Raw genomic sequence first — 57,671 nt, forward strand, 5'->3', positions numbered from 1 at the left:
GCCCGATCGGTGGATCAGCCGGTGGCGTGTTCGACGCGCACCGTCTTCCACCGTCGCCGAACCGTGTTTCGCGCACGTTTCCGAGGTCTGCTGCCGAGCCGTGCGCGGCGGGGACGGACCACCGTCAGGGTCGCGTCCTGGCGCGTACGCGGCCAGACGAAGCAGGCGGGCCGCACGTGCGCGGTCGGACAGCAGGAGGCTCGCTCCGCGTTCCGTCTCCTGCTCGGCCCCCTTCATACTCGGCTGCGTCTCACCGCTCAGCACCGGTTCGAAGGGCCAGGCCGTCATTCGCTCCCAGCCGCCGCCGATACGGCGGGAACCTCATGCTTGACGGACAGCAGCTCGCCACGTCCGTATTCCTCTTTCAGCATTCGCAGGTTGGTCCATGTGCGGAGGGTCGCGACTTCCGGGCTCGACACGAGCCGATCGACGAGAGGGACGAGATCCGCCACGCGCTGCGCGCGCAGCGTCGCGATGAGTTCGTACTCACCTATCGCGATCGCCAGGAACTCCGGCTCCAGCGAACGCACCAGCTGTACAGCGGGATCGAGCGCACCTCGCGTTCGAATTCCCACGCCAAGCGTCGGGACGTCCGAATCGGCGTGACGGGCCGGCACACCCACGACCTTCAACGCATCCGCCGCCACCAGCCGCCTCAGCCTCAGCCTTGCAGCGCTCGCTGACACGCCGACACTCTCCCCGAGCTCGGCGTATGTCGCTCGTCCATCCCGCTGCAGATGGCGCACGATGGCCCGGTCGGTCCGATCGAGACTCATCCCCGTCCGTCCCGTCCGCAATGGTGAGTAGAGGTTGATCTCGATGCTCTCGTACACGTGTGTTCGGATGTCCGACACGTGCGGGAGGGCACGGATCCGTTCGAGGGTGTGCCGCAGATGGGGGTCGGGACCGACGCGGATCTCGGCGTCGAGCGGGGCATCTCCGGTGATGTCCGCCACGAATGTGGTCTCCGGCATCGCGATGAGACCGGCTCTCGCCGGGCCGACGGGCCCGTCCATCCGGAGCTGGACATATCCGAATCGCTGGAGCCCGAGGAGGTCAGGGCTCACCGAGACCGTGAAGACGACCTCGTGCGTGTCGACCGCCCGCTGAACGATCTCCGTCACGCGCTTTCGCGAGATGCCCAACGTCTCGGCGATACGCGTGTAGCTGGCTCGACCGTCCTGGCGGAGCAGCCTCAGCACAGGAGTCGTGAGCGGGTCTCGATGACGCATATCCCTCCCGGAATCCATCGATTGGAGCGTAGCAGATTCGCAACATTACCCACCCTTGGGGCGGCAAATCCTCTCGATCTGCCCATGAATTGCTCGAATACGTATTCTCACGCGCGGAGACAGCATTTTTCGTCCATCAGGACGCCGTCGTGTTCTATGTTCATGGCGAGTCAGATCGACACCGATGTCGAACACAGGCGGGCACGTACAGCGACTCCGGCGCCGCCGATGCCTCACGACGACGAAAGGGCCCACATGGTCACCCCCGATCAATTCGAATCCGACGGCGACGCCCAAGAACTCGCCGACTACGGTTACGAGCAGGAACTCAAACGCACACTCTCCCCATGGGCGGTGTTCGCCCTCGGCTTCGCAACCATTTCGCCGGTGGTCGGCGTCTACGCGGTCGTCCAGCTCGGATTCGCCTTCAGCGGCCCCGCGTGGATCTGGGCCGTGCTGGTCGCATTCATCGGTCAGCTCCTGGTGGCGACGGTGTATGCGCAGCTCGCCTCACAGTTCCCCATGACCGGTGGCGTGTACCAGTGGGTCCGGCGCCTCGCGGGGCGGAAGCTCGGATGACTGACCGGATGGATTTATCTCTCCGCCGCCATCGCATCGCTCTCGACGGTTGCGTATCTGGGAGGCGTATGGGTCCGCGAACTGATCGGCTCCACCTCCGACAGCCCCATTGAGCTCGTCCTCTACGGCGGAGTGTTTCTCCTGCTCGCGCTCGGGGTCAACCTCCTCGGCGTCAACCCCGTCAAGCACTTCCTGAGCGCCGGCATCATTGCCGAGGCAGTTGCCTCGATCGGCTTCAGCGTGTTGCTCCTCCTGTTCTTCATGCGGAACAACCCGGTCGTCCTCTTCCAGACACTCGGTGCCGAGGACACCTCGAGCGGATCAGCCTTCCTCGGGTTCCTGACCTGCCTCGCCGTGGCGGGCTGGGCGTTCCTGGGGTTCGACGCGACGACGCAAGTCGCCGAAGAGGCGAAGTCCCCTCGGCAGACGGTCCCCCGGGCCCTGCTGCGCTCGTTCCTGTTCGTCGGTGCGACCGTGCTGCTGAGTGGTGTCGCCGTGACCTTGGCGCTGGAGAACCCCGAACGTGCCGTCAACGGCGAGGTGGTCGATCCCGTACTCGCCTCCGTCGTCGAATCGTTCGGTTCATGGATCGAGAAGCCGTTCGTCGTCGTGGTCCTGATCGCCTTCCTCGCCTGCGCAGTCTCCATCCAGACCTACATCGGACGAATGGTCTTCAGCTTCGCTCGCGACCGGCAGCTCCCGTTCTCCCGCCAGCTGTCACGGATCGGGAAGGCCGACATCCCGCACGTCTCGCTCATCGCCACAGCGGCCCTCGCGGCGCTCGGACTGCTGCTCGGACTCAACGGGAACGCCGCGGCCACGCTGATCTCGTTCGGGTCCGGCGGCTTCTACATCGTCTTCCTCATCGTTGCGGTCGTCGCGCTGCGTGCACGGCTCACCGGCACGTGGGATCCGCGTCGCGGCGCGTTCGTCCCGGGTCGGTTCGGCTTGGCCATCAACATCCTCGCCGTCGTCTGGCTGGTGTTCGAGGTCATCAACATCGCCTGGCCACGAGTCGAACTCGCGCCGATCGACGGCACATGGGTCCAGGTGTGGGCGGTGGTCCTGGTGTTCAGCGTGCTGACGGTCATCGGTTTGCTCTACCTCGTGATCCGGAAGCCGCACGCAGAGATCCCGAACGGGGCCGACGCAACGTCAGGAGGTGACCGTCGAGCGCCACGACACCGGCCGTTGTCCTCGAGCCGGGCAACGGCTTGACGCTGCGTGATGTGTCCGTGCGCGCCCCGCGTTTCGGTGAGGTGGCCGTCGAGATCCGCGCAGCGGGCGTGTGCCATTCAGACCTCCACGTCGTGAACGGGGACTGGCCTGAGGACCGGCCCCTTGTGCTCGGTCACGAAGCCGCCGGCGTCGTGACCGAGGTGGGCGAGGGGGTCGACCTCGATCCCGGCGACCACGTCGTCCTCTCGTGGTTCGCCCCGTGCGGCCGATGCGAGTCGTGCGCAGCGGGACGCGCATGGCTCTGCACGGGCACACGCGCCGTCGAGAACGGGCTCCCCGACGGCGACACCGCCTTCGTTTCGAAGGGCGAGCAGGTGTGGCCGTTCCTCGGCCTCGGAGCGTTCACCTCGCATGTCGTCGTTCCGCGCACGGCGGCAGTCAAGGTATCGCGGGACCTCCCCTTCGACGTCGCGGCATTGCTCGGTTGTGCAATCACCACCGGAATCGGCGCCGCAGTGAACACCGCGCGCGTTCGGCCGGGTGAATCGGCGGTAGTGGTCGGGTGCGGGGGCGTCGGGCTCGCGACGGTCATGGGCCTTCGCCTGGCCGGGGCGGGTCGCATCGTCGCGGTCGACCTCTCGGAAGACCGACGCCGGGCGGCGCGACAACTCGGCGCGACCGACACGCTCGACGGTTCCTCGGTCGATGTCGTCGCATGGTGCCGGGAACACCTCGGCGGCGCCGACTACGCCTTCGAAGCAGTCGGCAGTCCGCGCCTGATCGCGCAGCTCCCGTCCATGGTCCGTTCAGGTGGCGCCGCTGTCCTCGTCGGCATGCCGAAGGTCGGCGCCAGGGTGCCGATCGACGCATTCGACCTCGCGGATCAGGGCAAGCGGATTCTGGGGTGCAACTACGGCTCCAGCGTGGCCGCCGTCGATGTACCGAGGATTGCATCGCTGTACCTGTCGGGCCGCCTGCCGCTGGATCTGCTCGTCGGCGCACACCGGCCGATCACCGAGTTCGAGGAAGCGTTCCGGGACCTCGAGAACGGAGTCGGGCTGCGAACCATCTTGATTCCGTGATGAACACGGACCCGCAACAGACCTCACCCGGCTGTCGTCCGAGCTGACCCTGGCCATCTCGGAGGTGCGATGGCAGGCAGTCGAGCACCGTCATGGTGGTGCGTTGCCCGCACCGCCCGTCATGCTGAGTGCGTCACCGGTTCACGCCCGGTCCGTCCCCCACACGAGCCGGACGGTCACCTGCTTCGATGAACTCGCCCTCCCTGCTCGCGACGACATCGGCGTGTCGAGCAGCCATAGGGCCCCGATGATCCGACCGGCCTCGTTCGTCCGGGGCCGCGCACCCGGGGAGCTCGCCTCGTCGGAGCACGAGTGACGGCGCACGCGTGATGGAGACTCGCTCGTCCCCTCGTCCGACGCGGCGGCGCTGACGTCCCTGCCGACCGCCTCGCTGTCGTCGCGGTCCCGGACGGTGGACACACGACCGTTCGCTGCGCTCAACACCGTGGAAACACGCGACCGACAAGCTCGAACGTGCATCTCGGGCTCGTCCCGGCGGCGTGTCGGCCGACCTGCTGCGATGACGTGGCAGGTGTTCCTGGGGCTTCACCCATTACCTGCGCACCTCCGATCGAAGGGTCCCACCGTGTCCACTGACATCGAGACACCACGCGGCGCTGCCGCACCCGCCGTATCCACGTCGTCCGAAACGCATGCGGCCACACGCGAGAGCCTGGAGGATTACACCCTTCGCTTCGCACCACGCTCGTACCGGAAGTGGGGCGCCGGGGTGGTCGCGACGAGTGCGCTCGGCGGCATCGCGTACCTGGCGGACTTCTCGATCGGCGCGAATGCCGGCATCGCCTACGGCACGACCAATGCACTGCTCGGGATCGCCGTCGCCGCGACCATCATCTTCGTGACGGGTTTTCCGCTGGCCTACTACGCGGCTCGCTACAACATCGACCTGGACCTCATCACTCGCGGTTCCGGATTCGGTTACTACGGGTCGGTCATCACGAATGTCATCTTCGCCACGTTCACCTTCATCTTCTTCGCGCTCGAGGGCTCGATCATGGCGCAGGGGCTCGAGTTGGGATTGCACGTGCCGCGCCCGATCGGGTACGCGGTCTCGACCATCATCGTCATCCCGCTGGTGATCTACGGCATGAAGGCGCTGTCGAAACTGCAGGTGTGGACGACGCCGCTCTGGCTCCTCCTGATGGTCGTCCCGCTCGCGTACCTGCTGCTGTCGGATCCGTCCTCGGTGTCGATGTTCTTCGCATACACCGGTGAGGACGGCAGTGGCTCAGGCGTGAACTTCGCATCCGTGATGCTCGCCGCGGGCGTGTGCCTGTCACTGATCGCGCAGATCGCCGAGCAGATCGACTACCTGCGATTCATGCCGCCGCGCACGGATGCGAATCGGCGATCATGGTGGCGTGCGGTGATCATCGCCGGGCCGGGATGGGTGGTGTTCGGCGCGCTGAAGCAAGCGATCGGCCTCTTCATCGCGGTCTACCTGATCGCCACCCTCGACCCGGCCGCGTCGGTGACGGCGAACGAACCGGTGCACCAGTTCCTCGGCGTCTACGAGCACATGATGCCCGGCTGGTTGGCGATGACACTCGCAGTGATCCTCGTCGTGATCTCGCAGATCAAGATTAATGTCACGAACGCCTACTCCGGATCCCTGGCGTGGACCAATGCGTTCACCCGCGTCACTCGGACGTATCCGGGCAGGCTCGTGTTCGTCATCGTGAATCTCGCGATCGCACTGGTGCTGATGGAACTGAACATGTTCGATTTCCTGAACACCATCCTCGGCTTCTACGCGAACTGCGGCATGGCGTGGATCGTGACGGTGGCAACCGACATCGGCATCAACAAGTACCTGCTCGGGCTGTCACCGAAGCATCCCGAGTTCCGTCGCGGCATGCTGTACGCCTGGAACCCCGTCGGCGTGGTTTCGCTGCTGCTCGCGGCGGGTGTGTCGATCGCGGTGTTCTTCGGCGCGTTCGGCCCGGGGATCGCTCCCTTCTCGGCCATCTTCGCCGTCGCGATCCCGGTCGTGGTCACGCCGCTGATGGCTATGCTCACCCGCGGCCGCTTCTACCTGCGGCGCACCGATGACGGCATCGAACTGCCGATGACGGACGCCGACGGAAACCCCTCGGACGTCCTGCTGCGCTGCCACGTCACCGGACTCGAGTTCGAGCGCCCCGACATGCTGCTCTCCGCGGAACGAGCCGCAGACGGCTCGAAGCAGTACATCTCCTCGCTCGCGCTGGCCACCGACAAGACCGGCAGGTACGTGCTCCCCGAACAGCGCTGAGTGTTCGGGCCCGTCACTCCGCTCGCCGCCGCTTCGCCGTCCGGGGCCGGACGGCGAAGCGGCGGGCAACGGGAAGAGCGCCCCGCCGATCAGGAAACGATCGGCGGGGCGCTCTGTCGTTCGCGGTCACCAGATGGTGACGCGCTCCTCGGGGGCGAGCCACAGGCCATCGCCCTCGCTCGTCCCGAACGTGTCGTGGAACGCGTCGATGTTGCGGACGATCTGGTTGCAGCGGAACTCGGCGGGCGAGTGCGGGTCGACCTGCAGCAGCAGCTTCACGTATTCGGGCCGCGCCGTCTGCCGCCAGGCCTGCGCCCACGCGAAGAAGAACCGCTCGGCACCCGTGAGGCCGTCGATGACGGGCGGCTCGGCGCCGTCGAGCGTCGCGAGGTACGCCTTCCAGGCGATCCCGAGCCCACCGAGGTCACCGATGTTCTCGCCGATCGTGAGGCTGCCGTTGACGTGCTCACCGTCCGCACCGACCGGCGACAGCGCGTCGTACTGCGCGATGAGCGACGCGGTGCGCTCCTCGAACGCGGCGCGGTCCTCGTCGGTCCACCAGTCCTCGAGCTTGCCGTCGCCGTCGTACTTCGAGCCCTGGTCGTCGAAGCCGTGCCCGATCTCGTGCCCGATGACGGCACCGATCGCACCGTAGTTCGCCGCATCGTCGGCCTCGGCGTCGAAGAACGGGGGCTGCAGGATCGCGGCGGGGAACACGATCTCGTTCTCGCCGGGCGAGTAGTACGCGTTCACCGTCTGCGGCGGCATGAGCCACTCGTCCTTGCGGACGGGCCCGCCGAGCTTGCCGTACTCGTACGCCGCCTCGAACACGGCCGATCGGCGCGCGTTCCCGACGAGGTCGTCGGCGGCGACCTCGAGCTCGGTGTAGTCGCGCCACCGCTCCGGGTAGCCGATCTTCGTGACGAAGCGGTCGAGCTTGTCGAGCGCCTTCTCACGCGTCGCGGGTGTCATCCACTCGAGCGTCGTGATCGACGCGCGGTAGGCGTCGAGCAGGTGCCCGACGAGCTCCTCCATGCGCGTCTTCGCCGTGGGCGGGAAGTGCCGCGCGACGTACTCGCGGCCGATCGCGTCCGACACGACCCCCTGCGCCGCGGCGACACCACGCTTCCACCGCTCGCGCTGCTCCTGCGTGCCCTGCAGCACCTTGCCGTAGAACTCGAAGTTCGCGGCCGAGATCGCCGGCGTCAGGAGCGCGGCCGAGCCGACGACGATGCGCCACAGCAGCCAGTCGCGCCACTCGTCGAGCCGCTCGGCGACGAGGAGGCCCACGAGCCCCTCGGCGAAGCTCGGCTCGCGCAGGTCGATCTCGTCGAACGCGCCCGCCGGGGCCTGCAGTTCGTCGCGCCAGCCGTCGAGGTCGATGCCGTCGAACGCCTCGCGCAGCTGGGCCCACGTGCGCGGGTTGTGCGTCTTCTGCGCATCGCGCGTCGCGACGTTGTCCCAGTGGTGCGACGCGATCGCGGTCTCAAGCTCGAACACGCGCCGCGCGCGCTCGGCCGGCCCGTCGAGCTCCGCGATCGCGAACATGCGTTCGATGTGCGCGAGGTACGCCTCGCGGATGGGTGCGTGCTGCTCCTCGCGGTAGTAGCTCTCGTCGGGCAGCCCGAGACCGCCCTGCTCGATGGACAGCGCGTACCGCGTCGGGTCGTCGGCGTCGGGGTAGACGAAGGCCTGGAAGAACCCGCCGAGGCCCTCGCGCTCCTGGCGACCGAGCGTGCGGAGGAACTCGTCGATCGAGCCAACGGCGAGTGCGGCCGCGAGATCGTCGCGAATCGGCTCGATGCCGAGTTCCTCGAGCTTCGCGGTGTCCATGAACGCCGCGAACGCGTCGGCCGCCTTGCGTGCGTCGGTGCCGGGCTCGGCCGCAGCGCCCTCCTCGAGCAGCTCGCGCACGGCGTCCTCGGCCTCATCGCGCAGCTTCATGAACGAGCCCCAGGCGGGGAGCGAGGGCGGGATCTCGGCGGTGGCCAGCCACCCGCCGTTCGTGTGCCGGAACAGGTCATCCTGCACCCGGACGGAGTCGTCGAACTCGCTGCGGTCGATTCCTGAGACGAGGGCCTCCCGGCCCGCTTCATCGCGCGTTGCTGCCATGCTGCAACGCTACCGGCGCGGCGCTGAGCGCGGGCGGTGGCCTGGCCGAGCCGTGGGATGCCGTGCCCGGGGTGCGACGGCGTGACGGACCTCGCGCATGCCGCTGGGCCGCTTCGGCACGCACTCGTCGCCGAGTACACAGGCGGGATCGACGCGCTCATGCGCTCGCGGTGATCGCTCCGCCGTTGCCCGGCCCGTGTTCCCACGGCGAATCCGGGACCACCCGGATTCCGCCGAGCGACAGGATCGCGCCCGAAGGGGCCGGCTCGAAGGTCATCACCCTCGGGATCGGCCCAGGCGCCACCGCCTCCCGCTCGCCCGCACTGCGGGGCGCTGTGAGCCCCCGCCTGTCCGACTCGGCCCGAGCGGCCTCACTCCTTCGGCGTGCCGTTCTCGGCCGAGTACTGCGCGTAGTACTCGTCGAGCACCTTCCGCGTGAACCGTCCGATCGCGACGTACTCCCACTCGGCGAGGTTCGCGAGCGACACCCTCGCAGAGGCGTCGACGACCTCGAAGCCCTTCCCGGGCAGCAGGACGACGCCCGTCTCGCGTGCGAGCCGGAACAGGTAGTCGCGTCCGTGCGCTCCCGCCGCGAACCAGTTCGCGAACCCCGCACCGTGCAACTCCGCGGCGAGGCGTTGCAGGTCGACGAGCGTGTAGTAGTCGACGTCCTCGGGTTCGAATCGGTACGGCGCCCCGACATTCGCGTAGAGCGTCTGCTCGCGCTGTCGGATGAGTGACTTCGCGGCCTCCTTGTAGTGGCCGCGACGATCCACGAGCCCGTGCACGGCGAACAGCGTCATCTGCAGTTGCTGCGGCAGCGAGAGGCCGGCGGTGTGGTTCAGTGCGACGGCACGCGAATCCGCCACGAGCCGGTCGATGAAGCGCAGGCCGGCGACGTCGTCCGTGAGCGACGAGTACCGCTTCGCGAGCCGATCGGTGACGTCGGCCGGGAGCGCCCGGATCGCCGCGTCGACCACGTTCTCCTCGTGCACGCCGATGACCCCCAGGCGCCAGCCCGTCGCGCCGAAGAACTTCGAGAACGAGTACACGAGGATCGTGTTGGCGGGGGCCACCGCGAACAGCGACGTGAAGTCGTCGGCGAACGTGCCGTACACGTCGTCGGTGATGACGACGAGGTCGGGACGCTTCGTGCGGATCAGTTCCGCGATCGCGTGGAGCCGTTCGTCGCTGAGCTTCGTCGAGGGCGGGTTGCTCGGGTTGACGAGGCAGAAGACCTTCACGGCGGGATCGAGGAGCTTGTCGAGTTCGGCGTCCGGATACTGCCAGTCCGCGTCCTGATCGAGCCGGATGTCGACGACCCCGAGGTCGTAGCCGGGCAGGACGGGGATCTCGAGGTACGGCGAGAAGATGGGCGTACCGATCGCGATCTTGTCGCCCGGGTGCAGCAGCTCATTCGCGAACAGCGACTGGAAGAGGTACGTCATCGCCGCCGTGCCCCCCTCGGTGGCGAACAGCGAGAACGACAGGGACGCGTCACCCATCTCCTGTCGGAGGTAGCGCTCGACGATCTGCTCGCAGTGCTCGAGGATGCGCGGCGGCGTCGGGTAGTTGCTCCCGAGCGACGCCTCGACGAGTTCGGCGAGGAACGCATGCTCGTCGAGCCCGAGCTGGTCGTCGGCGAAGGAGAGCGCCGAGCGAAGGAATCGAACGCCGGGATCGTCCGGGTACCGGCTCACGAACGTGTCGAATCGGTCGACGAGACCGTCGAGACGCGGCTGCCCTCCGAACCCGCTGTCGAGGTAGGAGTACGAGCGCTCGGACTCCTCGACCGCGAACTCGCCGATGCGCAGGAACGCACGGCGCGGCACGGTCGCGAGGAAGTTCGGGTTGCCGCGCCCGGCATTGAGCATGAGGCGGTGCGCGTCGCTCGACGCCGCCCGGATGAGCAGGTCCTTCAGCTCGAACGGGCTCAGTCGGTCGTCGGGCCCGACATCGTCCAGGGTGCGCTTCGCCGGCGTCGTGTTCTCGGTCATGGTCGCGTTCCTTTCGTCATCCGTTCGTTCGTCGTGCACTGCGGTCGCGGACGAACTGTTCGCCCGGGCGGGCAGCGCTCAGGAGGCATTGACCGTCACGAGGTTCACGATCACGGGTCCCCAGAGCGTGAGCAATACGTTGGCGACGGCGTAGGTGATCGTGAACGGTACGACGGGTGTCGCGTTGCCCGCTTTGCTCATGAGTGCCGCGAATGCCGGGTTGGCGCTGCGCCCGCCCGCGATGGACGCGAGCAATTCGATCGGGTTCCGGATGCGCAGCAGGTAATAGGAGAGGAAGAAGCTCAGCACGGTCGGCACGAGGGTGACGCCGATGCCGAGCAGCAGCAGCGTGAGGCCCGACTGTTCGATGGCGCTCAGCGCCTGCGCCCCCGCTCCGAGCCCGACGGCACCGACGAAGGCGGCGAGTCCGAAGTCCCGGAGGAAGTTCGACGCACCCGTCGGGAGGGCCGCGAAGCGAGGGTGGACGCCGCGCAGCCAGCCGAACACGAGCCCGGAGATGAGGCAGCCGCCACCGGAACCGATGCTGACGGAGACGCCGAACATCGGGATCTCGACGAGGCCGAGGAGCATGCCGAGCGCGATGCCGATGCCGAAGAAGACGAAGTCCGTGACGCCGGTTCGCTTGATGCCGTACCCGAGCACCTTCTGTGCCCGGTCGATGTCGGCGGGGCGTCCGACGGTGACGAGTTCGTCCCCGCGGTGGAGTTCGACGTCTCGGAGGGTCGGAAGCTCCTGCCCGGCGCGCCGCACGCCGCTGAAGAACACGCCGTAGTCGGCCTGCGCATCGAGCTGCGAGTGGACCTGGCCGATCGTCGACCCGACGTAGCGGCGGTCGGTGAGCACGATGTCTCGCGTCTCCTCGACCTCGACCGTTCCATCGGGCGTCTCGGCCTCGGTACCGAGGCGTGTGCCGACCCGCCGGAGGGCGTCGACGTCGCCGGTCACGATGAGGAGGTCTCCTGATCGCACCACGGTGTCGTCGTCCGCCTCGTGCTGGTTGCCGTCGCGGACGATGGCTTCGATACTGACGTCGGCCAGGTCGCTGTCGATGGCTCCGCTGCGTTTTCCGACGATCGGGCTGGTGTCGGTCACGCGGAAGCTGCGTGTCACGATGCGCCGGACGCCGTTGAACTGCCCCGCTTCGAGTTCGGGGTGTCCACCCGAGAGCTTCGCGGCGAGCGCGACGGCCTCGGAGCGGATGTTCCATTTTCGGATCATCGGCAGGAACCACGTGATGAGCAGGATCGGTCCGAGCGAGCCGAAGATGTAGGTCACGGCGTAGCCGACGGCGACGTTGCTCTGCATCGCCTGTGTCTGGTCCTGCGGCAGCCCGAGCTTGGCGATCGCATCACCCGCCGTGCCGATGATGGCAGACTGCGTGAGCCCGCCCGCGGCGAGACCCGCGGCGAGACCGCGGTCGAGGCCGAAGACCCAGGCAGCGACGAGGACCGCGAGCAGTCCGAGCACGCAGGTGAGGACGGCGGAGAGCAACTGGTTGAGCGAGCGGCGGTTGAGCGCGCGGAAGAACTGCGGGCCACCCTGGAAGCCGACCGCGTAGATGAAGAGTGCGAAGAACACGGTCCGCACGCTCTCGTCGAGCTTGATGCCGATCTGACCGAGCACGACGCTCACGATGAGCGTTCCGGCGATCCCGCCGAGCGTGAACGACTTGATGCGGATCTTGCCGAGCAGATAGCCCAGCGAGATGCACACGAACAGCGCGATGAGTGGCTGCTGCTGAAGCAGCGCGCCGACGGCTCCCACGATCCCTACCTCCGCAAGGTCGTCCGAGTGGGGTGGTGTTGCGGACGAGACGCGGGCTGCCGGAACCGGCCCGGACGTGGCAGGCGCTTCGTCCGATTTTCACGGTAGCACCGGGCCGCGTCGGCATGGGCGAGGGCTTCTCACGAACGGGATCGCGGGGTGCCGCAGTTCCGGAACGGTCCCATCGGTCCGCCGCCGCTGGCCCTCAGAACAGCTTCGGCCACGGCCCCGGGGCCGCGCCCTCGGCCTGCTCGCCCGCATCGGCCGTGAGCCGACCGAGCACGTAGCGCAGCGGCGGCCACGAGCTGCGGCCGCGCAGGATGTGGGCCGATGCACGCAGGTGGACCTCGGGGTCGTGCAGCGGCACGATCGTCACGCCCTCCACGGGCGTGCGCGATTCGGGGAGCAGCCCGATGCCCATGCCGGCCCGCACGAGGTCCTCGACGAGGTCGAGGCTCTCGGCCTCGTGGCGCATGCGCGGCTCGAACCCCGCGAGCGCCGCGATCGTGCGCAGCACGTCCTCGTCGGCGCGGTTGCGGGAGTTCGCGATCCAGTCGCTGTCGCGGTACGCGTCGAACAGCTCGGCGGCGCCGCCCGGCATGAGCGGTGCGCGGCCGCTCGGTACCGCGAGCCCCCACCGCGTGCGCCACAGGGACACAGCGTCGAGCCGCGCGTCGAGGGCGAGCGGCGAGAGGTTGTAGTCGTAGGTGAGCGCGATGTCGACGCGATCGGCGAGCAGCATCTCGATCGCCGCATCGGGTTCGTGCTCGTGCACGACGATCCGCAGGCCCGGATGCTGCCGTCCCGAGTCGTCGATGATCGGCATGAGACTCCGCCTGATCGCCGTCGAGAAGCCCGCGACGCGCAGCGTGCCCGACGGCTCCGCATCGGGGTCGAGATCGGAGCGCGCCGCCTCGACCGCAGCGAGGATCTCGGCCGCGTGCGCCGCGAGCCGATGCCCCGCGGGCGTGAGCCGGATGCCGCGCCCCTCGGGCTCGAGCAGGGCGACGCCGACCTCCTTCGACAGGAGCGCCATCTGCTGCGAGACGCTCGACGTCGTCGTGCCGAGCTCGTCGGCGACGACCCGCATCGACTCGCTCCGCGAGAGTTCGAGCAGGGTCGTGAGGCGGCGAAGATCCATCCCAGCATTGTCCATGATCACTTGACGGATCGTTCGCATTCCTCACGTGGACGTGGAGAGTGTCGGCGGCTGTACTGGTCTGGTGCCACAGTCCTCACGCCTCTCCGGCCCCGCCGCGGGAGCCACCATGGCGATCGCCGCGATGGTGTGCCTGCAATTCGGTCTCGCGATCGCCGTCGGCCTCGTCGACCAGCTCGGGGCCGGTGGCGTCGCGTGGATCCGCCTCGTGTGGGCGGCCGTCATCATCACGCTCATCGCGCGGCCGTGGCGCATCCGCTACACGCGTCGCGCGCTCGTCGTCTCGTCCGTGCTCGGCGTCGTGACCGGTGGCATGACGATCCTGTTCATGTTCGCGGTGTCGCTCCTCCCGCTCGGCACCGCGGTCGCGCTCGAGTTCCTCGGCCCGCTCACGGTCGCCGTCGTGCGCGGGCGCGGCCGCGCGAAGCTCTGGGGTCTCGTCGCCGCGGCGGGCGTGCTCGCGCTCACCGAACCGTGGCGCGGCGAGATCGACCCACTCGGCGTGTGCTTCGCGCTCGCGGCGGCGGTCGGCTGGGCGCTCTACATCCTGCTGACCCAGCACGCCGGCGACGAGGCGGACGGGCTCGGCGCGCTCGCGATCTCCATGCCCGTCGCGGCACTCGTCGCCACGGTCACGGTCGGCCCGTCCTCGTTCGGGCGCTTCGACCTGTCACTCGTCCTGGCCGGGCTCGGGCTGGCCGTCATGCTGCCCCTCATCCCGTTCATCCTCGAGCTGTTCGCGCTCCGGCGGCTCACGACGGCCGCGTTCGGCACGCTCACGTGCCTCGAACCCGCCGTCGCACTCGGCGTGGGACTCGTCGCGCTCGGCCAGGTGCCCGGCCCGCTCGCGGCGGTCGGTGTCGTACTCGTCGTCGTCGCGGGCATCGGCGCGACGAGAAGCGGCGGTCGCGTGCCCGACGACCTGCCACACGCGCCCACCGACGACGGAATCGAGGGCGCGCACCCGCACACCTCGCCCATCCCGCACCCCGACCGCCTCAGTTCCGCGGTCGCCGATGCGACCGGCGCGATCGACGTGATCGCCCATCACGCGGGGGACGCGCCCCCGTCCGCACCGGACAGGCGCTCCAGCACGTCCCACAGCTCGGCCTCACGCGACGGGTCGTGCGACGCCGACGACGACGGGACCACGCGGTCGCGATCGACGTAGGCACCCGACGACGCGGCGGTCCGCCCGAGGACGACATCCGCGAGCGCCGCGCCGGACGATGCCACGTCGGAGGCGATCGGTGTGCGGGTCAGCACGGGGCCGAGCGCGCCGAGGACGAGTCGAGAGACCCGCCCGGCCCGCCTGGCGAGCGACGTTCCCGGCACGAAGCCCGGATTGAATGCGATCACGTCGACATCCGGGAGCCGACGCGCGAACTCGTGGACGAGGTGGACGGCCGCGAGCTTGCTCGTCGAGTACGCCGTCCGGCCGGCCGTCGTCGGCGATCGGCCACCGAACGCGCCCGGTCGGGCGAGTCGTTCGGGCGACGACCATCGCGGCGCCGGAATGAGCCCCAGATTGTGTCGGAGGTCACCGAAATGCGTGTCGCTCACCGTCACGACCGCGCGGCCCCGGCGCTCGATTCGCGGCCCGAGCTCGCGGAGCAGCACGTGGTTCGCGAGCACGTTGACGGCGAAGGTCGCCTCGAAGCCGTCCTCGCTCACCGTGGTGTCGTCGACGTACTGCACTCCGGCGTTCGCGGCGACGGCACGAAGCGGGGGCAGCTCGCCCGCCTCGAGACGGGTGACGAGCGTGTTCGTCGCCGAGCGCAGGCTCCGCAGCGACAGGAGATCGCACGCGATGTGCTCGGTCGCGCCACGGCCGCCCGTCGTGCCCGGGTCCGCGGGTGGACGTCGCCCGAGCAGAACGAAGTGGGCGTCGGGGCGCAGCGCTCGGAGGCGCCGGAGTGCGACGAGTCCGATCCCGCCGCTCGCACCGGTCAGCACGATCGTCTCCATGGTGTCCTCGATTCTCGTCGGACGGGTGAAGCGGTCGGAGACAGCGTACCCAATTCCGAAACGTCGACGTTTCGTAACTCGAACTATGATGAGCGCATGCCCCCCGAGTCCCCGCGCCGTTCCGTCGGGCGCCCCGCGGACGAACGACTCGGCCCCGTCATCCTCGCCGCGACCCTCGACCTGCTGGACGAGCTCGGCTACGCGCGCCTCACGACCGCCGAGGTGGCGCGGCGAGCCGGTGTCTCGACCGCCACGATCTACCGGCGGTGGGACTCGAAGCGAGTGCTCGTCCTCGCCGCCGCGCAGCAGCTCGCCGATGCGGCGGACGATCCCGTCGACACCGGGTCACTCGTCGGTGATCTCGAGCGACTCCGCCGCGACAAGCAGCGCATCTTCACGCCTCGCATCGCCAGGACACTGCTCGTCCTCATGGGCGAAGCCCTGCACGACGCTGAGCTCGCGGAAGTGATCCGCGCCGGGGTGCACGAGCCGACCGAGCAGCACGTGCGGGAAGTCCTCGAGCGAGCCGTCGCGCGCGGCGAACGGCCGCCTCGCAGCGACGCGGCGACGGTCACTCGCCTCGTTCTCGGCGCGGTGCTCGCCGATGCCACGACCGCACGCGACGCGCCGGCGAACGCGTCCGATGAAGCACCGAACGTGTCCGGGCCCACGAACGCGCCCCGGCCGACGAAGGCCCCCGGGTCGACGAACACACCCGGGCCGACGAACGGCACGCGGTCCGCGACCGCACTGGATGCCCTGTTCGATCTCATCGCCGACGAGGCCGCACCCGGCGCGGACGCAGCCACACCGGTACCCGGCGTCGCGCCCGGGGCCTGAGCGCGCCCGCGCATCAGCCCGCGGCAGCGGGTCGGTGTCGGTGCCGGGCCTGATCCTGCTCCTCCTGGGTGACGAGATCCGTGATGTTCCCTCGACATCGCCGCACACGCTGCCGGATGATCGGGGCATGACGAGCACCTGGCTCACCCCGCACCGCCTGCGCCGGGCCGCACCGACGCGCACCCACGCACCGTCGGATGTGGGGGCCGGGGTGGACGCCCGCGGGAGCACGCGACCGACCGCGATCCTCGACCTCGACGCACCGGCCCTCGCGTCCATCCGCGTGCCGGACGCGACGGCGACGCCGCGCGAACGGCTCCACGCGGCCCACGAGCGGATCGGCGCACGCGTCCGCCCCGTCTACAGCATGGCCGACCGCCGCCCGGTCTCGGCCGTGCTGCGCCTCGGCCGCGGCTCGTGCAGCCAGCGGCTCGCGGTGCTCAAGGGCGTTGCTCGCCGCGAGGGCATCGCGACGCGTGTCCGTGGCCTCGTCATCGACGGCCGGTTCTGGTACCCCCGCTTCCGCGGGCTCGAGCGGCTCGTCCCCGAGCGCATCCTGCTCGCGTGGCCCGAGTTCCGCATCGATGGCGCGTGGGTCGACATCGGCCACCTGTTCCCGACCAGCGACGCGACCGCGTTCACGAACGCGGGCGCCGAGACGCTCTTCGATGCGCTCGGGCGCGGCGCGGTCCGCATCGACGGGCCGGCGTGCGATTGCGCGGACGATTCGCTCGCCCGCTGGGTGCAGTTCGAACTCGGCACCTTCGACGACCGCGACTCGCTCTACGACACGTGGGGGCAGAACCTCCCCACCCCCGTTCGCGTCGCGATCGAACCCGTCTTCGGACGATGGTCGGCGGGGGCCACGCGTCCGCTCAGCCGATCCGCAGTTGACAGTCACCTGTCGAATTGACAGACTCCTGTCAAGCACTCACGGATCGGAGCAGCTCATGCCACAGCTCGTCGTCTACGCGACCGACACGATGGCCGATTGGGAGTACGCCTACCTCACGACCGAACTCGCCCGCGCGGCCGCACGTCCCGGCTCGGACCTGCGTCTCGTGTTCGCGGGCGACGGCACCGCCCAGGTCACCTCGCTCGGCCGCCTCCCCATCACGCCCGACATCGACCTCGACGACGTCGACGCCGCCGACACGATCGCGTTCGTCGCGCCCGGCGGCGAGACGTACGGCGCCGGCCACGAGCGCATGCTCGCGACCGCCCGCCGCCTGCTCGACGCGGACGTCCCCGTCGCGGCGATCTGCGGTGCGACGCTCGCGTTCGCGCGCGACGGGCTCCTCGACGAGCGCGCCCACACGAGCAACGCCCGCGTGTTCCTCGATCAGTCCGGCTACGCGGGCGGCGCGAACTACCGGGACGAGGACGTCGTGACCGACGGCGGCATCACGACCGCGAGCGGCACGCGCCCCGTCCCGTTCACGGCCGAGGTGCTCGAACGCGCGGGCGTGTTCGCCCCCGAGCACGCCGACGCGTGGCTGCGCGTGAACCGCGACAACGACGAACAGGCGTTCTACCGACTCGTGGAGATCGAAGGTGCCCTCGAGGACGCCTGAGGGCGACGCGCTCACCGCGCTCGTCCTCCCCGCCTTCGAACTGGGCGGCGAATTCCTCGCCGCGGCCGAGCGCATCACGGCGGGCCACGAACTGACGCCCGCCCTGTGGCAGGTGCTCGGCGCCGTGCTCGACGAGCCGTTGCCGGTCGCCGAGATCGCCCGTCGCGTGGGGCTCGGCCTCGCGCGGCAGAGCGTCCAGCGATCCGCGAACCTCCTCGTCGAGCGCGGCTGGGCGCGATGGTCGGACAATCCGCGCCACCGCCGCGCGAAGCTCCTCGCGCCGACCGATGCTGGTCTCGCGGCGCTCCACGACTTCCGCGCGCGGCAGCACACGTGGGCCGATGCGGTGGGTGCCGAGGTCGGGCTCGACGACCTCCGCGAGCTCGACCGGCTGCTGCGCCTCGTCGCCGCGGCCTCGCGGCGCGTGCGCGGTGAGGACGACGCTGACGTGGCCGACGCCGAGGTGCCGCCGCACCCCTGAACGCGCTCGGGACCGGCGATCGCTCCGCGGCCCACCGGCGGTCATCGCCGTTCCCCGGACGGGGATACCCTGACCCGATGGGATCGATCGACGACGAACGGAAACGCCTCACCCGGATGCCCCCGCAGGGGGCGATCGTCGCCGTCCTCGCACTCGCCGGCCTGTGCTCCTCGTTCATGTTCACGCTCGTCGTGCCGATCCAGTCGAAGCTGCCCGAGCTGCTGCAGGCACCGCGTGAGGACACCGCGTGGGTCGTCACGGCGACACTCCTCGCCGCCGCCGTCATCACGCCCATCGCGGGGCGGCTCGGCGACATGTACGGCAAGCGCCGCATCGTGCTCGCGCTCATCGCGATCATGGTCGTGGGCTCGGTCGTCGCCGCCGTGTCGCACGGCATCATCGGCATCATCGTGGGCCGCACGCTGCAGGGGGCGATCGTCGGCGTCGTGCCGCTCGGCATCTCGATCCTCCGCGACGTGCTCCACGAACGGCGCATCGACTCGGCCATCGCGCTCATCAGCGCGACGCTCGGCGTGGGCGGTGCGATCGGCCTGCCGATCAGCGCGCTCATCACCGAGCGCAGCGACTGGCACGTCCTGTTCTGGGTCGCAGCTTCACTCGGCGCGGTCGTGTTCGGCCTCGTGCTGTGGATCGTGCCCGTGAGCGTGCTGTGCACCGCCGGCCGCTTCGATTTCGTCGGTGCCGCCGGTCTCACGGTCGGTCTCGTCGGTGTGTTGCTCGCGTTCTCTCGCGGCAACGAGTGGGGCTGGCTGTCGGCCCCGGTGCTCGCGCTCGGGATCGGCGGACTGCTCGTGCTCGTCCTGTGGGGCTGGTTCGAACTGCGCATCACCGACCCGCTCCTCGATCTGCGCGTCGCCGCACGACGTCCCGTGCTGCTCACGAACCTCGCGTCGCTCGCGATGGGCTTCGCGCTGTTCGCCTCGAACGTCATCTACCCGCAGATGCTCGAGCTGCCCGTCGAGAGCGGCTCCGGCTTCGGCCTCTCGCTGCTCGCCGCGAGCCTCGTCGTCATGCCGTCGGGGCTCGTGATGATGGTGCTGTCCCCGCTCTCCGGCCGACTCTCGAACCTGTTCGGGCCACGCCTGCTGCTCCTCCTCGGCGCGATCTCGCTCATCGCGGCGTACGCGTTCACGATCGCGTGGCACTCGGCGGTGTGGCACCTCGTCGTCGCGAACGTGCTCGTCGGGTTCGGCATCGGCTTCGGCTACGCGGCGATGCCGATGCTCATCATGCGCTCGGTGCCGGCGAACGAGACGGGCGCCTCGAACGGACTCAACGCCCTCTTCCGCTCGCTCGGGACGAGCATCGCGTCCGCGATCGTCGGCGCGGTGCTCGCGACCGGCTCCGTCACCTTCGGCGGCGCGCAGATCCCGACGCCCGACGCGTTCCTCGTCTCGTTCGTCCTCGGTGGCGCGGCCGCCGTGCTCGCGCTCATCGTCGCCCTGTTCATCCCGCGCGGTCCGACGGTCGAGGAGCCGCGGCCGTCGCTCCCGACCGGCCCGCTCCCCCGCATCGACTGACGCGCGACACCCCACACACCGGTGACGCGCGGTCGACCAGGACGCGCGTCGACCAGGGCCGGGCGCCGCGCCCGCGTGGCACGATCGACGCATGCACGAGCCCGACCACGGCCACCTCCCACCCGTCGAGTTCGCGTTCCCCGGGCCGCTCCGGGATGCGCTCGTCGCCGCGATCCTCGACGGCGGGAAGACGAGCACATCGGCACTCCTCGCCGAGTACATGCAGGAGGGAGCGCCCCTCCCGGCGCCGGGAACACGCGGTGTGGTGCTCGATTCCGACGGGAACGGGGTGGCGGTGATCGAGACGACGGACGTCGATGTCGTCCGGCTCGGCGACGTCCCGCTCCGGCACGCGATCGACGAGGGCGAGGGATTCCGCTCCGTCGCGGAGTGGCGCGATGCGCACCTCGGGTTCTCGCGTTCCCCCGAGCTCGTCGAGGCGCTGCCCGGTCTCGTGGTCGACGACGACACACTCGTCGTGCTCGAGCGGTTCGGGGTCGTCGATGTGCGCGTCGACGCCCCGCGTGTCCTCGACCAGCGCCTCGACACCCCGCACGCCGACACCGCGCACGCCGACACGATTCGACACCCGGGGGACGCCGAGCGCCCCGGCGCTCGCGACGCGGGCACGGGCACCGACGACGGGGCCGCCCGCACCCCGTGATCACGGGGTGCGGGCGGCCGGTGCCTGCGCGATCAGCTCGTCGCGGCCGCCGCGGGGTCGACGAGAATGCGATTCAGCACGTCGTCCACCGTGACCACGCCGACGGGTGCCTCCGGTGTGCCGACGATCGCGAGCTGGGCCCGCGAAGCACGCATCGTGGCCGTCGCCTCGTAGACGGGCACATCCGGCGCGAGCGCGAGCACGGGGCGCACGACCGTGTCGAGCGGCGCGTCGTCGGGCAGCACGAGCGTGTCCCGCACGTGCACGATGCCCGAGATGCGCTCGCCGTCGTGCACGAGGATGCGCAGGTGCGTCGATTCGCGTGAGGCACGCTGCACGTCCGCGACGGTCGCCGAGGCCGACACCTGCACGGGGACGGAACCCGCGGGCACGAGGTCCGCCACCGTGAGGCGTTCGAGCTGCAGCGCACCTTTCAACTGCGCCGTGAAGCGCACGTCGAGCGCCCCCACGTTCGCCGAGTGCTCGACGAGGTGCCGCAGGTCGTCGGTCGTCTGGCCCGTCGCGACCTCGTTGCGCGGCGTGACGCCCACGAGACGCAGGCACCAGTTCGCCGCCTTGTTGAGCGCGAGAAGCAGCGGCCTCGTGAACCACATGAAGATGCGCATCGGCACGGCGAGCAGCGTCGCCGAGCTCTCGGGATTCGCGATCGCCCACGACTTCGGCGCCATCTCGCCGACGACGAGGTGCAGGAACGTCACGACGAACAGCGCGAGCACGAACGACACGACGTCGGCCGGTACGGTCGGCACCCCCATCGCCTCGAGCGGCAGGAGCAGCCAGTGGTGCACGGCGGGCTTCGTGATCGCGCCGAGCGCGAGCGTGCACGCCGTGATGCCGAGCTGGGATCCCGCGAGCAGCACGGTCAGCTCGGCGGAGCTGCGCAGTGCGGCACGCGCCGCACGGCTCGTGGCCGCGGCCTCCTCCAAGCGGTGACGCTTCGCCGCGAGCAGCGCGAACTCGACGGCGACGAAGAACGCGCTCAGCACGATGAGCAGGGCCGTGATCGGCAGCACGATGATCGGATCGTAGGTCACGCGCGTTCCTCCGTCGGTGCCGCCACGGGATAGGGCTCGGCCTCGTCGCGCGCGTTCTCGGCGCCGTCCGTGTCCTCGTCGTCCTCGTCGCGCGTCTCGATGTGCACCCGCACGAGCGCGGGCACGTGCCGGTCGACCTCGAGCACCCGAAGGGTCATGACGCGCTCGACCGGATCACCCGGCTCGGCGAGATCGGCCGGGTCGAGCGGCAGCGCGACCTCGACCTCCTGCCCCGTCGTCGGCAGGTCACCGATCTCGGCGATCGCGAGGCCCGCGAGCGTCTCGTAGTCACCGCGCGGCAGGTCGTACCCGAGCACCCGCTCGGCCTCGTCGAGGTGCAGCGTGCCGGGGATGTTCCAGTCCCCGTCCGGCTGCTGCACGGGCACGAGCTCGCCGTCCGGGTCGTGCTCGTCGCGCAACTCGCCGACGAGCTCCTCAGCGAGGTCCTCGAGCGTGAGGACGCCCGCGAACCCGCCGTACTCGTCGACGACGCACGCGAGCTCGGCACCCTTCTCGCGCAATCGCGCGAGCGCGTCCGGCAACGCCGTCGTCGCGGCGAGGAACACGGCGGGCCGCATGATCTCCGTAACGGGGCGATCCTGCGCCTCGGGCGGCGTGCCGAGCACGTCGAGCAACTGGACGACGCCGGTCACGTCACCCTGCTCGTCGAGGATCGGGTACCTGGTGTGGCCCGTGCTCATGAGCTCGCGAACCGTCGCGACGCTCGTCGTCCCGGGCACCGTGTCGACGTGCGGAGCGGGGATCATCGCGTGCTCGGCGTCGTGCTCGGGGAAGTCGATGATGCGGTCGAGCAGCACCGAGAGATCGGCCGGGAGCGTGCCCGTCACCTGCGAGTCGGCGACGATGTGCTCGAGGTCGAGGCGGCTCGCCGCGTGCTCGACGTCATGCACGGGCTCGATCCGCACGGTGCGCAGCAGGAGGTTCGAGGCACGGTCGAAGACCGCGATGAGCCATCCGAAGCACGCGAGGTAGATGTTCGTGGAGCGCGCGAGCCACAGCGCGACGCCCTCGGGACGTGCGATCGCGAGGTTCTTCGGGAACAGCTCGCCGAACAGCATCTGCACGATCGTCGAGAAGACGAGCGCGATGACCGTCCCGATCGCGATGCCGACGCCGGCGGGCAGGACGTCGCCGGTGGCCTCACCGATCGCCTCGCCGATGAGCGGTTCGGCGACGAAACCGACCAGCAGCCCCGTGATCGTGATGCCCAGCTGGGCGCCCGAGAGCATGAAGGACGTGCGGTTCGTCACCTTGAGGGCACGCTTCGCGGCCGCGTCACCAGCGGCGGCGCGGGCGTTGAGCCGCGAGCGATCGACCGCCATGTAGGCGAACTCCTGCGCGACGAAATAACCGGTGAGAGCGGTGATGACGAGCACCACGACGACACCGATGAGGAGCGAGACGATCCAGGACACTTACTTCCCCCTCTCCGAGCGCGATGCGGACGGAGGGGGGTCGGTACTTCCAGGTGCCATGTGCGGCGGTCACCCTTTCAGGAGCTCGGGGTATGGAATGGAACGGAACTCTACCGGAAACGGGTGACGCGGCGACCCCGAATCCGCTTCGGGCTCAGGAGCGATCGACGTCGGGGGTGGCTGCCGCACCTCCGCCGTCGCCGGGCGTCGTCTCGGGCCGCTTGTCGAGCGAGGGGCCGGAGGCCGTTGCGCCGCGATCGGTGAGCTGCATCGCGACGCGCTCCTCGAGCCGCTCGACCGCGCCGTCGGAGAGCACGATGAGCCCTTCGAGCTCCTGACGCGCGCGACGGTAGGCGAGGTTGCGCTCGGCTCGCGTCGCGCTCTGATCGAGCGCGACCTGCAGCAACTGCCGGGCGGTGTCGAGTCGCCGCCGCTCGGCGGGCGTGAACGCGGCGTCACGAAGTCGGCGGGCCTCCTGCTCCGCCGTCTCGAACGCGATCGCGAAGTCGTGCACCGCGTCGCGGTAGGCCTCGAAGTCGGCGTCGTCCATGCGCACCTGCGCCGAGTCGGGGCGCAGCTCGTCGGCGCGCCGCTTCGCCCGGTGGAACGCGGAGGTGAGCGGTTGGCGCACATCGGTCATGGCGGGGAACGCGATGACCTTCGCGACGTCGAGCTCGTAGTCGAGCCATCGCCGCGTGATCTCGTCGTGCTCGGCGAACAGGCGCGTGAGCCGCTGCGCGCGCGTCGCGTTCGACGCGCGAGCCGGCGCCGCGGGCGGTGCTGCCGCCGCGGCCGGTGCAGCGGCGGCGATCTGCTGTCCCTGGGGCTGTGCGGCCAGGCCACGCTTCGCGGCGAGCAGTTCGAGCCGGCGGCGGTGACGCGCGTCGGCACCGCGGTTCCACGCCTTGAGGGCGCCACCCGCCATGCCTGCGAGGGGGAACACGAGCCACCAGAAGCCCCCCACGACGTGCCAGAACTCCATGCGGTCAGCCTAGGCGGCGAAATCGGGCCGCGCCCGACGGTTCGGTGCGAACCGTCGGGCGCGTCCAGTGGCCGCGATCAGCCGAGCGCCTCGACACCGAACTCGGCGAGGCGGTCAACGGCCCACGGCACGCTCAGGTCGCTCTGGACTCCGAGTGCCCACGCGAACGCGTTCAGGCCGGTCTCGGGGTCGGCCTCGTCGATCACGGCGCGACCGTCGGCGATCGCGGGCACCTGCTGCACGAGCGGGGCGTCGAGGAAGTAGCTCACGTCGTCCTTCCCCACGGTGTTGATGAGCAGGAAGTCCGCGTCGATGCGCGACACGAGCTCGTCGCTCACGGTGCCGTCGGCGGGGTCGAACTGCGAGGCGGCCTCGGGGAGGACGAAGCCGAGCGACTCGAAGAGCGCAGCCATGTCGGTTCCCGGCATGCTGCCGTACTCGGCGCCGTACTCGGGGCCGTACACGGTGACCTGCGCCGCGGTGCGTCCCTCGAACTGCGGGTGCGGGGCCTTCGCCGCCGCGACGCGCTCCTCGGCCGCCCGCACGAGCGAATCGGCCGAGGCCGACAGATCGAGCGGCTCGCCGACCGCCCGCGTGAGCTCCTGCCAGCTGAGCGTCTCGATCGGCGCGTAGAGCACGGGCGCGATCGCGCTCAGCCGGTCGAAGTACTCCTGATCGAACGTGTCGTACGAGCCGAGCGACACGATGAGGTCAGGTGCGGACGCCGCGACCTGCTCGGCCGACACCTCGGATCCCTCGGAGGAGTCCCACAGCGTCTCGACCGAGGCGACGACGGCGGGATCGAGCCACGCGTTGCGTTCGAGCGTCGAGGGCGCGAACACGGGCGTCACGCCGAGCGCGATGAGGGCGTCAGAATCGTAGGTCGCCGCGGTCACGACCGCGACGCGCTCCGGGCGGTCCTCGAGCACCGTGTCACCGAACGGGCTCGGCAGTGTGAGCGGATACTGCGTCGCCCCCTCCGCCGCCGGCAGGGTCGATTCGGCACTCGTCTCGCTCGTGTCGCCGCCTGTCGAGCAGCCGACGAGCCCGAGCAGCGCGACCGCGCCCACCGCGAGCACGCGGAGGGTGGCGGTCATCCGGTTCGGGGCGTGGTGGAACATGGCGGAGCCTTCCTCTCGGGGCCGCGCGCGGGCGTCTCGGCGCGCGAAGCGGCGGAGTCCGACCCCGCCGACCGCATTCCAGGTTAGGGTTGGCTAACCCGTTCGGAGTTCGCCGTTCCCGACACCGGATTCGCCGTTCCCGACACCGATCGATCTCGCATTGGAGCAGGATGACCGCGCCCTCACCGTCGTTCGCGGGGTTGCGTTCGGACGCGTGTTCCGAGCGCACTACGGCACGACACCGAGCGCGTTCGCGGCGAGCCACGAGACGCGCACGGACTTCACCTCGTCCCTCGACGCGGCGGCGAGCGACCCGACGCTCGCACCCGTCGCGCCGGTCGGCGCGGTCGGCGCGGTCGGCGCGGTCGGCGCGGTCGGCGCGGTCGGCGCGGTCGGCGCGGTCGGCGCGGTCAACGCGGTTGACGCGGTCGGCGCGGTCGGCGACGCGGAACCCGCCAACGTTCCCACGACGGACGACGGGCCCGACCCCCGCATACACCCCGACCGAAGCGACCGGGCCAACCGCACCCACCGAACCGACCGGCAGACCCACCGGCACCGCCTCGAGAAGCGCATCGCCTGAGCGACAGCTCCACGCGACTGCCCCCGACACCATCCAGCCGGGTTGTTGCTACCGAGCCCGGGGCCGGGTAGCAACAACCCGGCTGGATTGGCGGGCACATCCCGCGCTCATCCCGTGCTCGTCCCGCGGTTCATCGCACCATTCCGTCTCGTCCCGGTGCCGAGCAGAGACCGCGGTACCGGGTGACGGGCGAACGTCGTATGTTCGGAGCATGCCCGTGAGCCCCGACAGTCGACGTCGTCTCTCCGAGCGCGTCGCCGACGATCTCCAGCTCGAGATCGTTCGCGACGGGTTCCGCGCCGGCACGCGGCTTCCGACCGAACCGGTACTCATGGAGCGCTTCTCGGTGAGTCGCACCGTCATCCGTGAGGCCGCCCAACTGCTGCTGCAGCGGGGACTCGTGACCGTGTCACCCGGCCGCGGCATGCTCGTGGCCGAGTACGACGGCGCTCAGATCGCCGAACAGTTCGAGCTGCTCATGCAGGCGAGCGGCGGCAGCTCCGCACAACTCGTCGCCGTCCGGACGGCGCTCCTCGTGGAGGCGGCGACCGAGGCCGCGCGCAATGCCACCGGGCAGGCCATCGGCGCGCTCGACGCCGCCCTCGCAGAGCGTCGCGCGGCGATCGACGAGGGTGCCGTCGACGATCGTGCGATGTTCGAGTCGGAGCTGCGCTTCCTGGATCTCGTCGTCGACGCGAGCGGCAACCTCGTCCTCCGGATCATGACCACGCCGCTCACGACGTTCGTGCGCAGGCACGCGCCGCAGCGTCCTCGCGCCGCGCCCGACACCGAGCTCACGCTTCGCGAGCACGGCGCACTCCTCGACGCGCTGCGTCGCCGGGACACCTATGACGCCAGGCGTGCGGCCGCCGTCCACCTCGCCCGCGTGTTCGACCACCTGCAGGCCTGACCGAACCCGAGGGTGATCGCACCTCGTCAGGGGTGGATCACGGCCCACTGCCTCCCTCGCTCCACCCGCGCACGAACACCGCCCGGTCGACGCCCCCAGCAGATCACCCGGAACACGGGGCTGCCCGCCACGCGCACCCCGCCGTTATCGTCACGCCATGTCTCTCGCCCGCTCGACAGCGACCGTCGCCTCGATCACCCTGCTCGCACTCGGACTCACGGCCTGCCACGGCTCCCGGTCCCCGGAGGACACGGAATCGACCGTCGGGATCTCGAGCGTCGCGCCGCTGGCCACGGAGCCTGCCCAGGCCGACCCCGTCGAATCGTCCGAGGGCTCCGAAACCTCCGCAGGGATTCCCGAGATGGCGCGGGTGCAGACGGACACCGATCTCATTCCCTCGCACATCATGTTCCCCACCGCGCCGGACATCACGGCGGACGATTCACGCCTCGTCGGCGTCGATTCGGCCGGGAACTCGTGGTACGTCGCGCAACACGAGCTCGGCGGCACGTTCTGCCTCGTGCTCGGCGCCGTGGCCTCCGGCGCGTGGGTCGTCAGTTGCGGTGCGGCACCCGCCGTCACCGCCACGGACGGCACGGTCACCGGTACCTACGACCTGGACGACACCGGCGGCCGCAGGGGCGAACGTCTCGGCGAACACCTCACGGTCACGGGACTCTGACGCTCGTCGCCGCGCGGCGTGCGCGCCACGGTCGAGTCGGTGCAGGCCGAGTGGGGGTACGTCGTGCGCACGTGCACGCACCGAGCACCGAGCACCGAGCACCGAGCACCGAGCCGATCGGCCGGGATCCTGCGGCGACAGCCCTCGTCTCGCTCGGACCGGCCGGTGAATGCGCCCACGGTCCGCCGGGCACGTCGAGGGCGAGGCCTCAGTCGTCCGCGATGAGCCGCTTCCCGAGCACGAGGACGTCCGATTCCTCGTAGCCGAGCTCGGCATAGAGCGACGCGACGTCGCGGTTCTCGCGGCGCACCATGAGCTGCACCTTCGGGCACCCGAGCGCCTCGAGTCGGCGCTCGGCCGCGGCGACGAGCTCGCGCCCGATGCCACGGCCCCGGAGTTCGGGCGTGACCGCGAGGTAGTAGAGCCAGCCGCGATGACCATCGGTGCCGGCCATCACCGAGCCGATCACCGTGTCCCGCCGGGTGCGTGCGCGGCCCGCACTCGGCGGCGCGTCGTCCCCGTCAGTCCGTTCGATTGCGACGAGGAACAGCTCGGGCTGCACGTCGAGCTTCCGCGCGATGTCGCGCCGCGGGTCGTTCCAGGGGCGCACGAGTCCGGACTCGGTCCAGAGGTCGACGACCGCGTCCGCGTCGTCGGGCCGGAACGCACGCACCTCGATCGTCATGCCGTCATCCGATCACACCGCGGGCGATCGCGGGGACGACTCGTCCGTCGGCCACCGCGTCGGACATAGGGGGTGGGTGCACACCCCGGCATTCATGCGTTCGCGTACGCGTGCCCGCGGCAGGTCGCGCACACGGAACTCGGGCACTCGAACTCACCGGCCCCGGACTCCGCGCACACGAGCGACACCGCCTCGTGCTTCGCGAGAGGATGGTGCGGTGACCGAACCCGCTTCCGATCCGTGCGATCCGCGCGATCCGACGATGCCCGACGGCGCGGGACTCGCGGGCGACGCCGCCACACGATCGGTGCGGCGGGATGCCGAGGAGCAGCACGTCGACGGCGGGGCGACGGGCACCAGCGCCGTCGACGGCGGGGCGAGCGGCGTCAGCGCCACCGACCATGAGAGAACGGGCGTCAGCGCCACCGACGCGGAGACGGGTCGCAAGCGAACGCCCGATGCTCACCGGAACGAGCTCGGCGACGACGGACAGCCGGACGAACCCGCGAGACCGGCCGATGCGGATCAGCGCACGCCACCGCCCCCGCCGCTCGACCACCGGCCCGCGGCGGGTTCGCGCGAGGAGCGCCGCAGCCTCGATCGTTCGATCCTCGCGCTCGCGGTACCCGCGCTCGGCGCGCTCATCGCGGAACCGCTGTTCGTGCTCACCGACACGGCACTCGTCGGGCACCTCGGCCCCGACGTGCTCGCGGGCCTCGGCATCGCCTCCACCGTGCTGCAGACGGTCATCGGCCTCATGGTCTTCCTCGCCTACACGACGACGCCGATCGTCGCGCGCCTGCTCGGTTCGGGCGATCGTCGCGGCGCGATCCACGCGGGGATCGAGGGCATGTGGCTCGGGCTCGGTGCGGGTGTGCTCATCGCGGTCGCGGGCGTGCCCCTCACACCCCTGGTCGTGTCGTGGTTCACGACGGACCCCGCCGTCGCCGCGGCAGCCGTCACCTACCTGGCCGTGAGTCTCGCCGGCATCCCGGCGATGCTGCTCGTCATCGCCGCGACCGGCCTCTTCCGTGGCCTGCAGGACACCCGCACCCCGCTCGTCGTCGCGATCGGCGGCTTCACGGCGAACGCTCTCCTGAATGCGCTCCTCATCTACGGTCTCGGACTGGGCATCGGCGGATCGGCGCTCGGCACGGTGCTCGCGCAGTGGGGCATGGCGGTCGTGCTCGCGTGGATCGCCGTGCGGGCGGCCCGCCGCGAGCGCGTCTCGCTCCGACCTGGTGTCCGGGGTCGTGGCGCGACGTTGCGTGCCTCCGGCTGGATGATCCTGCGCACGGTCACGCTCCGCGCCGCGATCGTTTCGGTCGTGTGGACGTGCGCGCAGCTCGGCGCGTCCGAGACGGCGGCGCTCCAAGTACAGTTCGCGATCTACAACCTCGTCGTGTTCGCGCTCGATGCGCTCGCGATCGCGGGCCAGGCACTCGTCGGCCACGGGCTCGGCGCGGGCGACACCGCCCGCGTCCGCCGGGTGCTGCGACGGCTCGTCCTGTGGGGGCTCGGTTTCAGTGCGCTGCTCGGGGTGGCCCTGCTCGCGGGCTCGCCCGTCATCGGGCGCGTGTTCACGAACGATCCGGCCGTGCTCGCGCTCGTCCCGGGCGGCATCGTCGCGCTCGCCCTCACGATGCCCGTCGCTGCCTACACGTTCGTGCTCGACGGCGTCCTCATCGGCGCGGGCGACGCGCGTTACCTGGCGCTCGTCGGGGTCGCGAACCTCGTGGTGCTCCTCGCGCTGCTCGCCGTCATCCGGCTCGTGGAGCCGAGCGGTTGGGTCGCGATGCTCGTGCTGTGGCTCGCGCTCGCGGGCGGCTTCAACGGGAGCCGGGCCGTGACGCTGTGGCTCCGGCAGCGCGGCACGGCGTGGATGGTCACGGGCGCGACGCGCTGAGACTCGCGAGTGCGCGGCGTTCGACGGCGCGCAGGCGGTCGTGACGGATGATGCCGCTCCCGATCCGGATCACGCCCCAGTAGAGCGCGAAGCGTCGTCGCGCTCGCTCGTCGGTCGGCTCGCACAGCGTCACCGTCTCGACGAACGTGCGGTGCTCGTCGAGTTCGTGCAGGCGCCACTCCATGCCGGAGGTGACTCGACGTGGCTCGCGGAAAACGCGCGCGGCGACGGGGCCGGTCACATCCTCGTTTCCCGACGAGCCGAGGCACCGAGCGGTCTTACCGCCGAGCGTCTCGCGGACACCCGCACGCCGCGCGAACCGCACCACGCGCCGGAGCGTTTACCCTCATGGGGTGAGACTCGTCATCGCCCGCTGCAGCGTGGATTACACCGGCCGTCTGACCGCGCACCTCCCCGAGGCGACGCGGCTGCTCATGCGCAAGGCGGACGGCTCGCTGCTCGTCCACTCCGACGGCGGCAGCTACAAGCCGCTCAACTGGATGAGCCCGCCGTGCTCGTTCCAGACGGTCGAGCCCGACGACGAGCAGTCGGCCGCCGGGGTGAAGGAACTCTGGCGGGTGACGCAGCAGAAGACCGGTGACACGCTCACGGTCCGCATCTTCGAGGTCCTGAGCGACACGGCGCACGACCTCGGCATCGATCCGGGGCTCGACAAGGACGGCGTCGAGGCGCACCTCCAGGTGCTGCTCGCCGAACAGATCGAGCTCCTCGGCGACGGGCACACGCTCGTCCGGCGCGAGTACCAGACGCCGATCGGCCCGGTCGACATCCTCGCCCGCGACGCGAGCGGTGCGGCGGTCGCCGTCGAGATCAAGCGGCGCGGCGAGATCGCTGGCGTCGAGCAGTTGACCCGCTACCTCGACCTCATGAACCGCGATCCGCTCCTCGCGCCCGTGCAGGGCGTGTTCGCGGCGCAGGAGATCAAGCCGCAGGCGCGCACGCTCGCCGAGGACCGCGGCATCCGCTGCGTCGTACTCGACTACGCGGAGATGAAGGGCATCGAGTCGGGACGGCCGCGGCTGTTCTGATCCCCCCGTCGTTCTGAGCTGCCGCGCCCGCCACGATCGCCCGGGAACGTGCGGCGCGATCGTCCGCGGGCACGGGGCAGGGGCGGCCACGGCGACCCGTCACGATCACCCGCGGGCACCCGGCCGGAAGAGCCGCGGACGCGCACCACGGCCGTCCGCGAGCAGCCGGCGGGGTCGGTTGCGGGCACGCGCCAGGATCGGCCACCGACACCCGTTTGCCGCCTGTCGGCGACACGTTCGGGAACACGCTCGCTCTCGCTTCCGCCGAGGCCAGACGCCCGCGTTCCGAACACGGTGCGGCCCGGACGATCTGGTGATCGTCCGGGCCGCCTCGGAGTTCGCTCGGCTATCCCCTGCGTTTCGCTCCCTGCTTGATCGAGGGGTGCGTGCCGGTGATCGTGCCGACCTCGTCGTCGAGCCGCTGCTCCTCGGCACGCCACGCCTGGTAGCCGGGCTCGTGGGCAAGGCCCTCGTCGATCTCGGCCTGTGTGGCGGTGAGCTTCGGATCGAACGTCAGGTACGCCTTCGTCTCGCGCGCGATGAGACCCGAGAGGATGAGAATGCCGATGAGGTTCGGGATGACCATGAGGCCGTTCGCGATGTCCGAGAACGTCCAGACGACCGAGAGCGGGATCGTCGCACCGATGAACGACATGACGACCCACACGAGCCGGAACGGCAGGATCGACCGTGTACCGAGTGCGCGTTCGATCGCTCGTTCGCCGTAGTACGACCACCCCCAGAGCGTCGTCGAGGCGAACAGCACGAGACAGATCGCGACGAGGATGCCGCCGAGATTGCTCTGTTCCGTGCCGAGGCCGATGTTGAATGCCGTCGAGGTGAGGTTCACGCCCGTCAGCGCTTCGCCGTTCGCGTCGACCTGTTCGTACGCACGCGTGACGGTGATGACGAGACCCGTGAGGGTGACGAGGATGAGCGTGTCGATGAAGGTCTGCGTCATCGACACGAGCCCCTGTCGGGTCGGGTGGGTCGTCTGGGCGGCGCCTGCGGCGATGGCCGCCGAGCCCATGCCCGACTCGTTCGAGAACAGACCGCGGGCGAGGCCGAACTGGATCGCGGCGATCACGAGGGCACCCGTGAAGCCGCCCGCTGCCGCCGTGCCAGTGAACGCGCCGGAGAAGATCGTGACGAACGCCTCGCCGAGGCCGCCGAAGTTCGCGACGAGGATCCACACCTGCACCGCGATGTAGAGGACGATCATGACCGGCACGATGCCCGCGGCGACGGTCGAGATCGACTTCACGCCGCCGATGAGGACGAAGAACGTGACGACGGCGACGACGAGCCCGGTGACCCACGGCTCGACGCCGAAGTTCATCTCGGCCGTCTCGCTCATCGAGTTCGCCTGCACCATGTTGCCGATGCCGAAGGAGGCGACGATCGCGGCGATCGTGAAGAACCAGCCGAGCAGCGCCCCGATCGGGCCCTTGATGCCCTTCTGCAGGTAGTACTGCGGCCCACCGTTGCGCCCGCCCTTCTTGTCGATCGTGCGGAAGCGCACGGCGAGGAAGGACTCGCTGTACTTGAGGGACATGCCGAACAGGCCGCTGACCCACATCCAGAAGATGGCGCCGGGGCCACCGAGGGCGACCGCGGTGGCGACACCGGCGATGTTTCCGGTGCCGACGGTCGCGGCGAGGGCCGTCGCGAGGGCCTTGTACTGCGACACGTCACCGCTCGACCCTTCGTCGGATCGGCGGATGAGGCCGAGGCTCAGGCCCGGGCCGAGGCCGCGCAGCTGCACGAACCCCAACCGGAAGGTCATGTAGATGCCGGTGCCGAGCAGGAGGGGGATCAGTACGAACGGCCCCCAGATGACGCCCGCGATGGCGTCGAGAATCGACTCGAAGGTTTCCATTTCACCCTAGCTTTCGTGTAAATCGTCCCGTTACGTATCGCCTGCCCTCGTCGCTGAGTGCGGCGACGACCCTGGGCGGTTCCGCCTGGACGAAGCGCCGTCGAGTCAATCGCCGGGCGGGGGCCGAAGCCCACCACCCGCACGTGCGGACCAGGGTACTGACGATCGGAACGGGTCGCGACCGGGTGGTGTCCCCGGGCGCCGCGCCCGCGTACGGTGCCGTCCGCGCTCGGCGTTCGCGCCGTCACGGCCCGAACCGGGTGTCGCGGCCAGGACGACCTTCGAGCCCGCCCGGCGCGACACGTCGCTCGAGCCCACCCCGCGCTGTGAACGGCGTGGCGACATTCCGTCGCCGGAACGCAATCGTGCCGCCTCAGCGTCGCAGCGCCCGGATCATCGGGACCTCACGCGGCCGAACGTCGGGCGACGCCGATGCTCGCCGGACGGGTCGGCGACACCGCTCGCGTTCGGGTTACCCGAGCAGCACGACGTCGAACTCCTGGACGACCGCTCGCACCTCGTCGAGGTAGCGCTGCGCGAGCTCGCCGAGCGGCATGGCGGTGTGGGCGATCCAGCCGATCTCGATGCGTTCATCGACCGCGAGCGGAACAGCGACGATCTCCGGGTCCAGGTCATCGCTGATGATGCCCGTCGAGATCGTGTACCCGCCGAGACCGATCATGAGGTTGAAGATCGTCGCGCGATCCGAGACGCGGATCTCCTGCGCGCTCGAGAGCGTCGAGAGGATTTCCTCGGAGAAGTAGAAAGAGTTGTTCGTCCCCTGGTCGAAGGTGAGCCGCGGGAGACCGGCGAGGTCGTCGAGCGTCACCTGCGTCTTCGACGACAGTGGGTTGTTGCGGGCGACGAAGACGTGCGGTGCCGCGAAGAACAGCGGGTAGAAGGCGAGCCCCGAGTCGCGAAGCAGCTTGTCGATCACGTGCCGGTTGAAGTCGCTGCGGTACAGGATCCCGAGCTCGCTGCGCAGCGTCCGCACGTCCTCGATGATGTCCCACGTTCGCGTCTCGCGGAGCGACAACTCGTACTCCGACGCCGCGCTGAATCTCACCATCCGGACGAACGCGTCGACCGCGAAGGAGTAGTGCTGGGTCGACACGCCGAGCAGTCTCCGGGACGGTGGTCCGTCCAGGTAGCGCTGCTCGAGCAGTGCCAGTTGCTCGATGACCTGGCGGGCGTAGCCGAGGAACTCGATCCCGTCCGCGGTGAGTGTGACCCCCCGCGACGATCGAATCAGCAACGCCCGACCGAGCCGCGCCTCGAGGTCCTTCATCGCGGCGGACATGGTCGGTTGGGAGACGTGAAGCAGGTCGGCGGCGGCGCTGATCGACCCCTCCGCTGCGACCTCAATGAAGGACTGCAGCTGCTGGAGCGTCACGCCGGTCGATCGCTTGGACATAGACACACCCTATAGCCAGTGGTCATGTCTCCGGATTACCTGATAACCGTTGCTCACGAGGATGATGGGGGCTCAGACATCCGAACGGCCTGCAGGGCCAACGAGCCCCCGGAGTGGCACCACATGGCGAACGACATCACGTTCCGAATCTCCACAACTCGCTTCGACGAGGACTACTCCCCCTCGGAGATCTCGAGGGCGACCACGAACTTCGCCAACCTGGCGCGGGGCGAAGACCGGCAGCAGAACCTGCGCAACGTCCTCACGATGATCGATGGTCGCTTCAACGACCTGGCTCGCTGGGACAACCGGGACGGCAACCGCTACACGCTCGAGATCGACATCGTCTCGGTCGATCTCGAGTTCGGCGCTCCGGGCGACGGTCACACGTTCCCGATGCTGGAGGTGCTCGACCTCCACATCGTCGACACGCGGACCGGCGCTCGACTTCCGGGCATCGTCGGCAACAACTTCTCGTCCTACCTGCGCGACTACGACTTCAGCGTGCTGCTGCCCGCGGTCAACGACGGCGCCGCGTCGTTCACCGTCCCCGAGGACTTCGGTGATCTGCACGGCAAACTGTTCCGGCATTTCCTGGATTCCGCGGCATACCGGGAGCGTTTCGCGCTCCCGCCCGTCATCTGCATCAGTGTCTCGACGACCAAGAGCTACGAGCGGACCGAGAACGTGCACCCGGTCCTCGGCGTCGAGTACCGCCAGGACGACGGCTCGCTGACCGATCGGTACTTCGGTGAGATGGGCCTTCAGGTGCGCTATTTCCTGCCTCCCGGGAGTGCGGCACCGCTCGCGTTCTACTTCCGCGGCGACCTGCTCAACGACTACACGAACCTGCAGCTCATCGGCACGATCAGCACGATGGAGGCCTTCCAGAAGATCTACCGCCCCGAGATCTACAATGCGAACGCGGCCGCTGCGGCCACGTTCCGACCGAGCCTGGACAACCCGGACTTCTCGCGTCCCCAGGTCGACTACGACCGCGAGGAGCGCTCACGTCTGGCGCTGATGCAGGGGACGTACACCGCGGAGCACTTCGTCGAACCCCACGGTGACGAACTCGCGCGGTGGGCCGCCGACTACTCCGTTCTCGCCCACTGACCCGCAAGGATCCATCCGCCATGAAGACCCTTCTGCCCACCGCACTCGTCGGTAGCCTCCCGAAGCCCGCGTGGCTCGCGCAGCCCGAAACCCTGTGGTCTCCGTGGGCGCTCGAGGGCGATGCGCTCGTCGAGGGCAAACAGGACGCCCTGCGCTGTGCGGTCCACGAGCAGCGCCGACGCGGCATCGACATCGTCAGCGACGGTGAGCAGACCCGCCAACACTTCGTGACGACCTTCATCGAGCACTTGAGCGGTGTCGACTTCGAGCGTCGCGAGACGGTGCGCATCCGTGATCGCTATGACGCCAGCGTGCCCACGGTGGTCGGGGCGGTCGAGCGCGTGAAGCCCGTGTTCGTCGAGGACGCGACGTTCCTCAGGCAGCAGACGGACCTGCCGATCAAGTGGGCCCTCCCCGGTCCGATGACGATGATCGACACGCTCGCGGATCACCACTACAAGAGCCGCGAGAAGCTGGCGTGGGAGTTCGCCACGATCCTCAACCGGGAGGCGAAGGAGCTGGAGGCCGCAGGCGTCGACATCATCCAGTTCGACGAGCCGGCGTTCAACGTCTTCTTCGACGAGGTGCGCGACTGGGGAATGGCCACCCTGGAACGAGCGGTCGAGGGCCTACGGGCCGAGACCGTCGTGCACATCTGCTACGGCTACGGCATCAAGGCGAACACCGATTGGAAGGCGACGCTCGGTTCGGAGTGGCGTCAGTACGAGCAGTCGTTCCCACTGCTGCAGCGGTCGTCCATCGACATCATCTCGTTGGAGTCGCACAATTCACGGATCCCCCTCGACGTCGTCGAACTCGTCCGCGGGAAGAAGGTGATGCTCGGTGCGATCGATGTCGCGAACAACACCATCGAGCGCCCCGAGGAGGTGGCCGACACGCTCCGCAAGGCGCTGCGGTTCGTCGATGCGGACAAGCTCATCCCGAGCTCGAACTGCGGTATGGCCCCGCTGCCACGGGACGTGGCGCTGGCGAAGATGAGCGCGTTGAGCGCCGGTGCCGAGATCATCCGGACAGAGGTCGCTATGGCGGTGTAGGCCACGCCGGACTGTGGCGCGGCACAGTCCCGCGGCGACGAGCGTACCGGAGCGACTTCGAGGGGTTTCGGAGCCCTTCGGTCCTCAGGTGCGGGTGAGCGACCAAGCCCCCTGGTGAGGAGCACTCCGAGAAGGTGGTTGTCGCGGTTGTGGAAGACGCAGGCGCCTCCTCGGGCGAGTTCGATGATTCCCTTGAATCTCCTATGTTTGTCAAGTCGTCGCAAGCTGGGCTCGGGCTGCGGTGTTGAGGCGTCGGTAGATCTCGCGGGCGAGGTATCGCTTGAGGCAGCGGCGGATCTCGCGCAGGGTGCGTCCCTCGGCGGTGCGGCGCTCGACGTAGGCGCGGGTTCTCGGGTCCATGCGCATGCGGGTCACGACGGCCATGTGGAGGGCGCGGTTCAAGCGTCGGTCACCGCCGCGGTTGATGCGGTGCCGGACGGTGTTGCCCGAGGATGCGGGGATCGGGCTGGCGCCGGCGAGACTGGCAAACGCGGCCTCGGACCTGATCCGGCCCAGGTGCGACCAGGAGGTCAACGCGACAGCGGCGGTCACCGGTCCGATCCCCGGCTGGTCCAGAAGCGTGCTGGCGGGGCTTTGGCGGACGAGGTCGGTGATCCGCTTGGTGATGTCCTTGAGCTCAGTGTCGAGCGTGGCGACGCGCTTGGCGAGACGGGTGGCTTCGCCTCGGGCTGTCGCGGTGGCGAGGTCTTCGTCGCGTGTTCGCCATGCGGCGATCGTGACGATCTGCGCCTGGGTGAGTGGCCGGCGGGCATCGATGCCGAGATCGACGACGCGCAGCAACGCCGTGAGCGCGTTAATCGTCGCAGTGCGCTCAGTGCTCATGTGGTCTCGGGAGGCCAGGAGCATCTTGACGGCGGCGCGGATACCGTCGTCAGCGCGTGGTTCGCGCAGCTGGCTGTCCTGGAGCGGGAGTGCTGCGGCAGCGATGCGGCGGGCGTCCAACGGGTCCGACTTGCCGATGCCGCGGTTGGCGCGGGCGTTCATGCGCGGGGCCTCGACGACCGTGTAGCCAGCATCCGATGCGGCGCGCGCCAGACGTGCCCCGTAGGTTCCGGTGCCCTCGATCGCCCAGAGCACGCCGACGCCACCACCGGTGCGTCGTCCGGCCCAGGACACTGCGCGTGACAGACCTGCTGTGGTGGCCGGGAACTGGGCTTCGTCGTGTTGGGCAGGCCAGGATCGAGACGGCGTGGTTGCGGGCGTGAGTATCCACGCCGATGACGAACGGACAGGTATGCGCGACGATAGCCATGGCGATCGACGCTCCTCTCTTCGAATGGACAGGGTCACGGTCACCGAGCGGCCGACGCCGATCCGGGAAGAGGTCACTCCGGGGCGAATCTGTGATGGGCCACGACCCGCAAGGTCGGGCAGTCTCCTGATGAGGTCACCGAGGTGGGCCGGACGGCGTCGACCGCGCCGACCGGAGCGGACAATTCAACGGAAAGACACCGCGAGCGGGCCAATTGCTTCGAGAGCCACACCCCGGCCGACACGACCGACATCCATCCTGACCAGCCAGTCCCAGACCAGCCGAACCCAGACTCACAGACGGCTTCGGTGTCGGCGTTGAATGATCGGCCGATGCTCAAGGAGGCGGGGAACGCGCTCCGGACATGCCGGAGCGATTCAATCAGCGGCGGCGCCCCAAGCGATGCTGGCCGCGGTCCGACGCCTCGACAGGGCACTGAAATAACGTGCCTCAGACGTCCTCGCATTCCACGACCGAACCGCGACGTCGAACGGACCCGCAGCGGAGATCAACGCGCGACTGCGGATCATAGCAACGGCGAAGCGAGCCGGTCGATGGCGATCGAGGCATGCTTCGCGTTCATCGCCCGCGACAAATACGGGTCGAGAACCACACGGGCTTCGTCCTCAGCTAATCTTCGAGCGGAGCCGTTCACTTGCAAATGCCCGGTGTCGGGAGTGATCTCCCTGCCCACGGAATGCGCGCCACTCCCCTAGACGATAGGCCGGGTAGCTTCCGCGGCTGCGTTCCTCGATCTCGAAGTCCCGCCGGAGATACTCGATCCGCCGCTTGATCTCGTTGTCACTGAGTGCCCCCCCGACCGCCTTCCGCAGCGCAGGGAGCGAGACGAACCCTTCGCGGTCGCGGAGCACTCGATACACCTCGTCGCGATACTGGCTGAGCGTGCCGTGGTCATCGCTCGACGATCGGTTCTCCTTACGGAGAGCAGACGCGATCGCGAGCCCGACGGCACGGGCGACAGGTGGCGGGAACGCGTTGCCGATCTGCCGGTACGTCGCCGTCTTCCGGCCGCGGCCGTCACCGAAGTCCCACTCGTAGCCCGGTCCGGCCCAGCCCTGGATGCGCGCGACCATCTCGTTCGTTAGCCTCGGCACGAGGTCGCGCGGGGCGTCGGGCCCCGGCGCTGCATCGGCGATTCCGAGGCCGTCAACCCCGATCGCCAGCCACTCGCGCTTCGCACGGGTCGGGCCAAGGTCGGGGCCGCCGTGCTTCTTCGAGCCGCCCACGATCGTGGGCGCCACTCGATTGGCGCGCTTTGCCCAGGCATCTGCGCCCGCCCAACCATTCACCGCCATCAACTCGTAGAGGGCGGACCCCACGGTCTGCACCGCGGGCGTCGGCTCTGGCCACGAGAAGTAGGGCGCAAACTCCTCGCGAAGGGCCACAAGAATGAAACGAGGCCGGAGCTGCGGCACGCCGAAGTCTTTGGCCTCCAACAGTCTCCAATCCGCGCGGTACCCAAGCTCAGCGAACCGGTCAAGTACTGCCTGGCGATAGCCGGCGAATCGAGGCATGGACAGACCTCTAACGTTCTCGAGGAGCACTGCGTCGGGCTGCATGCGCCCCGCAGCATCGACTGCCCACGCGAACAGATCGCGCTCATCGGATGTGCCCAGCTGCTTGCCTGCGATGGAGAACGGCGGACATGGAACTCCACCAGCCAGGAGCGAGACGCGTCGGTAGTCCTCCGGATCCCAAACCGATTGGTCCGCGACGTCACCGACGACGATCGCGGGCCGCTGAATGCCCTCCTGCGAAGCGAGCCGGGTCAAGTTCCGGTCGAGCGTCTCAGCGGCGGCCCGGTCGAGCTCGACCGCGAGAACGTGCCGGAAGCCAGCGCGATGGAGCCCAAGACTCTGACCGCCCGCACCGGCGCAGATCTCCACTACTGTCAGCGCGGGGCTACCTGATTTCCCATCCATGATGGCCTCATTCTGACAGGGCCCCCTGACACTGCGGAGACTCATGACGACAATGTGCAGAGCTTCCCTGCGTCACAGGGTGCCCTGACGCGCGCCATACCAAAGCGGGTCAAACGGTGCGCAGTCGTCAGGTGCCGCCGACCTCAGCAATAGGCCTGACGGACCACGCGCTACGGGGCCGCCCCATCCAGCTTGTGTCGGCGCGACGTGCCCCGCGACGTACTCCGTCCTCCGAGGTACCGGTAGCCCGAGGTCACGCGCAGCGTCCCGCTGCCAATCGTATGCCCCACCAAGGATAACGATCCCTTCAGACGCCAACGGATCCCGCGAGCCACTTTGCCCTCCTCGCACTCGCCTCGTCACATCGAGCTGGGCCGCGACTGTCGCTACCGCCGCACGGCCGACCACCCGCCCGGCGGTCCGACGAAACAGCTCCGACACACGCGCGGTCCCTGCCCCAGCGCTGAAGACCGCCTCCACGTCCAACGCGGGCATTTGCAGCAGAGTGTTCGGGGGAAGCGACGCATCCTTCTGCAGCCACACGATGGTCTCCCTCCCGGCCGCTGAAAGCGTCCGCTTGCCGTCCCTGTTCGGACGGGCATTGAGGAGCTGCTCAGACGCACGCACGACGCCAACCGAGAAGGTCGACCTTTCGTCATTCGCGGTTACCACCATGCAAAGCTCTCCGACGGCTTCGGGCGGGAGCATCCAACCGCCGGAGGTCTGGCTGTACTTCGCGTCAACCTCGTGACCGGCGATGCGGTAGTCGAGCTTGTCGCCGTCGCCGAACGCAAACTCACGCTGGAGGTTGATCTCCACCAGAGTGCCGAAGTGCGTTTTCTCGGTCTTGAAGAGTTGGTCCCACTGGTATCGCCGAGTGCGCACCCCGTCATACAACTGATCGAAGGTGTCGCGGAGCACTTGCCCGGTGATAGTGCCGTCCGGGTCCAGCCGCTCTATCTCGCACACCACGCGGTCGCGGGCGTCGTCTTCGGGCAGTGGGGTAGACGGGGGCAGCACATCGAGGACGTTACCGACATCGGACCGGCAGCTTTCTGGGTGCGCCGCAGACAACTACCCCACGGCGCCAAGATCTCTTGGAGCGTGCAGCTTCTCCGCAGCCCGGACCGGAGACATCGAGCCGGAGACGTTCCGCCCGAGGCTGTTGACCGCGTCATCCGGGGTGGAGCCCGCCAATGACGTCGCGCTGTGCGCACGCCCCTCCACGCATCGAGCGGCTGCGGAACTCCCTACAGATCCACCCGCGACGCGAGGAACCGCAGGTACTTCGGGTCCTCATCCGCGAAGAGGCCGGGGCCTTCGAGGAGGAACCCGCTCATGAGCCCATCGCCCGCGCCCGCTTCGTCGCCGAGCTCGAGGGCCGCCTGACCGAGCCGCATCCACACGTGCGCGTCGTCGAGCACGCCGAGCATGAGCACCGCGTTCATGTGCTCCAGCGCCCCGCGGTGGTCGCCGAGCCGGAACAGCGCATCGCCCAGGCGCGCGTGGAACCCCGGGGCAGACGCGAACTCGCCGACCTCCACGATCCGTTCCAGGCCCTTGCGCCACACGCGCACCGCGCCCGGAAGATCCCGCCTGTCGGCGAGTCGATCAGCCTTGATCGCCAGCCGCTGCAGGCGGCGATCCGTCGGCGCCGCCACCGTGCGTACGCCCTGTATGCCACCGGACGCCCCGGGCTTTCCCCGTCCGCGCGCATCCGTCATCCGACCCCCTGACGACTCCGCGAGAGCGCCCCCACGCCTCGCTGAGTGCGCGACCATACGTGAGGACCCTGGACATCTCCACACCGTCCGACCGTTCGCGCCGCGCCCGTCGCCGGGTCGTCCCCACGGTCACGCGGCCTCGTCCGCCGTCGCATCCTCGCCACACGCGTCCCGCGACCGTAGGCTGCTGTGCGATGAGCACCCTCGAAACCGGCGCGAACGACCTCGTCGACGACCACCCCGGCCAGCCGTCCGCCACCCCGACCGCGACGCCCGTAGACCTTCCCCACGGCACCGGCACGCCGCCGTTCACGGCCGTGCTCTGGGACCTCGACGGCACCATCGCCGACTCCGCGCCCGGCATCACCCGCTCCCTCGCGCGCATGTTCGAGAGTTTCGGACTCCCGGTGCCTAGCCCAGCCGAACTCGTCAGCTACGTCGGACCGCCCATCCTCGACTCGTTCCGGCTCCACGGCCTCGACCGCCACCCCGGCCTCGACGCCGCCGTCGACCGCTACCGCGAGTTCTACCGCGCCGACGGCGAACTCGCCGACGAACTGTTCCCGGGCGTCGCCGAGATCATCACGGCACTCCACGCCGCCGGGATCCCCCAATCGACCGCGACGAGCAAGCCCGAGGGTGCCGCCACCCGCATCCTCACCCACTTCGGCATCGCCGACCGCCTCGACTTCATCACCGGTGCGGGCGGCGACGAGACCCGCGGCACCAAACGCGAGGTCGTCGCCGAGGCACTCGGCCGGCTCCGTTCCATCGGCGCCGACCTCTCGAACGTCGTCCTCGTCGGCGACCGCTTCTACGACGTCGAGGGGGCCACAGCCAACGGCGTCCCGACGATCTACACGACCTGGGGCTACGGCCGGATCGGCGAGGAGGTCGGCGCCGTCGCCGTCGCGAACACGCCGGAACAACTCCGCACGCTCCTCGGCCTGCCCGCCGCCTGACGCGCACGACGACCCACGACATGCGCATCTGGAGCCTCCACCCCGCCTACCTCGACCGCCAGGGCCTCATCGCCATGTGGCGCGAATCCCTGCTCGCCGTCAAGGTGCTACGCGGCGGCACGAAGGGCTACCGCAACCACCCCCAATTGCAGCGCTGGCGTGCCCAGCCCGACCCCCTCGAGGCACTCGGCGCGCACCTCACCTTCCTCGTCGAAGAAGCCGAGGCGCGCGGCTACAACTTCGACCGCACGAAACTCCCCGACGCCCCGGTGACCCCACCACCGCTCGTGCCCGTCACCGACGGGCAGCTCGCCTACGAACGCGAACACCTCGCGCGCAAGCTCACGGTCCGCACCCCCGAGCTGCTCGACCGGCTCGACCCGCCCGAGGCGCTCCGCGCGAACCCCGCGCTCGTCGTCGTGCCGGGGCCCATCGAGTCCTGGGAGGTCGTGCACCCGGCGACCTGACCGCGCGCCCGGCCACCGGCACCCGCAAACCGGTTCACGCGGGCACCGGTGCCACGGGTCACCGAGCGGCATCACCGGCACCGATGCCGTGACGGCACAGGCACGGCCACGGTCACGGCATTCCACGCGGATGCCGGCCATCCACGACGACCCGCTCCGCACGACGACTCGGTCCGCATCCGCCCCGCGACGCCGACCGGGGACGGGACCCGCGCGCCCAGCCCACGTCCGGTGACAAGCCTCTGGCGGTCAGCCCTCGTCCGAGGCCGCGAGTCCCGTCAGCAGCACGACCGCCGCATCCCACGCCTGCGCCGCGGCATCGAGCTGGATGCGCCGCCCCTCCTCGTCGAGGTCGAGGCGCGAGACACCGTCCTCCGTCACACGGATGCGCGTGCGCCCCGGGACGACCTCCGCGAGCTCGAACCGCACCCGCGTCTGCGCACCCGCCACGGGCTCGGCATCGGGCAACGTCCCCGTCCGGTAGGTGAGGCGCCGCGGCGCATCGACCTCGTCGACGATCGACAGGTACCGCCCGTGCTCGTCCCAGCGGTGCTCGATCCGGCCACCCGGCCGGGCATCGACGATCGCGCCGTCGAACGCCCACCACGCGCGCACGTGACGCGGCTCCACGAGATACGACCAGGCGCGCGCGATGGGCGCATCGACCTCGAACTCGAATCGGACGCCGTCGTGCGGCTCGCCACCCATGCCGGAACCGCCTTCCGCCTCACCGAACCGGAACACCTCCAGCATGCCCGAGCGCGACGCGACGCGCGACGCCGACAATGCCTCACGGACGCGAAATCACCGATCGGCGCCCACGAGGGGGCCGTGTCCGCGACGCCGTCCGGGGGCACATCGAGCCGCGAGCCGACGCGCCCCCATGCGCCCCGACGCCCGGCACCGGACGAGTCGCCCGACGCGCGCAACCGGCGCATCGGCCACGGCGACGGCAACGGGTCACACCACCGCTCGCGTCAGGATCCGACCCCGAGCGCGCTCAGCACGAGCAACAGCACGCACACCGCGACGATCGTGCCCGCGATCGCCCACATGAGCACGTTGAACCAGCGCGCCGAGACCCACCGCCCCATGACCTCGCGTCGCGTCGCGAGCCACACGAGCGGGACGAGTGCGAACGGGATCCCGAACGACAGGACGGCCTGCGACAGCACGAGCAGCCCCGTCACGTCCGGCACGACGGCAAGCAGCGCGACGGCCGGCAGGATGACGACGACCCGGCGCCACACGATCGGCAGGTTCCACGGCACGAGCCCGTCCATGACCGACGACCCCGCGTGCCCGCCCACCGCGGTCGACGCGAACCCCGAGATGACGAGCCCGACAGCGAAGAGCGCCGCGACCCACGGGCCGATGCCCTCCGCGAGCGCCGCGTGGATGCCGTCGAAGGTGCCCGCCTGCGGGCTCGCACGCATCGCCGACGCGGCGAGCACGAGCATCGACACGTTGATCGAGCCCGCGAGCGCCATCGCGAGTCCGACATCGACGCGCGTCGCGCGCAGCAGGTGCGGCACCTCGTCGTCCGTGGTCCGTCCGTGCCGATCGCGCGACAGGGTCGAGTGCAGGTAAATGACGTGCGGCATGACCGTCGCGCCGAGCATCGCGACCGCGAGGTACACGGTGTCGACACCGGCGAACCGCGGCACGAGCCCGTCGAGGACCTCGCTCACGACGGGCGGCCGCACGATGAGCCCGGCGACGAACCCGATCGGGATCGCGAGCAGCATGACGAGGATGATGCGCTCGAACACGCGCTGCCCGAACCGCGAGTGCACACCGAGCAGCACGAGCGACACGACGCCCGTGATGACACCACCGACGACGAGCGGGATCCCGAACAGCAGGTGCAGGCCCACCGCCCCGCCGATGACCTCGGCGATGTCCGTCGCGATCACCACGAGCGTCGCCTGCAGCCAGTACAGGATCCGGCCCGTGCGGCCGAGCCGCTCACCGACGAGCTCGGCGAGCGACCGACCCGTCACGAAGCCGACCTTCGCGGACAGGTACTGCACCGCGCACGCCATGAGCGTCACGAGCACGAGCGCCCACAGCAGGAGATAGCCGTAGTCGGCGCCCGCCGAGAAGTTCGCCGCGAAGTTCCCCGGATCCACGTAGGCGACGGCCGCGACGAACGCCGGCCCGAGCAGCCCCACGAGCCCCCGGCGCCGCGGGGGGTTCGTCGACGCCTCGACGCGCGTCATGCCTGCCTCCGGTGCATCGCTCCGATCCTATTCCCGCGCGGATCGACCGCCGCACCACGCACGTCACACCGCGCCGCTCGACCGTGCCCCACCGGCGGCGAGCCGCGCACGCGGCACGCGGCCGTGACGTCACGATCCGTTCAGCGACGACCCACCGAGATCGACGCCGACCCGCCTAGGATGACAGGCATGAGAGCCTCGAGTCCCTTCACCATCGACCGGTGGGACCCGAACGGCCACGCCGTCGAGATCTCGACCGGCACGCCGCTCGCTGGTGCCTACATCGTCCGCAGCTTCACGGGCGGCGACATCGAGGGCCGCAGCGAGGTGCTCTTCGCCGGGGCGTTCTCCGAGGAGCACGGCTCGGGCACCTACGTCGCGATCGACTCGTTCGAGGGATCCGTCCTCGGCCGCGCGGGGGCCTTCAGCTTCTGGCACACGAACACGATGACGCGCGGTCGCAGCGGACGCGGCGACGGCATCCTGCGCATCGTGCCCGACTCCGGCACGGGGCAACTCGAGGGCATCCGCGGGACGGGCGAGATCATCGCGTCCGGCGACGAGCACACGCTCGTGCTCGACATCGAGTTCTCGGACGACGAGACCGGCTTCGACGCCGACGTCGTCACCGAGATCGCCGGCGAGGTCGAGGGCCGCGCGGACGCGTGACCGGTTCTCCGCCGATCCGCGAGCGGCCCGACCCCACACGGCCCTCGACCGCCGCATGAGCGCGCCGCGGAATCCGTTCACGCCGAGCTTCGGCGGCACCCCACCGTTGCTCGTCGGGCGTGAGACCGAGATCGCCGACTTCGAGCGCGCCCTCGACGACGGGCCGGGTGCACTCGGGCGCGCGACGCTCATCACGGGTCTGCGCGGCGTCGGCAAGACGGTCATGCTCAACGCGCTCGAGGACGTCGCGCGGCAGGCGGGCTGGCTCGTGGTCGCCGAGACGGCGACGCGCGGGCTCGCCGATCGCATCGAACGCGACGCCCTCCCCCGCCTGCTCGCCGAACACGACCCCGAGGCCGAGCACCGCCGGGTCGCCGGCGTCACCCTCCCGATGGGAGCCGGCGGCCTCTCGACGACCGTCGACGCCCGCTACCGGCCATCGGGCACACTGCGCTCACTGCTCGAACGGCTCGGGGCCGTGCTCTCGGAGCGCGGCTCGGGTGTGCTCATCACGATCGACGAGGTCCACCGGCGCGAGATCGAGGACCTGCGCATCGTCACGACGGCCGTGCAGCACGCGGTGCGCGAGGGCCTCGACGTCGCGTTCATCGGCGCCGGACTGAAGCCCAACATCAACGGCCTGCGCGGCGACGCGCTCCTCACGTTCCTGCGCCGCTCGCACGTGCTCGAGCTCGGCCAGCTCCACTACGCCGCGTGCGTGCGCGCACTCGACGAGCCGGTGCGCGACGCGGGACGACGCTTCGCCCCCGATGCGCTCGAACTCGCGGCGCAGGGCACCCAGGGCTACCCGTTCCTCGTACAGTTCATCGGGGCGCAGTCGTGGATCGCGGCGGGAGACCGCGAGGTCATCGAACGCGCCGACGCCCGCGCCGCGATCGCGCGCGCCCGCATCGCGATGGCCCAGTACATCTACGAACCCACGCTCGCGGCGCTCTCCGACGTCGACCGCTCGTTCCTGCAGGCGATGTCGGAGGACGACGGTCCGTCACGCATCGAGGACCTGCGTGCCCGGCTCGACGCGACGTCGGGGTTCGTCGGCGTCTATCGCAAGCGCCTGCTCGACGACGGCCTCATCGCGCCCGCGGGCTACGGCCGCGTGCAGTACACGACGCCCTATCTGCGCGAGTACCTGCGCTCCGAGGGTGCGGCCGCGCCCGACGCGTCGCCGATCGAACGCGGCTTCGGGCCCGAGCCGGGGCACTGAACCCGCGCACGCCCTGCAGCCGCGCTCCGAGCGATACTCAGAGGGAGCCGATGAAAATCCACACGAACCAGATGGATGCCGTGCACGACGCGATGGACAGTCCGGCACCGAGTCCCGCCCGGATGTATGCACCACGTGACAGGCCGACGCCACTGAACGTGAAGATCGCGAGGCACAGGCTGAGCGGGGCACACACCAACATGCCGATCACGCCCACAAGAACCGTGATCGCCATGACCAGGCCGTAATCGACCTCGCTCTCGGTCTCGGCGATGAGCGCGAGCTGCACGAACGCCATCAGGCCCCACGCGAAGCCGCCGAGGACGATCGTCGCCCACGACGCGAACGCACGGAATCGGTCCGCGCGAGTCCGTTCGATCGGACGCGACGACGCATCCGTCCCATCGCCCGCTCGCGGTACGCCGTTCGTGCCGAGATCCGGAATCCCCGTCGACATCGCCGAGCGATCGTCTTCCGTCCGACGAGCGGAATCGCCGAGAGAAACCGTCTCCGCGTCATTCGTCCCGGACGGTGCCCGGGGAACCCCGAACACCGCCTCTGACTCCCGGTCCGGTTGTCCCTCCGCGCGCTCCATGTCGCCCCGTCAGTCCTCCACGACGAGACCGAAGGCGTCAGCGAGTCGCAGGATCTTCCGCGCCCGTCCCAGGCGCGGAAGGTCTGAACCGTCGCGCACGACGCCACCCGCGGCCTCGAAGTCGGCGAGGAAGCCCTTCGCCCACAGGATGTCGCTCGTCTGCGGGCAGATGACCTCGTTCACGACGGCGGTCTGCTCGAGCCGGAGGCAGAGCTTACCGGTCATGCCGTACTCGAGCGTCCACTCCGACTGCTCGCGCAGGATACGCAGACTCTCCTCCGTCGTCGGGCCGTCGATTGGGCCCGGCAAGCCGGCCGCGCGCGACGAGACCGTCAGCCGCGCACGGGCGTAGGCCATCGCCTCACGCGTCGCCCACATGCCCGTGTCGCGACGGAAGTCGCCCGAACCGAACGCGAGTCGGAACGCGCCCTGCGCCATACCGATCTCGGTCGCCCGCTCCAGGCCGAGGGCCGACTCGATGAGCGGCACGACGGGCGTCCTCGCACCGAGACGGTGGAACGTGTTGACGACGTCCTCGGGCTTCTCGGTCTTCGCGAGGACGACGCCCTCGAGACCCACGGCGTCCGCGAGCTCGTCGACGTCCGCACCCCAGAAATCGCTCGAGGTGTCGTTGATGCGCACCCAGGCCGAGTTGCCGGCGGTCGAGAGCCAGTCGATGACCCCGCGGCGCGCCTCGTCCTTCTGCGACGGGTCGACCGCGTCCTCGATGTCGAGGATGACGACGTCCGCGCGGGACTGCGCCGCCGCGTCGAAGCGCTCCGGCTTCGAGCCGGGCACGAGCAGCCACGAGCGGGCGTCCTCGGCGGGGACGACGTGCTCCTCGTCGATCCGGGGGCGGGGGCTTGCGGGTGCGGTCATTCGCTCCTCATTCGTGGTGCTGGTCCGGCGGTGTCGGCCGCGGTCGTGTGTGGGCGTGCTCAGGCGTGGACGCCGTCGATGGTGGAAAGGCGCACCGTCTCCGGCATGCGCAGGATGGTCTGATAGACCTCGTCGGTGAGTCCGTGCGCGTCGGTCACGGCGTAGCCGATGTCGCCGCGCGTCACGAGCTGTTGACGGTCGATGTTCACGTCGTTCTCGCCGAACACCGAGTTGACCTTCGCGAGCACACCCGGCACGTTGTGGTGCCAGTGCAGCAGGCGCGTGCCACCGATGTTCGGGTCGAGCTGTGCCTGCGGCGCATTGACGCTCAGCGAGGTCGACCCGCTGCGCACGAAGTCGATGAGCTTCCCCGCGACGAAGTGCCCGATGTCCTCCTGCGCCTCCTCGGTCGAACCGCCGACGTGCGGCGTGAGGATCACGTTGGGGATGTTCTGCAGCACCGACTCGAACGGGTCGCCCGCCTTCTTCGGCTCGTCGGGGAAGACGTCGACCGCGGCGCCCGCGATGTGGCCGGAGTGCAGCGCGTCGGCGAGCGCGTCGTAGTCGACGAGGAACCCGCGGCTGAGGTTGAGGAACAGCGAACGCGGACGCATGCGCTCGAACTGCTCGCGGCCGAACATGCCGGCGTTCCCGCCACGCCCGTCGACGTGCAGTGTCACCGTCTCGACCTTGTCGAGCAGCTCTTCGAGCGATTCGCAGCGCTTCGCGTTCCCGAGCGCGAGTCGGTCGACGATGTCGTAGAAGTACACGCGCATACCGAGCTGCTCGGCGAGCACCGAGAGCTGGGAGCCGATGTTCCCGTAACCGACGATGCCGAGCGAGCGGCCACGCACCTCGTGGGCCCCGGTCGCCGACTTCTGCCAGACGCCCGCATGGAGTGCACTGTTCTTCTCGGTGAGGCGTCGCGCCATGACGAGGATCTCGGCGATCGCGAGCTCGACGACACTGCGCGTGTTCGAATAGGGCGCGTTGAAGCACGCGACGGCGCGCTCGGCGGCCGTGGTGAGGTCGATCTGGTTCGTCCCGATGCAGAACGCGCCGACCGAGAGCAGCTGGGGGTTCGCGGCGAGCACCTCGGCCGTCACGCGCGTCTTGGAGCGGATGCCCAACAGCTCCACACCCTCGAGCGCCGACGACAGCTCGCCCGGGTCGAGTGCGCCCTTCCGCGTCTCGACCTCGATCCCGCGTGCGGTGAGCATTCGTTCGGCGTTGGGGTGGATGTTCTCGAGCAGGAGCGCTTTCACACGCACGAGTCTAGATCCCGCGCGCGAACCGCGTCGTCGACCACCGGTTGCTCATCGACGTTCAGCGGAAGATCGCCGTCTGCACCATCGACAGGATGAGTGCCGTGACCTGCAGAACCGCGATGAACGCCCCGGCCGCACCGGCACCGAACGCGATGAGGTTCGTGCGTTCGGTGCGGAGGAACCCGACCACGCCGAGGAACGACGCGATGAGCGCGACCACGGCGACGAGGAAGTCGAGCATCCACGTCGCCGTCAGGTACGCGGTCGGGCTCACGGTCGAGAGCGCCGTGGTGAGGACGCCGGACGCGATGCCGAACGCCGCGAGCACGACGAGCGCGATCGCTGCGGCGAGCACGACGCGGTCCTTCGTGATGGCGAACGGCTCGGTCGCGCCGGTGGCACGCGTGAGTCGCGCGAAGCCACCGGCCGATTGCGGCTGCACGCCGCCGACGGTGCCGACGGGAGGGGCGGCCGTGGCAGGCTCGCGCATCGGGCCCGCGCCTGGTGCCCCGTCGACTCGATCCGGCGCGACCCGATCCGGCGCGACCCGGTCCGGCGCCGGTTCGGCGGCCGTCGGTGCGACGGACGAGGCCGGCGCGCCCCACAGCGGAAGACTGCCGTACGGTTCCGCGGGTGCGGCCGGCTGCGGCGACTGCGGTGCAGCCGCCGCATGCTGCGCGGGTTCGGGCGCCGCGTTCGGGGTCGACTCGAACTGCGGTGTCGCGTAGCCGTGCTCCGGTGCGTACACGGGAGCGATGTGCGATTCGACTCGCGCACCACGGCGCGCGCCCCACAGCCGTGGCGCGGGAGCCGTGGGCTGCACCGAACGCTCGGCGGCGCTCGCCGCCTGCGCGATGTGCGTCACCGTCGCGCCGGCCTCGCGTCCGCCACGGCCACGCCCCCCGGGCTGCCTGCTCACCGACACGACGACACCGTTCGGTCCCACCTGGGTGCGTCCGCGAGCGTCGTTCCGCTGCGCCCCGGTGCTGGGCCAGGGCGCAGCACCCGCTGTGTAGCCGTTCGGTTCGTCGCGGCGTGCGCGGTCCGTGGCGGGAGCGTCGCGTCGCTCGTGCGGCAGAGGCCCGGCCGTCGCGGTCGGACCCGTCGACGGCCAGGGGGCCGGGTGCGTCGGCCACGCGGGAGGTGCACTCGCGGTCGGCCCGATCGGCGTCGGGCCGGCGGGTGCGACGGTCGATCCGACGAGCGGAACCATGCCGCTCGCGGTGGACTCGGCCTCGCGCATCTTCGGGGACGATGCCGGGTAGGCGGCGACCGGGAGCGCCGTTCCGGCGGTGTCGGCGGCGCCGTACGCCATCGAGGTCCCTGCGGGCAGTGGCATCGTCGGCGGCACGGGCGCGGGCGAGCCGCGATCACTTCCGCCGAGGGCACGCCGCGGCGGGCGGCTCGCAGCCCCCCACCCGACCGCAGATGCGCGGTCCACAACGTCGGTCACAGTCACGTGCCCCCCCCCGGGTTGTTCGTAACGTCGTCCTGAAACGCTACCAAGCGAACGAGGTGCCGCGCCTCCATCGGACGCAGGGTATTCGGGTCCGAACCGTGGATTGCTCGGGATCCGGACGGCCTCGCGAGCACGTTCCGTCGGCGTGTTCGACGGCGGAAGTGGGCCGCACGGGGCACGGCCCGGGGCTTCACGGCGCTACCGCCTACGCTGACGGAGACGCCGCGCGACGGATCCGGCCGCCCCCGTGGCCACGCCCGGCTCGGGACGGGAGGAACACGATGTACGTACGGATCGTCGGCGATGCTTCGAGCGTCGAGGACCTCGAGAACCTGCGCGCACTCGACGTGCGCGCCGACGGTGCACCGCGATCGCAGATCGCCGCGGCACTCGCTCACGCCGGACTCGGCACCCTCGACGGGGATCACGCGTGGTTGTCGATCCCCGCGCTCAAGGCGGCCGGCGCCGACCGCGGCGCCGAATGGGATCGGGATTTCGACGCGATGATCGCCTACGCGGCATCGCGTGGGTGGACGAGCGAGGACGGCACGGTGCGCGCCCACCTCACCTAGGTCCGCCGACCCGCCGCGTCCTCCGACAGGTGCTCGAGGACCACGTCCCGCAGCACGACCGCATGATTCACATGTGGGTCGTGTGCCGCATAGACGAGTGTCACCACCGGGTGTTCCCGCACGACGGCCAGGAGCTCATCGAGCGCGGGGTTCGTGGCGAGTTCGGCACGGTACCGGTGCGCGAACTCGTCGAACCGGTCGGGATCGTGCCCCCACCACGTCCGCAGCTCGGGGGACGGCGCGACGTGCGGGAGTCGGAGGTCGATGTCGGCACGCTCCTTCGACAGGCCGCGTGGCCAGAGCCGATCCACGAGCACCCGGAATCCGTCGGCGGGTGCCGGATCGGCGTAGGCCCGCTTGAGCAGGATCGCGTCGTCGTGTCGCGTCGGGGATGTGCCGTTGTCGTCGTCCGCCATCTCGCGTTCTCCTTCGCTCGTCTTGCGGTTTCACTCGTCGTTCGATCGGTTCGTTCCGTCGGCACCGGGCGCCGTTCCCCCGATCGGACCACCGGCCCACGATCGGACCACCGGCGCCGTTTCGTCGACCATCGGCCGGACCGCTAGCGCGGTGGTCCGCCGGAGGCATCGGGCGGCCCGCCCCACCTCGCCACGTCCCCCGCCGCCACGGCCGCCATGCGTCGTTCCCGATTGACCCGAACGAGACGGACGATCCCCACGACAACGAGCACGAGGCCGAAGATGCCGACCACGATCGAGGCGCCGACCCCGACGAGCACCGGCACCACGAGCGAGGCGCCGATAGACGACGGGTGTGCGTAGACCATCGTCGCCGGCGGTCCGAGGCACTCGAAGCGGTAGTCGCCGTCCAGCGGCGCACGGAGTTCGGCCACCCGCTCGTAGCGCATCCCGTTCACCTCCGTCGAGCTCGAGCCGCGGAGGGCGACGACGGGGACGTCGGCCTCGTCCGGCCCCGTCACGCTGCACGACACGTCCGAGCTGCCGTACCCACCGGCCAGATAGATCGACGCCGTGGAACCTGCGCGCAGCGGCACCGTGCCCGTCGGCGCGACGGGAACGAGCTCGTCCTCGACCGAGCCGGTCGACACGGCCGTCCACACGAGACCGGCGATGAGGCTCCCCGGTGCGACGAGCACGACGAGCACGATTCCGATGACGAGCACGGCGACGGCACCGGCGCGCCCGCGCTGCGTCGCGGGGCGCTTGACGGGGACGCCCTGCGGTTCGGCGGCGATGGTCACGGTTCCTCCCCGGCGTTGTCGGCGATCGCGATGGTAGTTCGCACAGCTGGGAAGCATCGTGATGTGCAGCCGGTCGTCACCGGGACGGCAGCGGTTCCGTCGTCCGACCGCGTGCTCATGCCGACGCACCCCCGGCGCCGGACGAACCACACCGCCAGCACCGGTCGCTGCCGCGTTCCGGAACGGCGCCGCAGTGCGGACACAGCATGGCGAGCCAGCAGGCCGCGTCACCGCCGATCGGTTCCGACGCGACGTCGAGGGCCGCCCCTGCGGACGCGGTCACGTCGGCGCCCGTGCCGTCGGCGGTGCCGTCATCGACCGGCACGTCGCACGGCACGGCGTCGCGCCCCGCGTCGCTCGCGCCCGTGTCGTCGGCCGCATCGCCGTCCGTGGCGGGCACGTGCATCGACCTCCTCATGATCGCTCGGCCGTCGCGAGGCGGCCGCCCCCCTGCGTGCGGCCTCGTGCCGACGACCTCGCGCCGACGGTGAGCGTGGCGACGTGGGCGTGGCGACGTGGAGCGCAGCGCATCGGTCCCGGCATCGTAGACCGCGCGGCGTACACGCCCCGGCGAGCGTGGCCCCGCGAGCGGTCCGCCCCGTGGACGGACGGCACTCACTCGCTCGCGACGGCCTCGCGGACGAGTTCGACGGCGGATGCCCCGTCGATCCCGAGTTCACCGAGTCGCCGCACGTACGCCCTCGCCGCGCGTCGCGCCGCACGCTCGGGATCCTCGACCACGTCACGCACGTACGACCCCTGACGTCCGCGCGTCTCGATCACGCCCTCCGCCTCGAGCGTGCGATAGGCCTTCGCGACCGTGCCCGGCGCGACGCCGAGTGTCGTCGCGAGCGCGCGAACCGTCGGCAGACGCTCTCCGGCCACGTGCCCGGCTCCTGCGATGCGCTCCACCTCCGCGACAATCTGTGCGAAGGCGGGCACGTCGCTCGCCTCGTCGACGCGAATGTCCATGTGTGCCCCCCGTCGTGGTCTCGACCCGACCGGACCACGATGCCACGGTCACCCCCGTGCCCTCCGCATGCACGCGGGAACCACACGACATCCCGTGGCCGCGGGCGCGCCGGACGACGTCGATGCGGGAAGGGTCAGTTCTCGCAGGCGACCCCGTCGTTGTCGCGATCGAGACCCGAGCGGTAGCCGGGCTCGCCGCGGTGGAGCGGTGCGGCGCCGCTCGCCTTCGCATCGGCACAGCTCGAGTAGTACACGCTGGCCGGGGGCGCGGCCTCGTCCTCCGTCTGTTCCTCGGGCTGCGACGGCTCCGGAGCGACGGGGACCTCCGGTTGCGGAGCGGGTTCGTCCTCGACGGGATCGGCGATCGGCGCGGGGACGGGGGCCTCGGTCGTGGGAGGCGCCGTCTCGACGGGGGGCGCCGTGGTGGCGAGCTGCTCGGCGACCTCGCTGACGGTGGGGACGGGCGCCGCGATCGGCGCGGGGGCCGAGGTCGTGGGGGCCATCGCGACGCCGGCGATCAGGACCGCGAGACTCGCGCCGCCGATCGCGAGCGACGCGATTCCGGTCCGTCCCAGCAGGCGTCGCTCGCCACCGCGCCCGGCGGCCAGCGCGCGAACGGCGCCGATCAGGAAGCGCACGACGAACGTGCCGATCGCACCGAGGAAGAGCAGGAGACCGAAGAGGGTCGCCGAGATCGAGCCACCGACGAGGGCCAGCAGGAGGACCACGGCGGCGCACCCCAGGACGACGAACAGGGGCGTCCGCGAGCGCACGGTCGGAGCGACCGGGGCGGGGGAACGAGCGAAGTCGAGCCCGGCCAAACCGTCCATCGAGCCGTTCGGAACCGACCACGGGGCGTCGATCCGTTGCGACGCGTCAGCGGACATCGATGCCGCAGTGAATTCCGGCGGCCGCCCGAACTGCGGCGCGAACGCGGAGCGGTACCGCTCGTCCGTCGGGCTGTCCTGCGACAGTCGTGGGTCGGTCCGGTTCCACGGGGAATCGATCGGGGTCGTCGCGTCGTCGTCGGGTCGCATGGGGGTCCTCGGGGGCAGGGCACGACGGTCGACCGTGCGCCGTCGCGCAGCGGCACGGCGTTCGACGACCGTCGACTCGGTGAAGACGACGCCGCGGGGTCGGCGTCGGCGGAGCATCGCCGGACGAGCCGACGCGGACACGCCCGACGGTGAGCGGGCGAGGTCTGGGGGACGCCTCGATCATGGCACCCGGAGCCACGCCTCGCCAGCCCCACCGATCGGCGGCACACGAACGTGCGACGGGCCGACGCCACTTGACACCCGTCGCGGGCCACCGCAGGATTGTGCGCATGTTCCTGTGAACTCGACCTCTCCCGCGTCCGCGGCCCGGTCACCCTCTCGTGGTGGCCCTCGGTGCCCGGCGGGAACTCGATCGAACGAACAGGAACCCCATGCCGTCGCACGGCGCACTCTCGACGCAACGACACTTCCGCATCGACGGACTCTCATACGCCTATCCGGCCGACCCCACCCGACGCGTCCTGCGCGACGTGCACCTGACCGTCTCGCCGGGCGAACGGATCGGACTCATCGGCGAGAACGGCGCGGGCAAGTCGACCCTCGTGCGGCTCGTCGCCGGTGAGCTCGAGCCGCTCGGCGGCGATCTCGTCCGCCCCGCATCCCTCGGTGTTCTGCTGCAGGAGCACGAGGAGCCCGAGGGAACGACGCTCGGCGATGTCGTCGAGCACGCCATCGCGCCCGTGCGCGCGCTCGTCACCCGGCTCGAGTCGAGCGCCGCGGCACTCGCGGAGCATCCGGACGACGAGGCGGTCGCCACCGCCTACGACGACGCGCTCGCCGCAGTGGAACGCGACGATCCGTGGAGCGTCGACGCGCGCGTCGCGACGGTGCTCGCCTCGCTCGGGCTCGGCGACGTCCCGCTCGATCGCCCGCTCGCGAGCCTCTCCGGGGGCACACGGCGGCGCGTGCACCTCGCCGTGACGCTGCTCGGACGTCCGGACGCACTGCTCCTCGACGAGCCGACGAACCATCTCGACGATGCCGCCGTGGACTTCCTCGTCGCCGAGTTGACGGCGTGGCCGGGCTCCGTGCTCGTCGCGAGCCACGACCGGTGGTTCCTCGACGAGGCGATGACGGGGCTCGTCGACCTCGATCGGGCGCTCGATCCGCACGGTGCCGGCGGTGACCGGCAGGGCACGGCCTCGTCGGGTGGCTTCAGTGCGTATCTCGTCGAGCGCGAGCGTGCTCGGCGCCGGTGGGCCGAGCGCTACGCGGCGCAGGAGGAGGAGCGCGCCGAGATCGAGGCCGCCATCGGCGTCCGCGAGTCGGACATCTTCCACCGCTCGACGTCGAAGTCGGAGGGGCGGATCACGGCGAAGTTCTACGCCGATCGCGCCGCCAAGACGCAGGGCGGTCGCGTGCACGCCGCCCGGGCACGGCTCGCCGCACTCGAACGCGAACAGATCGACCCCCCTCCCGTGCCGCTGCGCTTCGGCCCGCTCGACGCGGGCGCGGCGAGTTCGGACGAGGTCGTGGTGCGTGCCGAGGGGGTCGGTGTCGACGGGCGCCTGTCACCCCTCGACCTGACGCTCGGAGCGGGCGAGCACCTCCTCGTCACCGGGCCGAACGGGGCGGGCAAGTCGACGCTGCTCGCGCTCCTCGGCGACCGACTCGCACCGGACACGGGCACGCTCGAGCTCGTGCACGGCGTCACCGTTCGCCGGCTCGAACAACACGACGCATGGAGCGACCTCACACGCAGCGCGGGCGACGAGTTCGACCTCGCCACCCGTGGGGCGACGCCGGGTCCCGCGACGACCGGGCTGCTCGAGCCCCGTGATCTCGGCCGTCCGGTCGGCGAGCTCTCGCCCGGCCAGCGACGACGGCTCGCGATCGCGATCACGCTCGCGGAGCCGCCGGACGTCCTCCTTCTCGACGAGCCCACCAACCACCTCGCGCTCGCGCTCGTGGACGACCTCGAGCGCGCCCTCGCCGGCTGGCCGGGAACCCTCGTCATCGCGAGCCACGACCGCTGGTTGCGCAGACGATGGGCGGGCCGCCGACTCCACCTGGCTCCGGCTCGGCGACCAGGATCCATCGGTCGTCGTCTTCCACCCAACACGGAGGTGTCGTCCACCTCGTCCGAACCCGCCACGACGACCATCGTGTGACACACGGGCGTGCGGTCCGCGCGCGAACAGGGAGGTTCGGGATGCACGTGTTCATCGAATCCGTCATGGCCACGGTGGTGGGGCTCAATGCCCTACTGCTCGTCGCGACGATCGTCGTGATGTCGCGCACGGCAGACCACCAGAACGCGGGCTGAGGCGACGGATCGGCACCGATCCGAGCACGGTCGCGCACACCGTGGGAGCGAGCGCCCGACGGTTCGGACGCGCGGGCGCTCGCGAGCGCGCACGTCGTCCTGCCCGGGCGTGTCGGATATCCCCAGCCTGTGGACAACACGGTGGATAACGTTGTGGACGCAGCGAACGCTCAGGATCTTCGCGCGCTCGCCGTGACGGTGATGCAACTCCGGGGACGGCGTGCGCGCGGCCCGCGGTCGGAGACGGGGACGGGGACGGGGACGGGGACGGGGACGGGACGACGGTCTCGAGCTGACCACGGCGGTATATCGACCACCTTCGTCCGGGTCGGGGAACGGAACTCGCGGTCCGTGCCGGACGGGACGCGGACCCCCGGTCGGGTCAGTCCCCGGGTGGGAGCGCGGGCCCGTCGGTGGCTGCCCCATCGTCCGGGTCGATGTTCGGCACCGTGCCGTCCTTGCGGTCCCCCACGAGCAGTACGCGGGCGAACCCCAGATCGGGCACGTCGGCGGGCCGGTCGCGGAGCGCGGGGAAGGGCGGGTTGCGAAGGCTCGTC

The 57,671-nt window shown here is 70.2% G+C and carries 50 protein-coding genes and 3 pseudogenes (1 of these 53 cut by a window edge); 23 read left to right on the top strand and 30 right to left on the bottom strand.

Annotation, left to right across the window (positions count from 1 at the left end):
• Positions 1-284: 284 nt before the first annotated feature.
• Complete coding sequence (locus HNR16_RS14990) at positions 285-1,250, bottom strand: Lrp/AsnC family transcriptional regulator (protein ID WP_158041455.1); 966 nt, start codon at positions 1,248-1,250, stop codon at positions 285-287.
• A gap of 237 nt (positions 1,251-1,487) precedes the next feature.
• On the opposite strand from HNR16_RS14990, the pseudogene HNR16_RS14995 reads away from it, so the two are divergent.
• The 3 genes and pseudogenes from HNR16_RS14995 (at position 1,488) to HNR16_RS15005 (ending at position 6,347) form a co-directional block, all read left to right on the top strand.
• Positions 1,488-3,029, top strand: a pseudogene (locus HNR16_RS14995) (APC family permease).
• A 92-nt stretch (positions 3,030-3,121) separates the two neighbouring features.
• Entirely contained in the window at positions 3,122-4,072 is a 951-nt protein-coding gene (locus HNR16_RS15000; protein WP_263971461.1) for a zinc-binding dehydrogenase, read from the top strand.
• Positions 4,073-4,658: 586 nt separating this feature from the next.
• Positions 4,659-6,347, top strand: coding sequence for a purine-cytosine permease family protein (locus HNR16_RS15005; RefSeq protein ID WP_377700749.1), 1,689 nt, complete (start codon positions 4,659-4,661; stop codon positions 6,345-6,347).
• A gap of 126 nt (positions 6,348-6,473) precedes the next feature.
• On the opposite strand, the gene HNR16_RS15010 is transcribed toward HNR16_RS15005, so the two are convergent.
• From HNR16_RS15010 to HNR16_RS15025, 4 genes are all read right to left on the bottom strand, one after another.
• Positions 6,474-8,459: a M13 family metallopeptidase gene (locus HNR16_RS15010; protein ID WP_158041453.1), complete on the bottom strand. Its 1,986-nt coding sequence runs from the start codon at positions 8,457-8,459 to the stop codon at positions 6,474-6,476.
• 371 nt (positions 8,460-8,830) lie between these two features.
• Positions 8,831-10,456: a bifunctional aspartate transaminase/aspartate 4-decarboxylase gene (locus tag HNR16_RS15015; protein ID WP_158041452.1), complete on the bottom strand. Its 1,626-nt coding sequence runs from the start codon at positions 10,454-10,456 to the stop codon at positions 8,831-8,833.
• Between the two features lie 78 nt (positions 10,457-10,534).
• Positions 10,535-12,241 carry an aspartate-alanine antiporter gene (aspT, locus tag HNR16_RS15020; protein ID WP_158041451.1) on the bottom strand — a complete coding sequence of 569 codons (1,707 nt, stop codon included), beginning with the start codon at positions 12,239-12,241 and terminating at the stop codon, positions 10,535-10,537.
• Between the two features lie 205 nt (positions 12,242-12,446).
• The gene (locus tag HNR16_RS15025; RefSeq protein ID WP_158041450.1) at positions 12,447-13,382 is read right to left on the bottom strand and encodes a LysR family transcriptional regulator; all 936 of its coding nucleotides are present in this window, start codon (positions 13,380-13,382) and stop codon (positions 12,447-12,449) included.
• A 346-nt stretch (positions 13,383-13,728) separates the two neighbouring features.
• On the opposite strand from HNR16_RS15025, the pseudogene HNR16_RS18420 reads away from it, so the two are divergent.
• Positions 13,729-14,268, top strand: a pseudogene (locus HNR16_RS18420) (EamA family transporter); the annotation flags it as partial.
• A gap of 179 nt (positions 14,269-14,447) precedes the next feature.
• On the opposite strand, the gene HNR16_RS18425 reads toward HNR16_RS18420, so the two are convergent.
• Positions 14,448-15,368 carry an SDR family NAD(P)-dependent oxidoreductase gene (locus HNR16_RS18425; RefSeq protein ID WP_158041449.1) on the bottom strand — a complete coding sequence of 307 codons (921 nt, stop codon included), beginning with the start codon at positions 15,366-15,368 and terminating at the stop codon, positions 14,448-14,450.
• A gap of 96 nt (positions 15,369-15,464) precedes the next feature.
• Here HNR16_RS18425 and HNR16_RS15035 point away from each other — a divergent pair, with 96 nt between their 5' ends.
• The 6 genes from HNR16_RS15035 to HNR16_RS15060 all read left to right on the top strand — a co-directional run bounded on the left by HNR16_RS15035 (position 15,465) and on the right by HNR16_RS15060 (position 20,468).
• The gene (locus tag HNR16_RS15035; RefSeq protein ID WP_158041448.1) at positions 15,465-16,208 is read left to right on the top strand and encodes a TetR/AcrR family transcriptional regulator; all 744 of its coding nucleotides are present in this window, start codon (positions 15,465-15,467) and stop codon (positions 16,206-16,208) included.
• Between the two features lie 127 nt (positions 16,209-16,335).
• Positions 16,336-17,121, top strand: a complete 786-nt coding sequence (locus HNR16_RS15040) for a transglutaminase domain-containing protein (protein ID WP_158041447.1) — start codon at positions 16,336-16,338, stop codon at positions 17,119-17,121.
• Between the two features lie 37 nt (positions 17,122-17,158).
• A complete protein-coding gene (locus HNR16_RS15045; RefSeq protein ID WP_158041446.1) occupies positions 17,159-17,782 on the top strand; it encodes a DJ-1/PfpI family protein in 624 nt (207 codons plus the stop codon).
• Entirely contained in the window at positions 17,763-18,263 is a 501-nt protein-coding gene (locus HNR16_RS15050; protein WP_158041445.1) for a MarR family winged helix-turn-helix transcriptional regulator, read from the top strand. The genes HNR16_RS15045 and HNR16_RS15050 overlap by 20 nt, the downstream gene beginning before the upstream one ends.
• Before the next feature lie 116 nt (positions 18,264-18,379).
• Positions 18,380-19,804 (top strand): MFS transporter, encoded by a 1,425-nt coding sequence (locus HNR16_RS15055; protein WP_158041492.1) that lies wholly within the window; start codon positions 18,380-18,382, stop codon positions 19,802-19,804.
• Between the two features lie 91 nt (positions 19,805-19,895).
• Positions 19,896-20,468 (top strand): ASCH domain-containing protein, encoded by a 573-nt coding sequence (locus HNR16_RS15060; RefSeq protein WP_158041444.1) that lies wholly within the window; start codon positions 19,896-19,898, stop codon positions 20,466-20,468.
• Positions 20,469-20,500: 32 nt separating this feature from the next.
• Here HNR16_RS15060 and HNR16_RS15065 read toward each other — a convergent pair whose 3' ends face one another.
• From HNR16_RS15065 to HNR16_RS15080, 4 genes are all read right to left on the bottom strand, one after another.
• Positions 20,501-21,523 (bottom strand): CNNM domain-containing protein, encoded by a 1,023-nt coding sequence (locus HNR16_RS15065; RefSeq protein ID WP_158041443.1) that lies wholly within the window; start codon positions 21,521-21,523, stop codon positions 20,501-20,503.
• Positions 21,520-22,959, bottom strand: a complete 1,440-nt coding sequence (locus tag HNR16_RS15070; protein ID WP_158041442.1) for a hemolysin family protein — start codon at positions 22,957-22,959, stop codon at positions 21,520-21,522. Before HNR16_RS15070 ends, HNR16_RS15065 begins: the two co-directional genes overlap by 4 nt.
• Positions 22,960-23,113: 154 nt before the next feature.
• Positions 23,114-23,941 (bottom strand): hypothetical protein, encoded by an 828-nt coding sequence (locus HNR16_RS15075; RefSeq protein WP_218868462.1) that lies wholly within the window; start codon positions 23,939-23,941, stop codon positions 23,114-23,116.
• 77 nt (positions 23,942-24,018) lie between these two features.
• Positions 24,019-25,062 carry an ABC transporter substrate-binding protein gene (locus HNR16_RS15080; protein WP_158041441.1) on the bottom strand — a complete coding sequence of 348 codons (1,044 nt, stop codon included), beginning with the start codon at positions 25,060-25,062 and terminating at the stop codon, positions 24,019-24,021.
• Between the two features lie 214 nt (positions 25,063-25,276).
• On the opposite strand from HNR16_RS15080, the gene HNR16_RS15085 reads away from it, so the two are divergent.
• The 3 genes from HNR16_RS15085 to HNR16_RS15095 all read left to right on the top strand — a co-directional run bounded on the left by HNR16_RS15085 (position 25,277) and on the right by HNR16_RS15095 (position 27,237).
• Entirely contained in the window at positions 25,277-25,645 is a 369-nt protein-coding gene (locus tag HNR16_RS15085; RefSeq protein ID WP_179558289.1) for a hypothetical protein, read from the top strand.
• A 211-nt stretch (positions 25,646-25,856) separates the two neighbouring features.
• A complete protein-coding gene (locus HNR16_RS15090) occupies positions 25,857-26,555 on the top strand; it encodes a FadR/GntR family transcriptional regulator (protein ID WP_158041439.1) in 699 nt (232 codons plus the stop codon).
• 157 nt (positions 26,556-26,712) lie between these two features.
• A complete protein-coding gene (locus HNR16_RS15095) occupies positions 26,713-27,237 on the top strand; it encodes a hypothetical protein (protein WP_158041438.1) in 525 nt (174 codons plus the stop codon).
• Positions 27,238-27,445: 208 nt separating this feature from the next.
• Here HNR16_RS15095 and HNR16_RS15100 read toward each other — a convergent pair whose 3' ends face one another.
• Entirely contained in the window at positions 27,446-27,922 is a 477-nt protein-coding gene (locus tag HNR16_RS15100) for a GNAT family acetyltransferase (protein WP_158041437.1), read from the bottom strand.
• Between the two features lie 217 nt (positions 27,923-28,139).
• On the opposite strand from HNR16_RS15100, the gene HNR16_RS15105 reads away from it, so the two are divergent.
• Positions 28,140-29,828 (top strand): MATE family efflux transporter, encoded by a 1,689-nt coding sequence (locus tag HNR16_RS15105; protein ID WP_338109173.1) that lies wholly within the window; start codon positions 28,140-28,142, stop codon positions 29,826-29,828.
• Here the strand turns inward: HNR16_RS15105 and HNR16_RS15110 are convergent.
• Positions 29,809-30,012, bottom strand: coding sequence for a hypothetical protein (locus tag HNR16_RS15110; protein WP_158041436.1), 204 nt, complete (start codon positions 30,010-30,012; stop codon positions 29,809-29,811). The two genes, HNR16_RS15105 and HNR16_RS15110, sit on opposite strands and share 20 nt — an antisense overlap.
• 169 nt (positions 30,013-30,181) lie before the next feature.
• On the opposite strand from HNR16_RS15110, the gene nucS reads away from it, so the two are divergent.
• Entirely contained in the window at positions 30,182-30,877 is a 696-nt protein-coding gene (gene nucS / locus HNR16_RS15115) for an endonuclease NucS (RefSeq protein WP_158041435.1), read from the top strand.
• Positions 30,878-31,223: 346 nt separating this feature from the next.
• On the opposite strand, the gene HNR16_RS15120 is transcribed toward nucS, so the two are convergent.
• Positions 31,224-32,756, bottom strand: a complete 1,533-nt coding sequence (locus tag HNR16_RS15120) for an alanine/glycine:cation symporter family protein (RefSeq protein ID WP_158041434.1) — start codon at positions 32,754-32,756, stop codon at positions 31,224-31,226.
• 472 nt (positions 32,757-33,228) lie between these two features.
• Entirely contained in the window at positions 33,229-34,170 is a 942-nt protein-coding gene (locus HNR16_RS15125) for a LysR family transcriptional regulator (RefSeq protein ID WP_158041433.1), read from the bottom strand.
• A gap of 123 nt (positions 34,171-34,293) precedes the next feature.
• Between HNR16_RS15125 and HNR16_RS15130 the strand changes: the two genes are divergently transcribed.
• Both HNR16_RS15130 and HNR16_RS15135 read left to right on the top strand, forming a co-directional pair.
• The gene (locus tag HNR16_RS15130) at positions 34,294-35,286 is read left to right on the top strand and encodes a putative oxygenase MesX (RefSeq protein WP_158041432.1); all 993 of its coding nucleotides are present in this window, start codon (positions 34,294-34,296) and stop codon (positions 35,284-35,286) included.
• A 20-nt stretch (positions 35,287-35,306) separates the two neighbouring features.
• Positions 35,307-36,341 carry a methionine synthase gene (locus tag HNR16_RS15135; RefSeq protein ID WP_158041431.1) on the top strand — a complete coding sequence of 345 codons (1,035 nt, stop codon included), beginning with the start codon at positions 35,307-35,309 and terminating at the stop codon, positions 36,339-36,341.
• Positions 36,342-36,551: 210 nt separating this feature from the next.
• Here the strand turns inward: HNR16_RS15135 and HNR16_RS15140 are convergent.
• The 4 genes and pseudogenes from HNR16_RS15140 to HNR16_RS15155 form a co-directional block, all read right to left on the bottom strand.
• A pseudogene (locus HNR16_RS15140) lies at positions 36,552-37,614 on the bottom strand (IS110 family RNA-guided transposase).
• Between the two features lie 626 nt (positions 37,615-38,240).
• Positions 38,241-39,557 (bottom strand): DNA cytosine methyltransferase, encoded by a 1,317-nt coding sequence (locus tag HNR16_RS15145; RefSeq protein WP_158041083.1) that lies wholly within the window; start codon positions 39,555-39,557, stop codon positions 38,241-38,243.
• 72 nt (positions 39,558-39,629) lie between these two features.
• Entirely contained in the window at positions 39,630-40,577 is a 948-nt protein-coding gene (locus HNR16_RS15150) for a NaeI family type II restriction endonuclease (RefSeq protein ID WP_179558290.1), read from the bottom strand.
• 230 nt (positions 40,578-40,807) lie between these two features.
• Positions 40,808-41,218, bottom strand: coding sequence for a hypothetical protein (locus tag HNR16_RS15155; protein ID WP_158041085.1), 411 nt, complete (start codon positions 41,216-41,218; stop codon positions 40,808-40,810).
• A gap of 257 nt (positions 41,219-41,475) precedes the next feature.
• Here HNR16_RS15155 and HNR16_RS15160 point away from each other — a divergent pair, with 257 nt between their 5' ends.
• Both HNR16_RS15160 and HNR16_RS15165 read left to right on the top strand, forming a co-directional pair.
• Positions 41,476-42,243 carry an HAD hydrolase-like protein gene (locus tag HNR16_RS15160; protein WP_158041086.1) on the top strand — a complete coding sequence of 256 codons (768 nt, stop codon included), beginning with the start codon at positions 41,476-41,478 and terminating at the stop codon, positions 42,241-42,243.
• A 20-nt stretch (positions 42,244-42,263) separates the two neighbouring features.
• Positions 42,264-42,710 (top strand): pyrimidine dimer DNA glycosylase/endonuclease V, encoded by a 447-nt coding sequence (locus HNR16_RS15165; RefSeq protein ID WP_158041087.1) that lies wholly within the window; start codon positions 42,264-42,266, stop codon positions 42,708-42,710.
• 249 nt (positions 42,711-42,959) lie between these two features.
• Here HNR16_RS15165 and HNR16_RS15170 read toward each other — a convergent pair whose 3' ends face one another.
• Together HNR16_RS15170 and HNR16_RS15175 are read right to left on the bottom strand one after the other, a co-directional pair.
• Positions 42,960-43,496: an SRPBCC family protein gene (locus tag HNR16_RS15170; protein ID WP_158041088.1), complete on the bottom strand. Its 537-nt coding sequence runs from the start codon at positions 43,494-43,496 to the stop codon at positions 42,960-42,962.
• Between the two features lie 191 nt (positions 43,497-43,687).
• Positions 43,688-44,932 (bottom strand): Nramp family divalent metal transporter, encoded by a 1,245-nt coding sequence (locus tag HNR16_RS15175; RefSeq protein ID WP_158041089.1) that lies wholly within the window; start codon positions 44,930-44,932, stop codon positions 43,688-43,690.
• Positions 44,933-45,121: 189 nt separating this feature from the next.
• Between HNR16_RS15175 and HNR16_RS15180 the strand changes: the two genes are divergently transcribed.
• On the top strand, positions 45,122-45,601 hold the full coding sequence (locus HNR16_RS15180; protein WP_158041090.1) for a DUF3224 domain-containing protein: 480 nt from the start codon (positions 45,122-45,124) through the stop codon (positions 45,599-45,601).
• Positions 45,602-45,656: 55 nt separating this feature from the next.
• Positions 45,657-46,826: an ATP-binding protein gene (locus HNR16_RS15185; RefSeq protein WP_158041091.1), complete on the top strand. Its 1,170-nt coding sequence runs from the start codon at positions 45,657-45,659 to the stop codon at positions 46,824-46,826.
• A gap of 37 nt (positions 46,827-46,863) precedes the next feature.
• On the opposite strand, the gene HNR16_RS15190 is transcribed toward HNR16_RS15185, so the two are convergent.
• The 4 genes from HNR16_RS15190 to HNR16_RS15205 form a co-directional block, all read right to left on the bottom strand.
• Positions 46,864-47,283 carry a hypothetical protein gene (locus HNR16_RS15190; RefSeq protein WP_158041092.1) on the bottom strand — a complete coding sequence of 140 codons (420 nt, stop codon included), beginning with the start codon at positions 47,281-47,283 and terminating at the stop codon, positions 46,864-46,866.
• Positions 47,284-47,430: 147 nt separating this feature from the next.
• Positions 47,431-48,300 (bottom strand): HpcH/HpaI aldolase/citrate lyase family protein, encoded by an 870-nt coding sequence (locus tag HNR16_RS15195; RefSeq protein ID WP_158041093.1) that lies wholly within the window; start codon positions 48,298-48,300, stop codon positions 47,431-47,433.
• Between the two features lie 59 nt (positions 48,301-48,359).
• Positions 48,360-49,565, bottom strand: coding sequence for a phosphoglycerate dehydrogenase (gene serA, locus HNR16_RS15200; protein WP_158041094.1), 1,206 nt, complete (start codon positions 49,563-49,565; stop codon positions 48,360-48,362).
• A 61-nt stretch (positions 49,566-49,626) separates the two neighbouring features.
• The gene (locus tag HNR16_RS15205) at positions 49,627-50,907 is read right to left on the bottom strand and encodes a hypothetical protein (RefSeq protein WP_179558291.1); all 1,281 of its coding nucleotides are present in this window, start codon (positions 50,905-50,907) and stop codon (positions 49,627-49,629) included.
• Positions 50,908-51,308: 401 nt separating this feature from the next.
• Here HNR16_RS15205 and HNR16_RS15210 point away from each other — a divergent pair, with 401 nt between their 5' ends.
• On the top strand, positions 51,309-51,599 hold the full coding sequence (locus tag HNR16_RS15210; RefSeq protein ID WP_158041097.1) for a hypothetical protein: 291 nt from the start codon (positions 51,309-51,311) through the stop codon (positions 51,597-51,599).
• Here HNR16_RS15210 and HNR16_RS15215 read toward each other — a convergent pair.
• The 5 genes from HNR16_RS15215 to HNR16_RS17905 all read right to left on the bottom strand — a co-directional run bounded on the left by HNR16_RS15215 (position 51,596) and on the right by HNR16_RS17905 (position 54,827).
• Positions 51,596-52,015, bottom strand: coding sequence for a DUF488 domain-containing protein (locus tag HNR16_RS15215; protein WP_179558292.1), 420 nt, complete (start codon positions 52,013-52,015; stop codon positions 51,596-51,598). The genes HNR16_RS15210 and HNR16_RS15215 overlap by 4 nt on opposite strands.
• Before the next feature lie 143 nt (positions 52,016-52,158).
• The gene (locus HNR16_RS15220) at positions 52,159-52,818 is read right to left on the bottom strand and encodes a hypothetical protein (RefSeq protein WP_158041098.1); all 660 of its coding nucleotides are present in this window, start codon (positions 52,816-52,818) and stop codon (positions 52,159-52,161) included.
• A gap of 115 nt (positions 52,819-52,933) precedes the next feature.
• Positions 52,934-53,224: a hypothetical protein gene (locus tag HNR16_RS15225; protein ID WP_158041099.1), complete on the bottom strand. Its 291-nt coding sequence runs from the start codon at positions 53,222-53,224 to the stop codon at positions 52,934-52,936.
• 209 nt (positions 53,225-53,433) lie between these two features.
• Complete coding sequence (locus HNR16_RS15230) at positions 53,434-53,790, bottom strand: GntR family transcriptional regulator (protein WP_158041100.1); 357 nt, start codon at positions 53,788-53,790, stop codon at positions 53,434-53,436.
• Between the two features lie 134 nt (positions 53,791-53,924).
• Positions 53,925-54,827, bottom strand: a complete 903-nt coding sequence (locus HNR16_RS17905) for an excalibur calcium-binding domain-containing protein (RefSeq protein ID WP_244960563.1) — start codon at positions 54,825-54,827, stop codon at positions 53,925-53,927.
• Between the two features lie 392 nt (positions 54,828-55,219).
• Between HNR16_RS17905 and HNR16_RS15240 the strand changes: the two genes are divergently transcribed.
• Complete coding sequence (locus tag HNR16_RS15240; RefSeq protein ID WP_158041101.1) at positions 55,220-56,959, top strand: ABC-F family ATP-binding cassette domain-containing protein; 1,740 nt, start codon at positions 55,220-55,222, stop codon at positions 56,957-56,959.
• Positions 56,960-57,496: 537 nt separating this feature from the next.
• Here HNR16_RS15240 and HNR16_RS15245 read toward each other — a convergent pair.
• A protein-coding gene (locus HNR16_RS15245) for a hypothetical protein (protein WP_158041102.1) crosses the window boundary here: on the bottom strand, positions 57,497-57,671 show its end. Its footprint extends 401 nt past the window's final position; 175 of the gene's 576 nt are visible here — the last part of the coding sequence; its start codon lies off the right edge, out of view; its stop codon occupies positions 57,497-57,499.

Source organism: Pseudoclavibacter chungangensis (genome assembly GCF_013410545.1).
GTDB classification, from domain to species: Bacteria; Actinomycetota; Actinomycetes; order Actinomycetales; family Microbacteriaceae; genus Pseudoclavibacter; species Pseudoclavibacter chungangensis.

Coding starts and splice junctions, on each gene's coding strand:
- HNR16_RS15045 (WP_158041446.1), top strand. CDS start 17,159: ATGCCACAGCTCGTCGTCTACGCGACCGACACGATGGCCGATTGGGAG.
- HNR16_RS15010 (WP_158041453.1), bottom strand. CDS start 8,459: ATGGCAGCAACGCGCGATGAAGCGGGCCGGGAGGCCCTCGTCTCAGGA.
- HNR16_RS15180 (WP_158041090.1), top strand. CDS start 45,122: ATGAGAGCCTCGAGTCCCTTCACCATCGACCGGTGGGACCCGAACGGC.
- HNR16_RS15075 (WP_218868462.1), bottom strand. CDS start 23,941: ATGGAGTTCTGGCACGTCGTGGGGGGCTTCTGGTGGCTCGTGTTCCCC.
- HNR16_RS15225 (WP_158041099.1), bottom strand. CDS start 53,224: ATGCACGTGCCCGCCACGGACGGCGATGCGGCCGACGACACGGGCGCG.
- HNR16_RS15135 (WP_158041431.1), top strand. CDS start 35,307: ATGAAGACCCTTCTGCCCACCGCACTCGTCGGTAGCCTCCCGAAGCCC.
- HNR16_RS15040 (WP_158041447.1), top strand. CDS start 16,336: ATGACGAGCACCTGGCTCACCCCGCACCGCCTGCGCCGGGCCGCACCG.
- HNR16_RS15175 (WP_158041089.1), bottom strand. CDS start 44,932: ATGACGCGCGTCGAGGCGTCGACGAACCCCCCGCGGCGCCGGGGGCTC.
- HNR16_RS15240 (WP_158041101.1), top strand. CDS start 55,220: ATGCCGTCGCACGGCGCACTCTCGACGCAACGACACTTCCGCATCGAC.
- HNR16_RS15160 (WP_158041086.1), top strand. CDS start 41,476: ATGAGCACCCTCGAAACCGGCGCGAACGACCTCGTCGACGACCACCCC.
- HNR16_RS15110 (WP_158041436.1), bottom strand. CDS start 30,012: ATGGAGTGGCGCCTGCACGAACTCGACGAGCACCGCACGTTCGTCGAG.
- HNR16_RS15080 (WP_158041441.1), bottom strand. CDS start 25,062: ATGTTCCACCACGCCCCGAACCGGATGACCGCCACCCTCCGCGTGCTC.
- HNR16_RS15095 (WP_158041438.1), top strand. CDS start 26,713: ATGTCTCTCGCCCGCTCGACAGCGACCGTCGCCTCGATCACCCTGCTC.
- HNR16_RS15205 (WP_179558291.1), bottom strand. CDS start 50,907: ATGCCACTGCCCGCAGGGACCTCGATGGCGTACGGCGCCGCCGACACC.
- HNR16_RS15100 (WP_158041437.1), bottom strand. CDS start 27,922: ATGACGATCGAGGTGCGTGCGTTCCGGCCCGACGACGCGGACGCGGTC.
- HNR16_RS15015 (WP_158041452.1), bottom strand. CDS start 10,456: ATGACCGAGAACACGACGCCGGCGAAGCGCACCCTGGACGATGTCGGG.
- HNR16_RS15035 (WP_158041448.1), top strand. CDS start 15,465: ATGCCCCCCGAGTCCCCGCGCCGTTCCGTCGGGCGCCCCGCGGACGAA.
- HNR16_RS15125 (WP_158041433.1), bottom strand. CDS start 34,170: ATGTCCAAGCGATCGACCGGCGTGACGCTCCAGCAGCTGCAGTCCTTC.
- HNR16_RS15055 (WP_158041492.1), top strand. CDS start 18,380: ATGCCCCCGCAGGGGGCGATCGTCGCCGTCCTCGCACTCGCCGGCCTG.
- HNR16_RS15185 (WP_158041091.1), top strand. CDS start 45,657: ATGAGCGCGCCGCGGAATCCGTTCACGCCGAGCTTCGGCGGCACCCCA.
- HNR16_RS15120 (WP_158041434.1), bottom strand. CDS start 32,756: ATGGAAACCTTCGAGTCGATTCTCGACGCCATCGCGGGCGTCATCTGG.
- HNR16_RS17905 (WP_244960563.1), bottom strand. CDS start 54,827: ATGCGACCCGACGACGACGCGACGACCCCGATCGATTCCCCGTGGAAC.
- HNR16_RS18425 (WP_158041449.1), bottom strand. CDS start 15,368: ATGGAGACGATCGTGCTGACCGGTGCGAGCGGCGGGATCGGACTCGTC.
- HNR16_RS15190 (WP_158041092.1), bottom strand. CDS start 47,283: ATGTCGACGGGGATTCCGGATCTCGGCACGAACGGCGTACCGCGAGCG.
- HNR16_RS15230 (WP_158041100.1), bottom strand. CDS start 53,790: ATGGACATTCGCGTCGACGAGGCGAGCGACGTGCCCGCCTTCGCACAG.
- HNR16_RS15195 (WP_158041093.1), bottom strand. CDS start 48,300: ATGACCGCACCCGCAAGCCCCCGCCCCCGGATCGACGAGGAGCACGTC.
- HNR16_RS15130 (WP_158041432.1), top strand. CDS start 34,294: ATGGCGAACGACATCACGTTCCGAATCTCCACAACTCGCTTCGACGAG.
- HNR16_RS14990 (WP_158041455.1), bottom strand. CDS start 1,250: ATGGATTCCGGGAGGGATATGCGTCATCGAGACCCGCTCACGACTCCT.
- HNR16_RS15025 (WP_158041450.1), bottom strand. CDS start 13,382: ATGGATCTTCGCCGCCTCACGACCCTGCTCGAACTCTCGCGGAGCGAG.
- HNR16_RS15145 (WP_158041083.1), bottom strand. CDS start 39,557: ATGGATGGGAAATCAGGTAGCCCCGCGCTGACAGTAGTGGAGATCTGC.
- HNR16_RS15060 (WP_158041444.1), top strand. CDS start 19,896: ATGCACGAGCCCGACCACGGCCACCTCCCACCCGTCGAGTTCGCGTTC.
- HNR16_RS15215 (WP_179558292.1), bottom strand. CDS start 52,015: ATGGCGGACGACGACAACGGCACATCCCCGACGCGACACGACGACGCG.
- HNR16_RS15210 (WP_158041097.1), top strand. CDS start 51,309: ATGTACGTACGGATCGTCGGCGATGCTTCGAGCGTCGAGGACCTCGAG.
- HNR16_RS15165 (WP_158041087.1), top strand. CDS start 42,264: ATGCGCATCTGGAGCCTCCACCCCGCCTACCTCGACCGCCAGGGCCTC.
- HNR16_RS15090 (WP_158041439.1), top strand. CDS start 25,857: ATGCCCGTGAGCCCCGACAGTCGACGTCGTCTCTCCGAGCGCGTCGCC.